The organism is Aquimarina sp. BL5, from assembly GCF_003443675.1.
GTDB lineage: Bacteria > Bacteroidota > Bacteroidia > Flavobacteriales > Flavobacteriaceae > Aquimarina.
In genome coordinates this window covers 57,672-115,342 of sequence record NZ_CP031963.1, presented here as the reverse complement: position 1 = coordinate 115,342, position 57,671 = coordinate 57,672, and the positions used below count along the sequence as shown (strand labels likewise).

Annotated in this window: 53 protein-coding genes (2 of these 53 cut by a window edge); 19 read left to right on the top strand and 34 right to left on the bottom strand. The window is 33.0% G+C overall.

All coding sequences use genetic code 11. The annotated features are described in order from the left end of the window. The 10 genes from D1818_RS00605 to hisG all read right to left on the bottom strand — a co-directional run. A protein-coding gene (locus tag D1818_RS00605; protein WP_118455353.1) for a DinB family protein crosses the window boundary here: on the bottom strand, positions 1-465 show its 5' portion. The gene continues 45 nt to the left of window position 1, outside the view; the window shows 465 of its 510 coding nt (coding positions 1-465); it begins with the start codon at positions 463-465; its stop codon lies beyond the left edge, outside the window. Positions 466-522: 57 nt separating this feature from the next. Next, positions 523-1,248: a 1-(5-phosphoribosyl)-5-[(5-phosphoribosylamino)methylideneamino]imidazole-4-carboxamide isomerase gene (gene hisA / locus D1818_RS00600; protein WP_118455351.1), complete on the bottom strand. Its 726-nt coding sequence runs from the start codon at positions 1,246-1,248 to the stop codon at positions 523-525. A gap of 32 nt (positions 1,249-1,280) precedes the next feature. Then, a complete protein-coding gene (locus D1818_RS00595; protein ID WP_118455349.1) occupies positions 1,281-1,637 on the bottom strand; it encodes a four helix bundle protein in 357 nt (118 codons plus the stop codon). 45 nt (positions 1,638-1,682) lie between these two features. Next, complete coding sequence (hisH, locus tag D1818_RS00590; RefSeq protein WP_118455347.1) at positions 1,683-2,267, bottom strand: imidazole glycerol phosphate synthase subunit HisH; 585 nt, start codon at positions 2,265-2,267, stop codon at positions 1,683-1,685. A 197-nt stretch (positions 2,268-2,464) separates the two neighbouring features. Beyond that, complete coding sequence (gene hisB, locus D1818_RS00585) at positions 2,465-3,607, bottom strand: bifunctional histidinol-phosphatase/imidazoleglycerol-phosphate dehydratase HisB (RefSeq protein ID WP_118463389.1); 1,143 nt, start codon at positions 3,605-3,607, stop codon at positions 2,465-2,467. Between the two features lie 24 nt (positions 3,608-3,631). Continuing rightward, entirely contained in the window at positions 3,632-4,552 is a 921-nt protein-coding gene (locus D1818_RS00580; protein WP_118455345.1) for a DUF2167 domain-containing protein, read from the bottom strand. Between the two features lie 12 nt (positions 4,553-4,564). After that, complete coding sequence (gene hisC / locus D1818_RS00575; RefSeq protein WP_118455343.1) at positions 4,565-5,629, bottom strand: histidinol-phosphate transaminase; 1,065 nt, start codon at positions 5,627-5,629, stop codon at positions 4,565-4,567. Between the two features lie 54 nt (positions 5,630-5,683). Continuing rightward, complete coding sequence (locus tag D1818_RS00570) at positions 5,684-6,532, bottom strand: DUF3667 domain-containing protein (protein ID WP_118455341.1); 849 nt, start codon at positions 6,530-6,532, stop codon at positions 5,684-5,686. 30 nt (positions 6,533-6,562) lie between these two features. Next, positions 6,563-7,849 carry a histidinol dehydrogenase gene (gene hisD / locus D1818_RS00565; protein ID WP_118455338.1) on the bottom strand — a complete coding sequence of 429 codons (1,287 nt, stop codon included), beginning with the start codon at positions 7,847-7,849 and terminating at the stop codon, positions 6,563-6,565. A gap of 14 nt (positions 7,850-7,863) precedes the next feature. Continuing rightward, complete coding sequence (gene hisG / locus D1818_RS00560; protein WP_118455336.1) at positions 7,864-8,721, bottom strand: ATP phosphoribosyltransferase; 858 nt, start codon at positions 8,719-8,721, stop codon at positions 7,864-7,866. Positions 8,722-9,056: 335 nt separating this feature from the next. Here hisG and D1818_RS00555 point away from each other — a divergent pair, with 335 nt between their 5' ends. Further along, positions 9,057-9,971: an OmpA family protein gene (locus D1818_RS00555; RefSeq protein ID WP_118455334.1), complete on the top strand. Its 915-nt coding sequence runs from the start codon at positions 9,057-9,059 to the stop codon at positions 9,969-9,971. A gap of 12 nt (positions 9,972-9,983) precedes the next feature. After that, on the top strand, positions 9,984-10,475 hold the full coding sequence (locus tag D1818_RS00550) for a hypothetical protein (RefSeq protein ID WP_118455332.1): 492 nt from the start codon (positions 9,984-9,986) through the stop codon (positions 10,473-10,475). Positions 10,476-10,527: 52 nt separating this feature from the next. Here the strand turns inward: D1818_RS00550 and D1818_RS00545 are convergent, their stop codons facing one another. From D1818_RS00545 to D1818_RS00525, 5 genes are all read right to left on the bottom strand, one after another. Continuing rightward, complete coding sequence (locus D1818_RS00545; protein WP_118455330.1) at positions 10,528-12,735, bottom strand: ATP-binding protein; 2,208 nt, start codon at positions 12,733-12,735, stop codon at positions 10,528-10,530. 239 nt (positions 12,736-12,974) lie between these two features. Continuing rightward, positions 12,975-13,790 (bottom strand): prohibitin family protein, encoded by an 816-nt coding sequence (locus D1818_RS00540; RefSeq protein WP_118455328.1) that lies wholly within the window; start codon positions 13,788-13,790, stop codon positions 12,975-12,977. A 23-nt stretch (positions 13,791-13,813) separates the two neighbouring features. After that, positions 13,814-15,844: a VWA domain-containing protein gene (locus D1818_RS00535; RefSeq protein ID WP_118455326.1), complete on the bottom strand. Its 2,031-nt coding sequence runs from the start codon at positions 15,842-15,844 to the stop codon at positions 13,814-13,816. Between the two features lie 162 nt (positions 15,845-16,006). Next, positions 16,007-16,753 carry a 3-oxoacyl-[acyl-carrier-protein] reductase gene (fabG, locus tag D1818_RS00530; RefSeq protein WP_118455323.1) on the bottom strand — a complete coding sequence of 249 codons (747 nt, stop codon included), beginning with the start codon at positions 16,751-16,753 and terminating at the stop codon, positions 16,007-16,009. Between the two features lie 315 nt (positions 16,754-17,068). After that, positions 17,069-17,401, bottom strand: a complete 333-nt coding sequence (locus D1818_RS00525) for a hypothetical protein (RefSeq protein ID WP_118455321.1) — start codon at positions 17,399-17,401, stop codon at positions 17,069-17,071. Positions 17,402-17,639: 238 nt separating this feature from the next. Here D1818_RS00525 and D1818_RS00520 point away from each other — a divergent pair, with 238 nt between their 5' ends. Next, positions 17,640-18,620 carry a Gfo/Idh/MocA family protein gene (locus tag D1818_RS00520; protein ID WP_118455319.1) on the top strand — a complete coding sequence of 327 codons (981 nt, stop codon included), beginning with the start codon at positions 17,640-17,642 and terminating at the stop codon, positions 18,618-18,620. Positions 18,621-18,719: 99 nt separating this feature from the next. On the opposite strand, the gene D1818_RS00515 is transcribed toward D1818_RS00520, so the two are convergent. Continuing rightward, on the bottom strand, positions 18,720-19,559 hold the full coding sequence (locus tag D1818_RS00515) for a DUF2911 domain-containing protein (RefSeq protein WP_118455317.1): 840 nt from the start codon (positions 19,557-19,559) through the stop codon (positions 18,720-18,722). A gap of 120 nt (positions 19,560-19,679) precedes the next feature. Here D1818_RS00515 and D1818_RS00510 point away from each other — a divergent pair, with 120 nt between their 5' ends. The 5 genes from D1818_RS00510 to D1818_RS00490 all read left to right on the top strand — a co-directional run bounded on the left by D1818_RS00510 (position 19,680) and on the right by D1818_RS00490 (position 23,465). Then, positions 19,680-20,342, top strand: coding sequence for an MIP/aquaporin family protein (locus D1818_RS00510; RefSeq protein ID WP_118455315.1), 663 nt, complete (start codon positions 19,680-19,682; stop codon positions 20,340-20,342). 139 nt (positions 20,343-20,481) lie between these two features. After that, positions 20,482-20,976 (top strand): SRPBCC family protein, encoded by a 495-nt coding sequence (locus D1818_RS00505; RefSeq protein ID WP_118455313.1) that lies wholly within the window; start codon positions 20,482-20,484, stop codon positions 20,974-20,976. Positions 20,977-20,996: 20 nt separating this feature from the next. After that, positions 20,997-21,695 carry an SDR family NAD(P)-dependent oxidoreductase gene (locus D1818_RS00500; protein ID WP_118455311.1) on the top strand — a complete coding sequence of 233 codons (699 nt, stop codon included), beginning with the start codon at positions 20,997-20,999 and terminating at the stop codon, positions 21,693-21,695. Position 21,696: 1 nt separating this feature from the next. Beyond that, positions 21,697-23,004, top strand: coding sequence for a deoxyribodipyrimidine photo-lyase (locus tag D1818_RS00495; RefSeq protein WP_118455309.1), 1,308 nt, complete (start codon positions 21,697-21,699; stop codon positions 23,002-23,004). 95 nt (positions 23,005-23,099) lie between these two features. Then, positions 23,100-23,465 (top strand): SnoaL-like domain-containing protein, encoded by a 366-nt coding sequence (locus D1818_RS00490; protein ID WP_118455307.1) that lies wholly within the window; start codon positions 23,100-23,102, stop codon positions 23,463-23,465. Positions 23,466-23,529: 64 nt separating this feature from the next. Here the strand turns inward: D1818_RS00490 and D1818_RS00485 are convergent, their stop codons facing one another. Both D1818_RS00485 and D1818_RS00480 read right to left on the bottom strand, forming a co-directional pair. Beyond that, the gene (locus D1818_RS00485; protein WP_118455305.1) at positions 23,530-25,944 is read right to left on the bottom strand and encodes a T9SS type A sorting domain-containing protein; all 2,415 of its coding nucleotides are present in this window, start codon (positions 25,942-25,944) and stop codon (positions 23,530-23,532) included. A 135-nt stretch (positions 25,945-26,079) separates the two neighbouring features. After that, positions 26,080-26,958 carry a LysR family transcriptional regulator gene (locus D1818_RS00480; RefSeq protein WP_118455302.1) on the bottom strand — a complete coding sequence of 293 codons (879 nt, stop codon included), beginning with the start codon at positions 26,956-26,958 and terminating at the stop codon, positions 26,080-26,082. 84 nt (positions 26,959-27,042) lie between these two features. On the opposite strand from D1818_RS00480, the gene hutH reads away from it, so the two are divergent. The 6 genes from hutH to D1818_RS25670 all read left to right on the top strand — a co-directional run bounded on the left by hutH (position 27,043) and on the right by D1818_RS25670 (position 35,728). Beyond that, on the top strand, positions 27,043-28,623 hold the full coding sequence (gene hutH / locus D1818_RS00475) for a histidine ammonia-lyase (protein WP_118455300.1): 1,581 nt from the start codon (positions 27,043-27,045) through the stop codon (positions 28,621-28,623). Between the two features lie 2 nt (positions 28,624-28,625). Continuing rightward, complete coding sequence (gene hutI / locus D1818_RS00470) at positions 28,626-29,876, top strand: imidazolonepropionase (RefSeq protein ID WP_118455298.1); 1,251 nt, start codon at positions 28,626-28,628, stop codon at positions 29,874-29,876. Positions 29,877-29,929: 53 nt separating this feature from the next. Next, positions 29,930-31,936, top strand: a complete 2,007-nt coding sequence (locus D1818_RS00465; protein WP_118455296.1) for a urocanate hydratase — start codon at positions 29,930-29,932, stop codon at positions 31,934-31,936. Between the two features lie 46 nt (positions 31,937-31,982). Then, positions 31,983-32,936, top strand: coding sequence for a formimidoylglutamase (gene hutG, locus D1818_RS00460; RefSeq protein WP_118455294.1), 954 nt, complete (start codon positions 31,983-31,985; stop codon positions 32,934-32,936). Positions 32,937-32,997: 61 nt separating this feature from the next. Continuing rightward, entirely contained in the window at positions 32,998-33,639 is a 642-nt protein-coding gene (locus D1818_RS00455; RefSeq protein WP_118455292.1) for a hypothetical protein, read from the top strand. 208 nt (positions 33,640-33,847) lie between these two features. Further along, entirely contained in the window at positions 33,848-35,728 is a 1,881-nt protein-coding gene (locus tag D1818_RS25670; RefSeq protein ID WP_233558630.1) for a histidine kinase dimerization/phospho-acceptor domain-containing protein, read from the top strand. A 47-nt stretch (positions 35,729-35,775) separates the two neighbouring features. Here the strand turns inward: D1818_RS25670 and D1818_RS00445 are convergent, their stop codons facing one another. Together D1818_RS00445 and D1818_RS00440 are read right to left on the bottom strand one after the other, a co-directional pair. Continuing rightward, complete coding sequence (locus D1818_RS00445) at positions 35,776-36,267, bottom strand: C39 family peptidase (protein ID WP_118455290.1); 492 nt, start codon at positions 36,265-36,267, stop codon at positions 35,776-35,778. A gap of 159 nt (positions 36,268-36,426) precedes the next feature. Beyond that, complete coding sequence (locus D1818_RS00440; protein ID WP_118455288.1) at positions 36,427-37,251, bottom strand: alpha/beta hydrolase; 825 nt, start codon at positions 37,249-37,251, stop codon at positions 36,427-36,429. Between the two features lie 399 nt (positions 37,252-37,650). On the opposite strand from D1818_RS00440, the gene D1818_RS00435 reads away from it, so the two are divergent. From D1818_RS00435 to D1818_RS00425, 3 genes are all read left to right on the top strand, one after another. After that, positions 37,651-38,418 (top strand): DUF805 domain-containing protein, encoded by a 768-nt coding sequence (locus D1818_RS00435; protein WP_118455286.1) that lies wholly within the window; start codon positions 37,651-37,653, stop codon positions 38,416-38,418. After that, complete coding sequence (locus tag D1818_RS00430; protein ID WP_118455284.1) at positions 38,408-41,059, top strand: hypothetical protein; 2,652 nt, start codon at positions 38,408-38,410, stop codon at positions 41,057-41,059. Before D1818_RS00435 ends, D1818_RS00430 begins: the two co-directional genes overlap by 11 nt. A 344-nt stretch (positions 41,060-41,403) precedes the next feature. Then, positions 41,404-42,396, top strand: coding sequence for a T9SS type A sorting domain-containing protein (locus D1818_RS00425; protein ID WP_118455281.1), 993 nt, complete (start codon positions 41,404-41,406; stop codon positions 42,394-42,396). Positions 42,397-42,588: 192 nt separating this feature from the next. Here the strand turns inward: D1818_RS00425 and D1818_RS00420 are convergent, their stop codons facing one another. From D1818_RS00420 to D1818_RS00360, 13 genes are all read right to left on the bottom strand, one after another. Then, positions 42,589-43,056, bottom strand: a complete 468-nt coding sequence (locus tag D1818_RS00420) for a MaoC family dehydratase (protein WP_118455278.1) — start codon at positions 43,054-43,056, stop codon at positions 42,589-42,591. A 165-nt stretch (positions 43,057-43,221) separates the two neighbouring features. Beyond that, positions 43,222-43,959 carry a 3-oxoacyl-ACP reductase FabG gene (gene fabG / locus D1818_RS00415; protein ID WP_118455276.1) on the bottom strand — a complete coding sequence of 246 codons (738 nt, stop codon included), beginning with the start codon at positions 43,957-43,959 and terminating at the stop codon, positions 43,222-43,224. A 130-nt stretch (positions 43,960-44,089) separates the two neighbouring features. Further along, on the bottom strand, positions 44,090-45,067 hold the full coding sequence (locus D1818_RS00410; RefSeq protein WP_118455274.1) for an NADPH:quinone oxidoreductase family protein: 978 nt from the start codon (positions 45,065-45,067) through the stop codon (positions 44,090-44,092). A gap of 122 nt (positions 45,068-45,189) precedes the next feature. Continuing rightward, a complete protein-coding gene (locus D1818_RS00405) occupies positions 45,190-46,194 on the bottom strand; it encodes an NADP-dependent oxidoreductase (RefSeq protein WP_118455272.1) in 1,005 nt (334 codons plus the stop codon). Between the two features lie 31 nt (positions 46,195-46,225). Beyond that, positions 46,226-46,990: an enoyl-CoA hydratase/isomerase family protein gene (locus D1818_RS00400; protein ID WP_118455269.1), complete on the bottom strand. Its 765-nt coding sequence runs from the start codon at positions 46,988-46,990 to the stop codon at positions 46,226-46,228. Positions 46,991-47,028: 38 nt separating this feature from the next. Continuing rightward, positions 47,029-47,784, bottom strand: a complete 756-nt coding sequence (locus D1818_RS00395) for an SDR family NAD(P)-dependent oxidoreductase (protein ID WP_118455267.1) — start codon at positions 47,782-47,784, stop codon at positions 47,029-47,031. A gap of 143 nt (positions 47,785-47,927) precedes the next feature. After that, positions 47,928-48,314 carry a DUF1330 domain-containing protein gene (locus D1818_RS00390; RefSeq protein ID WP_147406177.1) on the bottom strand — a complete coding sequence of 129 codons (387 nt, stop codon included), beginning with the start codon at positions 48,312-48,314 and terminating at the stop codon, positions 47,928-47,930. A 10-nt stretch (positions 48,315-48,324) separates the two neighbouring features. Further along, positions 48,325-48,960 (bottom strand): transglutaminase family protein, encoded by a 636-nt coding sequence (locus D1818_RS00385; RefSeq protein WP_118455263.1) that lies wholly within the window; start codon positions 48,958-48,960, stop codon positions 48,325-48,327. Positions 48,961-48,972: 12 nt separating this feature from the next. Then, positions 48,973-50,025: a phosphotransferase family protein gene (locus D1818_RS00380; RefSeq protein ID WP_118455261.1), complete on the bottom strand. Its 1,053-nt coding sequence runs from the start codon at positions 50,023-50,025 to the stop codon at positions 48,973-48,975. Between the two features lie 120 nt (positions 50,026-50,145). Next, a complete protein-coding gene (locus tag D1818_RS00375) occupies positions 50,146-51,360 on the bottom strand; it encodes an acyl-CoA dehydrogenase family protein (protein WP_118455259.1) in 1,215 nt (404 codons plus the stop codon). Positions 51,361-51,415: 55 nt separating this feature from the next. Further along, complete coding sequence (locus D1818_RS00370) at positions 51,416-52,192, bottom strand: SDR family NAD(P)-dependent oxidoreductase (protein ID WP_118455256.1); 777 nt, start codon at positions 52,190-52,192, stop codon at positions 51,416-51,418. A gap of 65 nt (positions 52,193-52,257) precedes the next feature. Next, positions 52,258-54,072, bottom strand: coding sequence for an acyl-CoA dehydrogenase (locus D1818_RS00365; RefSeq protein WP_118455254.1), 1,815 nt, complete (start codon positions 54,070-54,072; stop codon positions 52,258-52,260). Between the two features lie 249 nt (positions 54,073-54,321). Continuing rightward, positions 54,322-54,894: a Crp/Fnr family transcriptional regulator gene (locus tag D1818_RS00360; protein ID WP_120752522.1), complete on the bottom strand. Its 573-nt coding sequence runs from the start codon at positions 54,892-54,894 to the stop codon at positions 54,322-54,324. A 777-nt stretch (positions 54,895-55,671) separates the two neighbouring features. On the opposite strand from D1818_RS00360, the gene D1818_RS00355 reads away from it, so the two are divergent. Next, positions 55,672-55,992 (top strand): Hpt domain-containing protein, encoded by a 321-nt coding sequence (locus tag D1818_RS00355; protein WP_118455250.1) that lies wholly within the window; start codon positions 55,672-55,674, stop codon positions 55,990-55,992. Position 55,993: 1 nt separating this feature from the next. Here the strand turns inward: D1818_RS00355 and D1818_RS00350 are convergent, their stop codons facing one another. Further along, positions 55,994-57,160: a response regulator gene (locus D1818_RS00350; RefSeq protein ID WP_118455248.1), complete on the bottom strand. Its 1,167-nt coding sequence runs from the start codon at positions 57,158-57,160 to the stop codon at positions 55,994-55,996. Positions 57,161-57,553: 393 nt separating this feature from the next. Here D1818_RS00350 and D1818_RS00345 point away from each other — a divergent pair, with 393 nt between their 5' ends. Continuing rightward, on the top strand, positions 57,554-57,671 hold the beginning of the coding sequence (locus tag D1818_RS00345; protein WP_118455246.1) for an MFS transporter. It continues 1,088 nt past the right edge of the window; only the first 118 of its 1,206 coding nucleotides appear in the window; it begins with the start codon at positions 57,554-57,556; its stop codon lies off the right edge, out of view.

The window sequence follows — 57,671 nt, the reverse complement described above, 5'->3', positions numbered from 1 at the left end:
ATCTTTGTTTTTTAATTGTTTTGTCCAAAAAGCTATCTGTCCTGTATGATATGATAAATGTTCCGTTACATGAATCGCTATACCTATTCCAGAAAAAGTAAACCCTTGAACCTCTCTTTTTCTCATTAATTCTAAAATAGAACAGTCTGATAGAATTTCCTGCGCTTGCTTAACCGTGTTCTTTAGTTTTGATAACAACTGTGCTTTAGAAAAACCATCCATAGCTTCAAACTCTGCATCTCTATCTCGTTTATCTTCTAAACCTCCTAAAGAAGCTACAGCATATTGAGTAATATTACCACAAAGATGGAGTATTAAATTTCCAATACTATTAGAAGATTCATTAAACCGCTTCCAAATTTCATCTTCAGACAGTTGATCAAAACTGATAGCAATCATCCTAACGCTTTCATCTAATCTATAGATGACTTGTTCTTTAAACTCTTGAGCTATTTCTTGATTCATGTCTTTATTTCTTTCAGACTTCAGGAGTTTCAAAACCTGTGAAGTCTCATATTTACTTTAGCTTTCTAAAATATACTTTTCTAGTTGTTTCAAGCTTATTCGATTTTCATAAATAGCTTTTCCAATGATAGTTCCTTCGGATCCTAATTCAGCCAATTTTGGTAATTCATCAAAAGTTGAAATGCCGCCGGAAGCAATTAGCTTTATATCATTTATTTCTGTCAACATTTTTTTATACAAATCAAAAGAAGGTCCTTCTAACATCCCATCTTTACTAATATCTGTACAGATTACATATGAAATTCCTTCTTTCTGGTATTCTTTAACAAAAGGAATCAACTCTTTATCGCTTTCTTCTAACCAACCACTGACAGCAATCTTTTCATTTTGTGCATCTGCTCCCAAAATAATCTTATTGTTACCAAATTTTGATAACCAAGATTTAAAAATATCAGGATTCTTTACAGCAATACTGCCACCAGTAATTTGATTTGCACCACTATTAAAAGCTATTTTTAAATCTTCATCGGTTTTTAAACCGCCTCCAAAATCAATTTTTAAGTTTGTTTTAGACGCTATTTGTTCTAACACCTTATGATTTACAATATGTTTAGACTTTGCTCCGTCTAAATCTACTAAATGTAAATATTGAATTCCGTGGTCTTCAAATTCCTTAGCTACCTCTAGTGGGTTTTCGTTATATATTTTCTTAGTATCATAATCTCCTTTGGAGAGTCTAACACATTTCCCGTCTATGATATCTATTGCAGGTATTATTCTCATATTTTCAAGTAATAAGTATTTAGTATAAGGTATTAAGTTCTTTCAATACTTTTTTGAAGTGAATAATTCATCTTCTTAATTTCTGTACACAATTTTAATAATTCTTCTACTTTTTCTTCTGAAACAAATTTTAACCTTACAATTAAAATTAATTGAGTTTCAAGTTCAGTTGTTGATCCATTCGCTATGCTCAAGAAACGAATAAACTCTTTACTTGAGTTTCTTCCAGCTCCTTCAGCAATATTTGATGGTATAGAAACACTACTTTTTTTTACCTGAGACACCAAACCAAATTTTTCTTCTTCCGGTAATAACATCATTAGCGAGTAGACTTGTTCCACCAAGTTCATTGCCTTATCCCATATTTTTAATTCTTGATATTTATTCATTATTTATACTAATTCTTTGGAACACTTCCAAGTACTTTATACTCTTTACTTAATACTAAGAAAATTCTGAAGAATTTTTTCGCCTGCATCACTACTCTTTTCTGGATGAAATTGAGTTCCGTAGAAATTTTCTTTCTGTAAAGCTGTACTATAAGTTACTCCATAAGTAGATTGCGCAATAGTTTCTTCTATTATAGGAGCATAATAACTATGAACTAAATAGATATGCTCTTTTTCTGCTACTCCATCGAACAACGGAGATTTTAAAGACTCTATTTGATTCCAACCAATTTGTGGAACTTTTACGCCATGATTAAACCTTACTACATCTGTATGGAAAATACCTAACCCCTCTGTTTTACCTTCTTCTGTATAGTTGCACATTAACTGCATTCCTAAACAAATACCTAATACAGGTTGTTTTAAATTTGGCACTAAAGTATCTAAACCAGATGCTCTCAATTTTTTCATAGCACTACTCGCCTCTCCAACACCAGGAAAAATAACTTTATCCGCAGCTCTAATTTCATCGGGATCATCACTTAAAATCGCTTCATATCCCAATCGCTGAATTGCAAATTTGATTGATTGAATATTTCCTGCTCCGTAATTTATGATTACTATTTTCATTTTTATAATTAGTATTAAGTATTGAGTACAAAGTATTAAGTATATTTTTCTTCGTCACCAAAAGACTTTGTGCTCAATATTAACTGCCCTATTTATTACTATTATAAAGTACTGAGCGCGTCATTAAGTATGTTTTCTTGGCTATAAAACTCTATACTTAATACTTTGTACTCAATACTAACTACTCGTACTATTTATTATAACATTCCTTTGGTACTTGGTAAAAACATTTTATTAGCATCTCTTTTTACCGCCATCTTCATAGCTTTAGCAAATGCCTTAAATATGCCTTCTATTTTATGGTGCTCATTATCTCCTTCTGCTTTAATATTTAAATTACACTTAGCACCATCTGTAAATGATTTAAAAAGGTGAAAAAACATTTCTGTCGGCATATCACCTATTTTCTCACGTTTAAAATCAGCATCCCAAACTAACCAAGGACGTCCTCCAAAATCCACTGCAGCCTGCGCTAAGCAATCATCCATCGGCAAACAAAATCCATAACGTTCGATTCCTAATTTATTACCTAAAGTTTTATGAAACAATTCTCCTAAAGCAATCATTGTATCTTCTATGGTATGATGTTCGTCTACTTGTAAATCTCCATCTACCTGAACAGTTAAATCCATCGCACCGTGACGGCCAATCTGATCTAACATATGATCAAAGAAATGTAAGCCTGTAGAGATATTATTTTTACCAGAACCGTCTAAATTAAGCTTAATATAAATTTTGGTTTCGTTTGTGTTTCTTGTAATTTCAGCTACTCGGTCTTCTAACTTTAAAAATTCATAAATCTCTTTCCAATCTGTAGATGTTAACGCAATACTTTCATTAATAGCTGCTGTATCAGCTTCTATTTCATCTGCTCCAAGTTGCGGATCTTCGGATAGAAAAATTCCTTTAGCTCCAAGGTTTTTTGCTAATTCCATATCCGTAATCCGATCTCCTAAAACAAATGAATTTTCTAGATCATACTTTTCTTTATCAAAATACTGAGTTAACAAACCTGTTTTAGGTTTTCTCGTATCTGCATTTTCGTGGGGAAATGTTTTATCAATATGAACCGCCTTAAATACAACACCTTCTTTTTCGAATGCTGTCATCACTTTATTATGAGCTGGCCAAAACGTATCTTCCGGAAAGGAATCCGTTCCTAATCCGTCCTGATTAGTTACCATAACCAATTCATAATCCAATTCATTCGCGATTTTAGCCATGTATTGAAAAACTTTTGGGTAGAACTCTAATTTCTCTAAACTATCTAATTGATAATCTACAGGCGGTTCTAAAACCAAGGTCCCGTCACGATCTATAAATAATACCTTCTTTTTCATAATCTTATTCATTGTAGAGACCATTTATGCCTCTTTTTTTCCAAACAATTTATTTTTAAAAGCCATAAAAACTCCTCCAATTCCTAAAGCAATAAATTTCCAGAATTTTAAAATCAGTGCAAAAAATCCTGCTTTTGCTAATACTTTTCCAGCTATAAGCCCTCCTATACCATAAGCTGCTACTTCATCCAAATCAGGATTAAAATCTGCATATCTATTCCCTTCTTTAAACTCTACACTTGCTAATATTGGATCCAAGTTATTCTTTACATCATCAAGAACCTCCATATCTCCTATTACATTTAAATTGATATATCCTTTGCGCCCAAGAACTCTTATATTATAGTTTAATGTATTTTCATCATCCTCTCCAAATTTATATTCTTGCGCCCAATGCAATTTTTTGTTTTGTTGATCGTAAAAAGGTGCTGAAGCCCATCCAACCAAATTAATTGTGGGATATCCTTGTTTTACTCTTTCTGGATTCGAATTTTTAGCATCATCCTGCATACCTACTAACAATTCGTCATAATCAATGTCTTCTGCATCATCATCTTCTATATATCCTTCTTCTGAATATGAAACCTCTACAGCGTAAGATACATCCACTGGAGATTCATCTTGTTTTACAAGCATCCCTAACAATCCATAATCTCCGTTTGATGGATTCCCCCATAAATCTGTCAAAACATAATTCGCTTGTTCTTTATCTAAAAACCTATACCCTTCAGGAACATTAAGAAGTGCTAAATTATCTCCCAACATCACATCCCCGGTTTGATAATTAAATGTCTTATCGATACTATCCTTATATTTTTGAAACTGTAACAACAGTTCATCCATATTTACGGTCTCTTCATTCGAAGCTTCTTCCTGAGACCAAAGGTTTAGATTAGATAATAACAATAAAGCCAGTATCAGCGTTTTTAATGTAATTTTATTCATTATTTAAAGTTTTTAATTGGGGCTATTTTTATCTATTGTAGTCATTTTTGTTAATAAAGCTATATTCTCTTCTGAAGTTCCCACTGTTAATCGTAATGTATTTTCACAAAGAGGTTGCGTTGTTCTATTACGTATTACAATACCTTCTTTAAGCAATTGATCATACCTTTTATTTGCATCATCTACTTTAACTAAAACAAAATTAGCATCTGTTTTATATACCTCTTTTATGAAAGAAATAGCTTCTAAAGAAGTAATCATTTTTTCTCTTTCTTCTAAAATACTAGCGACTTCTCTTTTTACGGTTACCACATCCATTACTCGATCCAATGCTCTTTTCTGAGTAAGTTCATTTACATTATAAGGCGGTTTGATTTTATTCAGCACACTGATAATTTCTTCTGAAGCATAACATAATCCCAGTCTAATACCTGCCATACCATAAGCTTTAGACAATGTCTGTGTAATGATAAGATTTGGATACATCTCTATTTTATTGATCCAACTTTCTTTTGCAGAAAAATCGATATATGCTTCATCGATAACAACTAAGCCTTCAAAATTTTCTAAAATTTTAATGATATTTTCTTCTGAGAAAGAATTACCTGTTGGGTTATTTGGAGAACATAAAAAGATAATTTTAGTAGTAGCATCAATTGCTTCCAGAATTTCAGAGACATTAGGTTCAAAATTTTTGGTTAACAAAACTTCCTTTTCTCTAATGTTATTAATGTTTGCCAACACCTTATACATTCCGTATGTTGGTGGTAATGTAATAATGTTGTCCACTTTAGGTTCACAAAAAGCACGAAACAAAAGATCTAAGACTTCATCACTTCCGTTTCCTAATAATATATTCTTTGTAGAAACTCCATTTTGTTCTGCTAATATAGCCTTTAGACTACGTTGCTGTGGATCTGGATATCGGTTTACACCATTCTCGTAAGGATTTTCATTGGCATCCAGAAAGATCATCTCAGAACCATCAGAAACATATTCATCTCTAGCTGAGGAATATGGTTTTAATCCTTTTACGTTTTCTCTTACTATTTGATTTAGGTTTAATATAGTTTTCATAAACTATGTATTTCTTTATTTTTTTAATTAGATATGTATAACAAACTATAACCTTTAAGTTTTACCAACCAATCCAAGAGCAAAGACTAGAATACCTCCTATTACCGTGACTATCAAAAAAACCAAGATCAGAATAATAAGAAATTTAACTATTTTCCACAATAGTTTGCCAAATGACAATGTATACAGTTTTTTATACGTGAACGAATAGTAGAATAAAGCTACAATTACTCCAAATAGATAAATATTAGGGTGAATAATCAAAGCAGCAATAAAGAAGGCTGTTGTCCCTATCATTGAAAGTCCTTGTATATAACAATTAATAACTAAATGTTCTGAATAATTATGTTTTTTCCATCCGAAAACCAGTAAGGAAATTAACGTGTAGAAAGGAATAAACATAAAAGCAGCCAAATTGAAGTATTTTAACATCCCTTTGGTCCACTTTGTTTGAAATTCTGTTTGCCCATCCCTATAGATTTTAAAATCTTCTTCATATTTTTTCATCTCTTCGGGAGTAGTTAAACTGTTTTTCCTCCCTGTTGGATCAAATAGATTCCGATAAGTATCTTCATCTGAAAAAGCAGCTGTATTTAACTCTAAATATTTTTCAGAAAACATATTGAATATCAAAGTTGCAATAGTCGTTCCTATTACCAAAAATGTAATGGGAGACATATGTCTTTTTCTAACACCATCTATGTAATCAGAGACAATCACATCTGGTGAGATTACCATGTTTTTAAATGTTTTGAAATAATTATTTTCCCAACCGAAAACCTTATTAAAGAAGTCTTGTATTAGCTTCTTTAAATTTAGTCTCTTATTAACAACTCTGGCTCCACAGTTATGGCAGAACTCTGCTTTATTTACTAAATCATACCCACAATTTTTACAATTCATCTTTTAACATTCAATTAATCATAAAGTTATCTAACCTTTTAGACTATTCAATCTAAGGGTAACCGCATTTTTATGGGCTTGTAACCCTTCTGCTTCTGCCATGATTTCTATAGCATTCCCTATATTTTTAATTCCTTCTTGTGATATTTTCTGAAATGTCATAGACTTCATAAAACTATCTAGATTTACACCACTATATTGCTTAGCATATCCATTGGTCGGCAAGGTGTGATTCGTACCCGAGGCATAGTCTCCTGCACTTTCGGGAGTATAATTACCAATAAATACAGAACCTGCATTGATAATATTGTCTACATAAAAATCTTGATCCGCTACACACACAATAAAATGTTCAGGACCGTATTCATTGATTAACTCTAACGCTTCCTTATCATTTTCGACATAAATCAGTTTAGAATTCGCAATAGCCGCCTCAGCAATTTCTTTTCTTGGTAATACATCACATTGACTCGTTACTTCTTTTTCTACCGCAGAAATAAGCTCTTTTGAAGTAGATACTAAAATTACTTGACTATCCATACCGTGTTCTGCCTGACTTAGTAAATCTGAAGCAACAAAAGATGCATTAGCCGTATCATCAGCCACTACTAGTAATTCACTTGGGCCAGCAGGCATATCAATTGCAACTCCAAATTTTGTTGCTAATTGTTTAGCCACCGTAACAAATTGATTTCCTGGACCAAAAATCTTATATACTTGTGGAATAGTTTGCGTACCAAACGTCATTCCTGCAATCGCTTGAATTCCACCAACTTTAAAAATTTTGGTTACACCACAAAGATTCGCTGTATATAAAATAGCTGGATTGATTTTCCCTTCTTTATCGGGAGGTGAACACAGCACTATTTCTTTACAACCAGCAATATTAGCTGGAACTGCAAGCATCAAAATTGTAGAAAACAAAGGTGCAGTACCTCCAGGAATATACAATCCTACTTTCTGTATAGGTCTTTTCTCTTGCCAACAACTCACCCCATTCTTAGTTTCTACCGATACTTTTTCGGTTTTCTGGGCAGCATGAAAAGCCTCAATATTAGATTTAGCGAGTACAATAGCATCTTTAAGTTCTTGACTAACCAATTGCTTTGCATTTTCTATTTCTTCTTCAGAAACCAATATTGAATCTAAAGATACCTTATCAAATTTCTCTGTATATCTGACAATAGCAACATCTCCTTCAGTCTTAACTTCACTAAACACATCTAAAACTACATTTTCTATATCTGCAACGGTCTGCGTTGGTCGTTTTAATATGTCTATCCAAGTATTTTTCTCTGGATTATATATCTTTTTCATTTTGTCTACATTAACTATAATACCATTTTCTCAATTGGGCATACCAAAATACCTTCTGCTCCTTCTGCTTTTAATTCATCCAGAATATCCCAAAACTTGTTTTTTTCTACTACTGTATGAATTGAACTCCACCCTTTTTCTGCAAGTGGCAAAACCGTTGGGCTACGCATTCCCGGTAAGATATCTACAATACGATCAATTTTATCATTGGGAGCATTAAGCAATACATACTTAGAAGCTCTCGCTTTTAGCACTGCTTGTATTCTAAATTGTAGCTTTTTTAGAATTTCTTTATTCTCATTACTTATACCTGGAGAAACTGCTAATACAGCTTCAGACGTGAGCATAATCTCTACTTCTTTAAGATTGTTTTTAAACAATGTACTACCACTAGATACAATATCGCAAATAGCATCAGCTAAACCGATGTTTGGAGCAATTTCTACAGATCCGGAAATCTGGTGTAGGTCAGCAGAAATTCCTTTTTCTTTAAGATATTCGTTTACTGTATTCGGATATGATGTAGCTATTCTTTTCCCATCAAGATCTTTAATGGAATTATACTCTACATCTTTCGGAACAGCGAGAGATACTTTACACTTAGAAAAATTTAGTCTTTCGGCTATAGCGATATCCTTACCTTTTTCGACTAGAACATTTTCTCCAATAATAGCAATATCTACCACACCATCTCTTAGGTACTGAGGAATATCACCGTTACGAAGGAACATCACTTCCATTGGGAAATTTCTAGTAGCTGCTTTTAGTTGGTCTTTTCCGTTATCAATAGAAATTCCACAATCTTTTAAAATCTGAACAGAATCCTGGTTAAGTCTACCGCTCTTTTGAATAGCAATTTTAATTTTTGACATTGTCTTTTTTGTTGTTGTGTTTGATCAGTTCAAAACAAGCTTTAAAATAAAAAAACCCGTTTGAAAATGCTCAAACGGGTTATTATATATGATTAACTTATACACATATCAACTTACCACGCCTGTGCGGAGATGTAAGAATGATGATGATGTATAAGAATATTTCTCATGTTTTTTGTAATACTTTGCGAATGTATAAAAAATATTTTTTTCTGAAATGCATTTCAGCTTAAATTTTTGCTATTCATCTTTTTTAGCGATATAAATCGCTCAATCATAATCAATTAATTAAAACATTTTTATAACTTTAAAAGACTAACACTAATCATCAATATATGAAAAATTTAATTTCGTTCTTTGTTTTTATCCTTTTCTCCTTACTGGGAATGTGGTGGTACTACTCCTGTAACTGGTGTCTTGGGGATAGAAATAGAGGATCTTCTATTGTAGAAGAACAAATTGATCCTGAAGCCGAAGCAAAAGCAAAAAAGGCTTATGAAGATAGTTTAGCACTAGCTCATGGCTTTTATGCTAAGAATAATCAAAACACTGATGTTTTTAGATATCCTGAAAATCTTCAAATTAACAACTCTGACTTTACAGTAAATATCCCAGATGGCATTGGAGGTTTTGAAAATAAAATAGCTGGTTATCTTGGACAAAATCAAGGTCAGGAATTAATCATTTCTGGTTATGAAACCTCAGAAGAACAAAAGAAAGATACATTAGCAGGAGTGTCTAGAGCAAATTTTATAAAAGATATCTTAGTTAACGCTGGAATAAACGGGGATCGTATTGTTACTAAAGCGAAATTATACACTTATAATTATGACACCAACGGATATTATAATGGTGGCATCCTTCTAAACTTTCATAAAATAGACGAGTCTAGGTTAAAAGAAGTTGAAAAAGGCATTGCAAATAGGGTTTTGTATTCTGATTTTGGATCCAAAGAATTTAAACCTGACGCTACATTATCAAATTATGCATTAGAACTCAAAACTTATTTAAACAAGTATCCAAACAAGAACGTACTACTTGTGGGACATACCGATAATGTAGGCGACGAGAATGCGAATCAATATTTTGGTTTAGAAAGAGCTAACAATGTTAAAAACTACCTAGCTTCTCAAGGCATTCCTATGGAGAAACTTACAACAGAATCTAAAGGAGAGTCAAATCCTATTGCTCCAAATGATACAGAAGAAAACAGAGCAAAAAACAGAAGAATAGAAATAACCGTAAACTAAATAACTAAAAATATGTTAGATTTTTTAAACGAAGCAAATTGGTGGTGTCTGCTACTATTATTATTAATTGCATTTTTATTAGGATGGTTTTTATCAAAATGGGCGCTCAAAAATAAATATCAAGAAAAATTAGACCAATGCCTTAGAGAAAAAGAAAAACTAAGAAATGGAAATTTCAAAAAGGCGAATACTACATTTTCAAAACCTATTTCAGTTGAAACTGATGATACCGCAAAAGCAATTACATCTGGTGAAAAACCTACATTAAATTTTGATAGTTTTGGAAAAGCAGATGCATCAGAAAAAGATGATCTAAAATTAATTAGCGGAGTAGGTCCTTTTATAGAAAAGAAGTTAAACAGTATTGGAATATATACTTTTGATCAAATAAGCAAGTTTACAAAAGAGGATATAGATACTGTAACTGATTTGATACAGTTTTTTCCAGGTCGTATAGAACGTGATAACTGGTCCGCTCAGGCTGAAAAACTAAAAAATAAGTAATTGTAATGCAATAGTAACTCACAACCTAGTAATAGCCTTTATGGATTATAGTTCATAAAGGCTTTTTTGAGTTTACCAATGTATCAAAGAGCCTATCTATTTGTAAGGGTTTCCACAAAAAACCATCAAAATAAGTCAAATAGTCTTTATTATTTGCCGCCGTTACATCTGCAGTAAGAGCATAAATAGGTGTATGTTGATTTTCGTTTATAGAGTTTCTGATATTCTTTGTCGCATCAAAGCCGTTCATTTCTGGCATATGGATGTCCATTAAAATAAAATCAACCTTTGTCTTTTTTGCAATCTCTACGGCGTCGTATCCATTTTTTACACGCTCTATTTTCACTCCCCATTTTTTAAGCAATTGACCCATTACCAAGGCATTTACCTCATTATCTTCTGCAAGGATTGCTGTCTTACCCTTTAATTGATTTGTTTGCTTTTGATCGATCCGAACTGTCGCTTTAGATCGTTGTAACACTAACTCGAATTGAAAGATTGAACCTTTGCCTTTTTTACTAGTTAAAACTACATTGCTACCATATAACTCTACAATTTTTTTAACAATAGCTAAACCTAAACCTGTACCTCCATTATCTCTAGTTAAAATAGTTGAAGGTATATAAAAACTATCGAAGAGTTTGACTTGTTCGTCTTTAGCTATTCCAACCCCTGTATCTTCTACAATAAAAGATATTGTGTCCATATTTCCTACTGAAGATATTAACTCAATATCTATAGCTACAGATCCCTTATTTGTGTATTTTATCCCATTACTTACAAGGTTTCCCAAAATTTGAAATAGCTTGGTTTCATCAAGGATATAGAATTTATTTAGAGTAACATCTATATTAACATTCAATTCTATGCCCTTTTCGAGAGCCATTCCTAAATAAGTTTCTCTAATATTATTAATGAGCTCTTCAAAGTTAACCGCGTGCATTTCTAATTCCATCTTATCAGAATCCAACTTAGAAAAATCCAAAATATCATTAATAATACGCATTAAATTTTTTGACGAAAACTGTAAAGATGTAAGTAATTTTTGATCATCTGCATCTGCCCTTTCTTTAAGCATTGAAATAATACTTGTCACAGCATTCAGTGGAGTTCTAATTTCATGGCTCATAGCCGATAAAAACGATTGCCTCATTTTTGCCGTTTCTTCAGCTTGTTTTTTCTTTATTGTAATAGCTTCTTTTTCGCGTTTCAGGTTTTCTTCTTGCTGTTCATATTTCAAAGTCGAAATACGTTCATAATTTTCGATAACTTTTACCGTCTGAGAATTAACTGAAGCATCTTTCTCTACTAAATAACTTTCAAGATATCTTAAAGCCCTTTTGTGGTTATTTTCTTTACTATATATTTCATAAAGAAGATGACTGGCTTTAAATTTTGTTCTGGACAGGTTATATCTTTCTCCAAAAGTTACCACTTCTTTCAGTATCACCTTGGCTTTCTCATTCTCTCCTGTTTCAAGATATAATTGAGCGAGTTTATGTTTTGTCATTCCTATACCAAAAACATCATTAAACTTTTCATGAATACTCAATGCTGCCAAATAATCAGCTCTAGCCTCTTCATACTTTCTATTGTAATTATATACCTTACCACGACCATAAATAGCAAAAGCAAACCCTCTATCATCTTTTGTTTCCCTTTTAAGTGCTATAGATTTATTAATAATCTCTAAAGCTTCTTTAGGTTTGTCATTTTTAAGCAACATTCCAGACATTGGATTATAAACGTTGGATTCAAGATTTTTATTATTACATTTTTTTGCAGTTTCAATTGCTATTCTATAGGCCTCAAAGGCGTTATTTTCATCTCCTAAAATTTCATAAATAGTACCTAATGATTTTTGAGTACGTGATTGATTATGCCAATCATCATACTTTTGGTAAATAACCAAGGCGTCAATAAGATATATCATCCCAAGATGATAATTGTTTGTTTTATAATGTATTCCAGCAATACTATATTTAGCATCTGCAATTCCTCTATCATCTTCTAAAGATTCGAAACATTCGATAGCTCTTTCAGCAAAAGACAATGCTTTACTCCCTTTTCCGCGAATCATGTTATATAACGAAAGCATATTTAAGCTTTTACCAATATATCTATCATCTTGTATTTTTTCACTTAACTCCAATGCTTCTGTCGCGAGCTTTACACTATCCTTCAGATTGTTAACCCTAAGCTTAAAGGATTCATCAAGTAAGTTGGTGATTTTAGATATAGAAATATCCTGTTTGTTCATACGGATAGCGATGTAGCGAAATTCTGATTAGAAAAATTAACAATTATTAACAAGGCTAAAATACATTTTTTTAAACTAAATGCTATAAACCCGTATTTTCATAAAGCGTAAACAATAGATAAAAAGGCAGTTAGATATTATTACCTAATTGATTCATAAGCATAAAAAAACCATCATATAATATTCACATATTATATGATGGTCTTAAATTTAGAAGATATACTAGATATACCTTTTTTCTATTGATTTCCTAGAATTAAAGGCATTCCATCTTTTCCGGAACCTACAATTACTACTTTAGAATTAGAAGATTTTGCCAACTCTAAAGTGGCTTGAATTCCTTTTTCTTTAAGAATTTTATCCGTTAACGAAGCACTAAGGATTTGATTAGCAATTGCCTTACCTTCTGCATCAATTTTTTGTCTTTCTGCTTCCTTTTGAGCTTTTGTTAATTTGAACTCATACTCTAAGGATTCTTGTTCTTGCTTTAACTTACGTTCAATTGCCTCTTTAATAGTTGGCGGTAAAGTTACATCACGCACCAATACTTCATTAAGTTGTACATATTGATCTCCAACAATTTTTTTAGTCTCTTCATAAATTTCTTTCTGAATAACATCTCTTTTACTAGAGTATAATTGCTCTGGTGTATATCTACCTACCACACTACGTGCTGCAGATCTTATCGTTGGTAATAATATTCTTTGCACATAATTTTCTCCTTTTTGTTGGTGTAGTAATCCTAATTTTTCATATTGAGGTTGAAACCACGCTGATGCATCTAATTTTATCTCCAGACCGTTAGAAGAAAGTACTTGCATTTTCTCAAAAACTTCTTGCTGCCTTACTTCATATACAATCACTTTATCCCAAGGCAACACTAAGTGAAAACCTTCCCCAAGGGGTGCTTCATCAGTTACAACTCCTCCGCCAAACGTTTTATAAAGCACTCCAGCTTCTCCGGAGCCGATAGTGACTGTAGATTTTGAAATAAAGACAATTGTCAGTACAATAATAATTAGAATAGGTAACCCTATTTTAGGTAATTTTTCCATGATAAATGTTTAGTTTTAAATTTTTAAATAAGCCCATTATATTTTCGCATAAACCACTCTACAGCTAGTAAAAATATTATAATTGCTAAAAGATATTTCCAATCTATTAAAGATACGATATTTTCTTTGCTCTTCTGAATTGCCTGATACCTTTGATCCTCAATCAGATCACGAATCAAAACACTATTTTGATCCATAAAATAAGCCTTTCCTTCAGTATTAGTCGCTACTTGTCTTAGTTTCGTTACATCTGCATTCAATAATTGTTGTTCTACATCATAATCTAAAATGCTAAAACTTCCGGAGCGTGATATATTTTCACCTGTAACTATTACAGTATAATCATAATTACCAGATGACAAACTACTAAGATCAGCTTCATACGAGTTGTTTTTTAGTAACATCGGTATTGTCTGAGATGTTTCTCTATCTTTATTTTTAACAACTATATTTAGGCTTCCTCTACGATCAAACTCATAGTTTTTCGTAAAATACTCTGCTTTGATCTTAATACTGGCATTTCCATAATAGAAAGATTCTGAAATAGTATTTAATCTACTTTTCCGTTTATTAGAAGCTAGATATTGTATTAACTTTCCAAAAAAATCATCGAAACTTTCAAAATTCTTATTATCAAGATAATTCTGGGCCCTCCATCTCCATATACCTTCACCCAATAAAACTGCTTCTCTTAGTCCATTATCCTCTATAGTAACCAACATAGGTTCATTTGTAGTAATATTACCTACATTTCTTTCTAAAAGTACATCGTGAGAAAAATCAACATTTATTTCGCCAAAGGTTCCAATCAATGGTGGATATCCTTCAAAACCGATATTTTCTGCTAGAAATGTTCCGTAGTTAGCATTAAATCTTGGTAAATAATATTCTGTTTGTCTGGTAATTTCTTGCCTGTATTTATTCTGAATCTTATTAAGAAATGCCCAGTCAGTTTTAGCACCAGTAATCGTAAACCGATTTTTTCTAACATTTTCTATTTTTTCATAAACACCTCTAAATCTGGCATTGGGTTGATATAAAATGATCAATTGATATTCATCAATATCTTTTACTTCGGATGGCTTAATAATAGTAAGACTTCTACGTTCATTACTTTCTACACTTTTTTTGATCGTGCCTAAATCCGGATGAGTCATATCACTAATCAACAGTATATTCGTTTTCTGATCAATGACTTCTACTGCAAAATCCTTGCTGTTATTGACTTTATTCTTTTCATTATCGACAGGAATAAGCGTAGCATTATATTGTAACACACCAGCATTACTAGCCGCTAATGTAAAATTGATTACTTTAGAATTATTCTCTTTAGAAAAAGAAACCGGTTGAGAATATATCATATTTCTACCCGATTTTACTTCAAACCGAGTGTTTATATTTTCAGTTCCAGAATATGTAAGAATGACCTCTACTGGAAACTTATTTTTAAGATATGCATATCTATTTACATTAAGCTGTTGGATTTTAGTATCGGTTACCTTTATAGTATCTCCAGCTATAACCGGGTAAATCTGCTGTTTATAAGCATTACTTCTAAATTGATAATCTCGACCATAAGTTTGATTACCATCTGTAACTAATATTGTAGGAGCATTAGAGTTTTTATAAATCTGATCCAGATTATCTAACGCCTTAGAAATATTTGTTTGTTTCTGATTAAAACTAAGGCTTATGGTATCCTTTAAATCATCAGAAAAAGAATAGTACTTTATATCAAATCGTTCCTTAAGCTCTTTATTTGTTTGGATCTGGTTTACAAACTGTGATACTTGTTGATCTTGATTAAGATGTTTTATTGAAGAAGAATTATCAACTGAAACTACTAATGTTGGTTTTTCTGTATAATATGTATTTTTTCGAAATGTTGGGTTAATTAATAAAACCAGTAATGCGAATACGCTTAGAAAACGTAAAAAAGCAAAGAACAAGTTCCTTTTGGTTCTGTTCTTTGCCTTATACATATATTGGAATAGCGCTATAACTAATGCAATTATTCCCGCTATTATGATCAATCCTATATTTTGTGTCTGCATTCTTATTAATTACGATGTAAACGTTCAGTTTTACAATTTTTCACTTTCCATATTTTTTAAGATAGTCAATTACAAACCTGAAAATAAAAACATTTAATTAAAAAGGTCTTAAACTTATTAAAAACTATTCGAAAATCGTTAATCGTAATTCTAGAGTTTGATTTAAGTTAGCATTCCGCCGTCTACATTAAGAACTTGTCCAGTTACATATCCACTTAGATCACTAGCTAAAAATAGACAAGCATTTGCTATATCTTCTGGAGCTCCTCCTCGTTTTAATGGTATTGCTTTTCTCCATTCATCAACAACTTTTTCATCCAGTTTACCTGTCATTTCCGTCTCAATAAAACCAGGAGCAATTACATTGCTACGTATATTTCTGGAACCTAACTCTAAGGCCACCGACTTAGAGAAACCGATAATACCAGCTTTTGAAGCTGCATAATTAGCTTGACCAGCATTTCCTTTTACCCCAACCACAGAACTCATATTAATAATACTTCCACTGCGCTGTTTCAGCATTGTTCGCTGTACCGCCTTGGTCATATTAAAAACACTTTTAAGATTAACTTCGATAACTTTATCAAAATCTTCTTCACTCATTCTCATAAGTAAATTATCTTTTGTGATACCTGCATTATTGATCAGAATATCTATACTTCCGAAAGTTTCCAGAACATCCTTTACCAAGCTTTCAGATTCTGCGAAACTGGCAGCATTACTTTGGTATGCTTTAGCTTGAATACCTAAATCATTTAATTCTTTTTCTAAATCTTTTGCCGCATCTACTGAAGAACTATATGTAAATGCTACATTCGCACCCTGTTTTGCAAAAACTTGTGCTATTCCTTTTCCGATACCACGAGTAGCACCTGTGATAATGGCAGTTTTACCTTGTAAGAGATTCATTCGCTCTATAATATTTTTTTGGTTACACACCATGTATATATGATATGTATGATTTTGTGTTTTCAAATATAAGAATTACTGAGAGGTCACCAACAATAAACTCTTTGATTTATATTAGGTTTTATGCACGACAACCTTATTAAGCCCTTTACTATAAACAATAAGAAGTGTTTTATTTCATTAAAGAACTGAGTGTTATGGTAATTATTACAATTAAGAGATCCTATACAACAGTTGAATTACTCAATAATTATATAAAAAAAACCTCGATTTAATACATATCGAGGTTTTTTTATAGCGTTTAAGTTTTGAATACTAATGATGTACAACAGCTTCAGATCTATATGAATACATGTTTTTTTGAAAACTATGATACTTTTTCATTGCCGCGAAAACCTCATCTCCTATTTCTTTTGAAAACTTTACAGAATCTTTTAATAAATCTGCAGCCCTATTAATGGTTTGTTTTAATCTACGCCCACTATCATCCAACTCCAAAAATTGTTTATGCATATCTGGAGTACACGGTTCACAACGATAAGAATGCAATTCAATAAGCATTCCTGAAAGCTCTTCTTTCATTCGACTTAATCTAAGTGTATGTGTCTGACGAGTTGGTAATTCTTTTGGGGTAGTTTGATTTTTCATAATGGTTTGGTTTTAAAGGTGAGTGTCTTAAATTTACCAAGAATTAATAAGACCTCAAAAAAAACTGCTGGTATATACACATGTTTTATATTTATGTTAAATAATTAAACGATTTACAAAAGAATCATCATTAAATGCTAATTTAAATCTCATAAATCTCAATTATATAATTCAAAATAAATAGGGAAAATACCCTTTAAAATTTATAAATACAATCTAAACTATTTTATAAAAATCAATGAATCAGAAAAAAAACTTTAAATGGGGAATCATTGGATGTGGCAAAATTGCGCATAAGTTTGCTGAGGACTTAATGACTATACCAAATGCTATATTATATGCAGTAGCTAGTAGGGATTTAAAAAAAGCTAAAGATTTTGGAAAAGCATATAATACCTATAGCTGCTACGGAAGTTACAAAGAACTCGTAACAAACCCCGAAATAGATATCATCTACATTGCAACTCCTCATGTTTTTCACTTCGAAAACTCGTTAATGTGCCTTACTCATAAAAAAGCTGTTTTATGCGAAAAACCTTTTGCCATGAATACAAAACAAGTAAAAGAAATGATTACTGTCGCAAAAAACAACGATACATTTCTAATGGAAGCCCTATGGACTTATTTCCTACCTCATTACAAGTATGTTTTAAATATCATACAATCTAATGAACTGGGCAAAGTAAAAAATTTAAAAGTTGATTTTGGTTTTGCTAGCACTTATGATACTGAAAATAGATTGTTTAACAAAAAACTTGGCGGAGGAAGCCTACTAGATGTTGGAATCTACCCTCTATTTGCTGCGCTAAGCATATTAGGATATCCCGAAGAAATCGAAGCGAATGCTACATTTAATGAAGATGAAATAGATGAAAATTGTTCTATGCTACTCACTTACAAAAACAACACCCTAGCATCTTTATATTCTTCAATTACAGAAAAAACAAATACTGAAGCTATCATTGAATTAGAAAACGGAACCATTACTATTAACAGTCGTTTTCACGAACCTTCTTCTGTTACCATAACACGAGATGGAATTCAGAAATTACATGAATTTACAGCAAACACAAATGGTTATAGCTTTGAGGCAATTCACGTACAAGAAATGCTAGAACAAGGCAATAAAGAAAGTACCATTATGACTTTTGATAAAAGCCTACAATTGATTCGTTTGCTGGATACTGTAAGAGATAAAATTAACTTGTATTACGACTAGATTAAAAATCTATTCTTTCTAAATAATGATTAGACCAGTACTAAAAAAAGCGCTCTTATGATAAGAGCGCTTTTCAATTTGTGTGAAAAAAAAGAGTATTTATTTAGCTCCCCACTCTGCAAGGGAGTCTTTGTTTAATTTTACGTAGTCAGCATTTTTAGCTTTCTCTGCTAACTCTAACGAAGTTTTAGCCGCTTTTATTGCACCTGCTTTATCTCCGGTTTTAGCAAGAATTAAAGAATGTTGTCTGTGATACCAGAATGCATCTGCTCTACCAGCAACAGCCTTTTCAATATGTTGTTTAGCCTTAGCATAATCTTCAGTGTCTTTATAAAACACTGCTGCCTGATAATGATCATTAGCAGATGGTCCAGCCATTACAGTTTCAATACTAGCAGCCGCTTTTTCCTTAGCAGGAACATTTATTTTTACGGCAGCTTCTGTTTTTTCCCAAACAAAATTCAAATGAGCACTATCCATAGTGAAATCACTAAACATAATCGTAAAAGTCTCTACATTAAATGGTAATGTATTTGATTTCACTTTTACTTTAGCAGCTACCTTACTGTCATCCCACTCTCTTGGTGTTCCCCAGTTATTTGCATCACTATAAAATATAACTTCCCAACTTTCTTTTCCTGGATTTGTAAAAATAGCATATGTTCCTTTTTTAAGTTCAGCATCTCCTATTTTAACATCATCACTGAAAGTAATCTGAGTATTTTTATTAGCTCCCGTTCTCCATAATTTATCATAAGGAACCAAGTTTCCAAAAATGCTACGTCCTTTCATACTTGGACGTGAGTATTCAACAGTAACATCTGTTAAACCTACTACTTGTTCTATTTTAGAAGAAGGACTAGGCTGAGGTGTTTTTATCTGAGCTTCTATTCCAAAAGATAGTAATGCAACAGATACGAATAAGATGATCTTTTTCATTGTGTTTAAATTTAGTCTATTAATTAGTTTACTAAAGACGAAATTAACAATTACACATACATTAAGAGTTAACAAAAACTTAAAATAAGGAATGCTATATTTGCCATCATTTCTAATTGTATGAGACGTAAATATATATCAGAGGTTATTGGTACATTTTCCATGGTATTTTGTGGTACCGGCGCAATGACTATTAATGAAATAACTGGAGGGGATGTTACTCATGTGGGTATTGCTGTTACTTGGGGACTTGTAGTTATGGCAATGATCTATGCCTTTGGCGATATTTCAGGAGCACACTTTAACCCAGCGGTAACTATTGCTTTTGCCTATGCTAAAAAATTTGAATGGAAAGAGGTTCCTAAATATATTGTAGCGCAATGTATCGGCGCAATTGCTGCCAGTAGTATTTTGCTTTTTCTATTTCCCGAAAGTGAATTTCTAGGAGGAACATTACCTTCATTTGATGATCTTAGAGCATTTATTTTAGAATTACTCCTTACCTACTTTTTGATGTTAGTCATTATTAATGTATCAACCGGATCAAAAGAAGTAGGTATGATGGCTGGAATAGCAATTGGAGGTGTTGTGCTTCTAGAAGCTATGTTTGCCGGCCCTATGACCAATGCTTCTATGAATCCTGCAAGATCTCTAGGACCCGCATTATTATCTGGACATTGGGAACACCAATGGTTATATATGATTGCTCCAATAATTGGAGCAATATTAGCTGTGATGACCTGCAAACTTATCAAAGCAGATAACTGCTGTAAAGAGTGTTAAGCACTAAGTAAGATTTTTATCCTAAGTAATAAATAAAAGATAGAAACTACATAAATTACAATTTTATTTATTGTTTAACATTTACCTTTAAAAGATTAAACAAAATCATTGTACCTTTATCCTGAAAAAGAGGTGCAACATGAAAATATATACACTAAAAGCTAAACAAAACTTACCAATTTCTCTTCAGGAAGCTTGGGATTTTCTATCAGACCCAAGAAACTTAAAGACTATCACTCCAGATTATATGGGGTTCAAAATTTTATCTGGTGCGGATAGAAAAATGTATTCTGGACAAATCATCCAATATATCGTTACTCCTGTCGCTGGTATAAAAACGAAATGGGTTACTGAAATTACTAATGTTGTAGATAAAGAGTATTTTGTAGATGAGCAACGTTTTGGTCCTTACGCACTCTGGCATCATAAACATTTTATTAAGGAAATTCCGGGAGGCGTAGAAATGGAAGACATTATTGATTATAAAGTACCGTTCGGAATTTTAGGACAGCTGGTACATCCGTTTTTGGTTAAACCAAAACTAAAAGAGATATTTAATTACAGAGAAAAAAAACTAATCGAAATGTTCGGAGCTTTCGATCATACAACAGAAAAGAAAGTCGAACTAGTTTAATTATTTAGAAATTATACAAAATGAGAAAAAATATTTTACTTATTGGTGGTAGCCACGGTATCGGATTTGAAATCGCATTAAAATTATATGACAAACATAACATCTTTATCGCTTCTCGTACCTCTGAGAACTTAGGTAATCTAGAAGTCACTCATATTCCGTATGATGCATCAACAGACGAAATTGATGCTTCAAAACTACCTGAGCAGCTAGATGGTTTTGTATACTGCCCTGGAAGCATAAACCTCAAGCCTTTTAAAATGCTAAGTCCAGAAGTCTTTCAGGAGGATATGCAAATAAATTTTATGTTTTTAATAAAAATCATGCACTCTATCCTTCCTCAATTAAAAAAATCAGATCAAGCAAGTATAGTTTTCTTCAGCACTGTTGCCGTAAAAGTTGGTATGCCTTTTCATACAAGTGTAGCTGCTGCAAAAGGTGCGATAGAAGGTTTTGCAAAAGCATTAGCAGCAGAATATGCACCTAAATTTAGGGTAAATGTAATTGCACCTTCATTAACCGACACACCATTAGCTGAAAGACTTTTAGGTAATGAAAGAAAACGAGAAAAAATGGATGAACGCCATCCTCTTAAACGTGTTGGAGAAGCAGAAGATATTGCTAACATTGCAAAATTTTTATTAAGTGATGATAGTAGCTGGATTACAGGGCAGGTATTAGGTGTGGATGGTGGAATGTCTACATTAAATGTAAATTAGAATGTTTGAAAAAGTAAATATCTTCTGGTTCAGAAGAGATCTAAGACTTGATGATAATATAGGATTTCTTGAAGCTCTTAAAGATGACCTACCTGTCTTACCAATTTTTATATTTGATAGTGAAATACTAGATAAGCTTCCCGAAAATGATGCCAGGTTGTCTTTCATACACGAGACATTGCAAAATATATCTAAGGAATTGCAAGATAATCATAATAGCTCTATTGCCTTTTTTCACGATAAACCTTTAGAAGTTTTCAAGGAATTAATCGAAGATTATGATGTCAGAAAAGTCTACACAAATCGAGATTATGAGCCATATGCTAGAGAAAGAGATGAATCAATCAAAAAATTGCTCGAGGATAATGCTATTGAATTTAAAACCTATAAAGATCAGGTTATATTTGAGAAAAGCGAAATTGTAAAATCTGACGGAAACCCTTATGTCGTTTACACTCCATATAAGAATAGATGGAAAGAGGAATTTGATAGATCAAAGTTAAAAATTCATCATACCAATCCGTATTTAAACAATTTGATCAAAAACATTCAACTACCAAACCTATCATTATCTGATATAGGATTTAAAAAATCACTAATTAAAGTATCAGACTATCTTGTAACCCCTTCTCTTATTGATAATTATGAAGATATGCGTAATTTTCCCGCAAAGAAAAACGGTACTTCAGGGTTAGGTCCTCATTTACGTTTTGGTACTGTGAGTGTTCGAAAAATGATAAAAAAAGCTATCGCAGAAAAAAATGAAGTTTTTTGGTCAGAACTGATATGGCGCGAGTTTTTTATGCAAATTCTCTGGCACTTTCCTCACACTAATAAAAAAGCATTCAGACCAAAATATGATCGTATAGAATGGCGGAATAACGAAAAAGAATTTGAAGCTTGGAAAAATGGCAAAACCGGTTATCCATTGGTGGATGCAGGAATGCGACAGCTTAATGAAACCGGTTGCATGCATAACCGGGTAAGAATGTTAGTTGCTAGTTTTTTATGTAAACACCTATTAATTGATTGGCGTTGGGGGGAATCATATTTTGCAGAAAAACTGTTAGACTATGACATGTCAGCTAATGTAGGTAATTGGCAATGGGCAGCAGGTTCTGGTGTGGACGCAGCTCCTTATTTCAGAATTTTTAACCCTACAACGCAAATAACTAAATTTGATAAAAACCACGAATATATCAAAACTTGGATTAAAGATATTAATGAACTAACATACCCACATCCCATTGTAGATCACAAAGAAGCGAGAGAACGTTGTCTTAAAATCTATAAAGAAGCTGTTTCATAATAATCAAATTATAACATTTCTTTAAAAATATAAATTGAAGTTTTTTGTAATTTAAGGGCGTTACAATCAATTATAAACCAATAAACTTCATACAAATGAATACACAAGAAGTAGCCAATCGTTTAGTCGAACTTTGCCGTAAAGGTGAAAACATGCAAGCTTTAAAGGAACTGTACGCTGATAATATAGTCAGCAAAGAAATGCCCGGAGCTCCAAATGCTGTAGTTACAGGAAAAGAAGCTGTTACCAAAAAAAGTCAGGATTGGTATGCAAGTGTAGAAGAATTTCATGGTGGAGAAGTTTCTGAGCCTGTTGTAGCAGAAAATCATTTTACTTGTAAAATGAAAATGGATTGCACATTTAAGGGACAAGGACGCATGCAGATAGAAGAACTAGCCATCTATAATGTAAATAATGGTAAAATAGTAGAAGAGCAATTCTTTTACTCTATGCCTAATTAAAGTTAAAACAAAAGGATTACTTGATTCTTAAGTAATCCTTTTGTTTTAAGGACATCAATCTAGTTTATTTAATTAGAATCTTAAACTTATCAATTGAATCTCCAGAATCAATATGCAGAAAGTAATATCCTGTGGACAATTCTGTAGATAATTTTAATTTATCACCAGAAAAATTATTTATACTGTATATTTTTTGCCCAAACAGTGAATACACGTTTATTTCCGCCTTATCAAGATTTTTATTAAAATTAATTGTCTTATTCTCTGAAACAGGGTTTGGAAATACATTTAAATTATTCACTTGCAGTTCATTTTCTTCTATACTAAGAGTGCTCACAAAATCAGATACTGGAATTGATATTATTCCCGAGAAATAATTGCTCCCGCTTCCAAAAGTTATCCAAGCTTCATCATTAACGACTATGTTCTCATCGATAAAAGTTGTATAAAAATCTTCTTTAAGATCATATAATTTTTCGTAAGCTTCTTCCTCAAATTTATAATACCCATCCCAAGTGAAGCCCAAAAACGGAACCCCTTTATAAAAGGCAATTTTTCTATTCCAATTTTGATTAGGTAAATCATTTGAAGGTTTAGGATAGTGAGCTATAAAGTCTACCCCATCAAAAAGGGCTAGTTCTTCAGTATATCCCAACCACATAATGTCGTTCTCATCAATACTGATATATCTTAAATATTCTGTACTATTAGCTTCATCAATATTAGGATTGTCTATTCTAACAAAACTATTGTTTTCTATTCTGAACAGCCCTCCTCTATTCACACCCCAATTATCCCTATTAGCAACATAGGTAACTCCATTTTTATCAGTAACCATATCTCTAATAATAAAAGATAATGCTGAGACATCCATCTGAGTAAAGGTTTCTTCCTCCACATTGAACTTCAAAAACCCCGGATTATCTCCCATAAATATATTGGTTCCATCAAACGTTAAATGCCTAGAATAATCATAAGACAAATTACTTGGAATCTCATAAAAAGACCATAATTCATTTTCTAATTTAGATAAATATCTATCATTTGTAACAACCCATAAAACATCATTCTGTGCCATGTGCATTGCCGTAATTGTTTTGAAATCAAAATGTTCTGGCAACGTAACTTTATCCCAATTAACCCCATCAAACTTTGATAATCCGCTATATCCGCCTGCCCATACATTATCTTGAGAATCTTTTTCTATAACCGTTACTCGCGAGGGGATTTCCTGAAGTATTCCAAATTCTGATATTCCGGTTCCATCATAATATCCCATGCCTTCAATTGTCCTAAAGAACAAGTCTCCATTTTTGTTTATTATTTCAAAAACAATGCTCTCTGTTGAAGCTAAAAAAGACACCTCATTTGTTTCATTAATACGGCTAACATTATACTCTGCGAACTTTTCTGATTTATGGATGAAATGTAATTCACTATTTCCAGGAGTAAAATCAATAATACTATAATAAGAACTAGATAGTACTGTCCTAGAAAACATTCCATTATTCTCTTCAATATATTCTAAACTATCCGAAGAATCATTATTTATAAACCACAGCCTATCATTTGAACCAATTTTCATCTTACCAGTAATCGAGCTAGTGTGATTATTAAGATAGAAAAACTGAGCAGATGTAATTCCATCATTAATTGGAAATGCAAGAACTCCATCAATTAATGAATCATCAGCATCCGTAGAGTCCTTTCTTTCAAACTGACAATAAACATTAGAATTACTATCTGCAACTATATTTGTGATTTTCACCGGAGAATCGGTATAATCATATGCAATGGTCTGCAAACCATTATCAAAATAATACGAACCTACTTTATAATTCTCAGAACAGCATTGAGTTGAATTTTCTTTTACGAAAAATACTGAGTTAGCTTCATTTATATAAATACTTTTTATTATAAAATCTGATTCTGAAACAACAAACCAAGAATTAGCATTGTATATAGCCATTTTATCATTATCGGATTGATAAATAACAAACATCTCGTTATCTTTTGTTACAACCTTATTGTAATCATAGATAAAACTCTGACCTGTATTGCCCCTATCGTGTATAACTATTTTATCTGAATACGTTAACCAAACGGTTCCATCTTTTGCTAAAACAAAATCTCTACAATACTCGCCCTCTTGATTTATTTTAACAAACTCACTATTGGATTGTTTATATACATTATCATCACCATCAATAAACCAAATATCATTATCCAAATCTAACAATACTTTTTCAAAAGGCAGCATTGCACCTATATCTTCGTTAGAATAGATTGTGTGATCATTTGGATAATTATCTAGGTTAAATTTAAAGATCCTATCATTATGTATGGAAACCATTAAGTTATCTTCATAATCAATATAAACGTCATTAGCTTTATTTGGATTATAATAATGACTTAGCTCTTGTGAAAAAGAATAGAAAAATGAACAAGTCAATAAAGTTGTAAGTAGTATTTTTTTCATATTTTGGGTTTTTAGGTTGCGAATATATTAATAACTAATAATTAGTTACCAAACTAATCGTTTTGTTACCATCATAATAGTTTATTTTTCAGATAATACAACTAATACATAAACAATCTAAATACTAAATAGAACTTACAAAAACCTCCTCACTTTCTCTAAAGCAGGATTGCGATTGTCTTCTTTCCAGATTACAGAAAGCTCTGCTCTTTGAGGTATTTTTGGGATTTCTAAAAATTTTACATCCAGGTCAAAACCATATTGCAATGAGGTTGGCACAATTGCTACTCCTAATCCACTCTCTACTAATTTGAAAATTGTTTGAGCATGTACTGATTTATGAGAAACGATTGGGGTAAAACCTTGATCTTCACAAATACTCATGATTTTATCATAATATATCGAACTATAATCAGAAGAGAATAAAACGAAATGTTCTGAGGAAACTTGGGCTACATTTTTAAAATTATACTCATCTAATTGGTGATCCTTTGGCAGAACTAATGAAAACGTATCCGTTTGCACCGCTTTTATACAAACTCCATCAGGCACTCTTGCTAATCGAACAAACCCAAAATCAAGTTGATCACTTACAATCGCCTTTACCTGATCGTAATTAGACATTTCTTCTAAACTAAACTGTATTTTAGGATTCTCTTTATCTACTTTTACCAAAAGGTCAGGTATGACGGTCTGTATTGCTGAACCTAAAAACCCAATTCTAATCTCTCCTTCACTTCCTTGATCAATTAACGCTGTTTGTTTTACAGTAAAATCAATATGGTTAAAGATATAAGCAATTTCTTTCTTAAGATATTCTCCAGCAACCGTCAAACTAACATTTCTTTTATTCCTGATAAACAATTCTGCCCCTATAATTTCTTCCATTTGCTTAATTTGTCTACTTAAACCAGGTTGAGAAATAAACAATCGTTCTGCAGCTTTTCTGAAATGTAATTCTTCGGCTACAGCCAAAAAATATGTAAAGTGACGTAATTCTAATTGATAACTCATAGTTATTAATTATTGACAAAATTAGTATTTATAAGTATTAAAAATACACATTATCTTAGTGTAAACAAATATGAATAATTAATAATGTCTAGAACAACATCATATTTCTGTTTCGGAGAAGATCATTTAACCGTCGGAAAAGCCATAAAAATAGCTTCAGGAGAAATCAAGGGAACTATTTCTGAAGCCTCAAGAGAAAAAATTAGAAAGAGCAGTCAGGTAGTTGAAAATATCGTAACCAAAGGTCATCCAGTTTACGGAATCAATACCGGCTTTGGTCCGTTGTGCACGACTATGATTTCTAAAGAAGAAACCAAAATACTTCAGTCCAATATTCTAAAAAGTCATAGCGTAGGTGTGGGTGATCCTATTGATGAGGAAGTAGCAAAACTGATGTTAATCCTAAAGCTACAATCACTATCCAAAGGATATTCTGGCATTGCAGAAGAAACGTTAGATCGTATACTTTGGCATATTGAAAACAACGCGATTCCTATAGTACCTTCTCAAGGATCAGTAGGTGCTTCAGGTGATTTAGCACCACTCTCTCATCTTTTCCTTCCCTTAATTGGCTTAGGAAAAGTTATATACAATGGTAATGAAATAACAACTTCGACTTTGTTTAAAAAAACTGGACTGGATTCTTTGGATCTTGGTCCAAAAGAAGGTCTTGCCTTGATTAATGGAACACAATTTATAGCAGCACATGCTGTAAAAGTTGTAGAAAAATTACATAGTTGTCTTTCGCAGGCAGATATCATTGGAGCCATGATGATAGAAGGACTGCAGGGTTCTGTAAAACCTTTCTATAATGAATTACACGAATTACGCCCTTTCAAAGGAAATATTCATGTAGCTTCCAGAGTAAAATCTTTACTAAAGGGATCTGAAATCATGGAAGACCATATTGACTGTGATCGTGTTCAGGATCCATATTCTCTGCGATGTATTCCTCAAGTACACGGAGCCTCCAGAAATGCTTGGCTTCATCTTAAGGAATTAGTAGAAATCGAATTAAATTCTGTTACCGATAATCCGATTATTATTAATGAAGAACTCACCATAAGCGGCGGAAGCTTTCACGGACAGCCATTAGCCATGGCAATAGATTACGCTTGTCTTGCAGCTTCTGAAGTTGGCAATATTTCGGATCGAAGAATCTACCTAGCATTAGAAGGAAACTCACCAGGAGTTCCCAAATTATTGATGGAAGACACTGGTATTAATTCTGGTTATATGATTTTACAATACACGACCGCTGCATTAGCGAGCGAGAACAAAGGATTGTGCTTTCCTTCCAGTGCAGACAGTATCCCAACATCATTAGGACAAGAGGATCACGTAAGCATGGGATCTATAGGTGTCAGAAAAGCTTTAAGAGTAATTGGAAATGTAGAAAAAATATTAGCAATAGAACTTTTAACAGCAGCACAAGCCTTTGAGTTTAGAAAACCAATGAAATCCGGTATTATTCTGGATGAAATTCATAAAACTATACGCAAAGAAGTTTCTTTTGCAGCAAAAGATCGTGTCTTTGCAGATGATATAAATAAAGGCATTGATATTATTAAAAAGAAAACGATCATAACATTAGCGAATAATGTAGCCAACAAGGAGAATTTGTCTTTAGAAACTAAGTTCTCTACTGAATTTGAAACCTATTAATTATGACAAAGTACAAGCTTATTGGTCCTATCACACAACTCATATCCATGAATGGATTACCACTAAAAGGTGCTTTAAAAGATGAGCAACTTCCTGTAATTTTTAATGCAGGAATTCTTACCGAAGGCGAACATATCCATTCTATTGGAAATTACACGGATTTAAAAGAAATTGCCAGTAGTTTTGATTCAGAAATAATAGAACTACAATCTAATTACGTATGCCTACCTGGATTTATTGATTCACATACACATATCTGTTTCTCAGGTTCCAGAGCAAATGATTATGCAATGCGTAACTCTGGGAAATCATATCTGGAAATTGCAGAGGCCGGTGGCGGAATTTGGGATACTGTAACCAATACCAGAACAGCAAGTCAAGAAGAACTTTGTCATGGTGTTGTTAAAAGAGCTAATCTTCTTCTTAAAAATGGTATCACTACAATTGAAGTAAAAAGCGGTTATGGTCTTTCTGTTACAGAAGAACTCAAAATGTTAAGAGCAATTAAAGAAGCTAACTTACATCTAGAATCAGATCTAATATCTACTTGTTTAGCGGCTCATATGCTCCCGAAAGATTACGATGGAGATCACCAAGAATATTTAAATGAAATTGCATCGACATTATTCCCAATACTTAAAGAAGAAAAATTAACGAATAGAATTGATGCTTTTGTTGAACAAAGTGCCTTTTCTAAAGAAAATATTGAACCATATTTCAAGAAAGCTACAGAAATGGGATTTGATATTACTGTACACGCAGATCAGTTTACTCCGGGTGGTAGCGAAATAGCAGTAAAAGTAAATGCGGTAAGCGCTGATCATTTAGAAGCTAGCACAGATACCGAAATTAAGACCCTTGCAGAAAGTGATGTGATATCAGTAGCACTTCCCGGAGCATCTATAGGCTTAGGATGTGATTTCACTCCTGCTCGCAAGATTCTGGATGCAGGAGGTGCTCTCTCAATAGCCAGTGATTGGAACCCTGGATCTGCGCCAATGGGAGATTTATTGACGCAAGCTTGTATTTTAGGAACTTTTCAAAAACTCAGTAATGCAGAAGTATTGGCAGGAATTACAACCAGAGCTGCCGCTGCCTTAAAATTAAAAGATCGTGGTAAACTGGCTCCCAGAATGCTTGCAGATTTTTGTCTTTTCTCTACCGATAATTTTAACGAAATACTGTATCATCAAGGCAAACTAACTCCCTCTCAAGTATGGAAATGTGGTGATGCGGTATATATAGAACATTAAATCAAAAAACATTTTGATGGTCATTAATTTGATCAGCATTTATACAATACAGTATGACAACTTTCAAAGAACAAATCATAAACGGCATTCCAAAAACGCTTCCTGCCAAAAAAGATCTTAACCCAAAGATAAGCAGAGCTCCAAAACGAAAGCAAATATTATCTATTGATGAAAAGAAACTGGCACTTAGAAATGCCTTAAGATATTTCCCAACAGATTGGCATGAAGAACTGGCGAAAGAATTCCTTGAGGAACTTAATGAATATGGTAGGATTTATATGTATCGGTTTATACCTGATTACGAAATATACGCAAGACCTATTGAAGCGTACCCAGCTAACACATTGCAAGCAGCAGGTATCATGTTGATGATACAAAACAACCTAGATCCAGCTGTTGCGCAACATCCGTATGAATTAATTACATATGGAGGAAATGGAGCAGTATTTCAGAACTGGGCTCAATATTTACTTACCATGCATTATCTCGCCACTATGACAGAAGAGCAAACATTACACATGTATTCTGGTCATCCTATGGGATTGTTTCCATCTTCAAAAGACGCCCCTAGAGCAGTTGTAACCAATGGAATGATGATTCCAAATTACTCGAAACCCGATGATTGGGAGAAATACAATGCACTAGGCGTTACTCAATATGGTCAAATGACAGCGGGAAGCTACATGTATATTGGCCCGCAAGGTATTGTACACGGAACCACCATCACTGTAATGAATGCTTTTAGAAAAACATTAAAACCAGGAGAAAATAGTGCTGGAAAAATATTTCTAACTGCTGGTTTAGGAGGAATGAGTGGCGCACAGCCTAAAGCAGGTAATATTGCCAAATGTATCACGATTTGCGCAGAAGTAAATCCGGATGCTGCACAAAAGCGTTATGAACAAGGATGGGTAGATGAAATTATTGACAACCTAGACAGTCTAGTTAATCGGGTTCAAGAAGCAACTCAGAATACAGAAGTTGTTTCTATAGCTTTTAAAGGAAACATTGTAGATGTTTGGGAACGCTTTTATGATGAAAATATTTATGTACACTTGGGATCTGATCAAACGTCATTACACAATCCTTGGTCGGGCGGTTATTATCCTGCAGGTTTGAGTTATGAAGAATCAAACAAAATGATAGCTCACGACCCTGACACTTTTAAAACAAAAGTTCAGGAATCCTTAAGAAGACATGCTGCTGCAATTAATAAACATACAGAAAAAGGTACTTACTTTTTTGATTATGGAAACGCGTTTCTTTTAGAAGCTTCTAGAGCGGGAGCGAATGTTATGGCTGAAAACGGAATTGATTTTAGATATCCATCTTATGTACAGGATATTCTGGGACCAATGTGCTTTGATTATGGTTTTGGACCGTTTAGGTGGGTATGTACTTCTGGTGATTCTGAAGATTTAGATAAAACTGATCAAATCGCAGTAAAGGTGATGCAAGAAATCAAGACAACCGCTCCAGAAGAAATTCAACAACAAATGCAGGATAATATCACATGGATTAAAGAAGCGAAGGAAAATAAGCTTGTTGTAGGCTCCCAAGCAAGAATTCTATATGCTGATACCGAAGGAAGAGTAAAGATCGCTGAGGCGTTTAATAAAGCTATTAAATCAGGTGATATATCAGCTCCAATTGTATTAGGTAGAGATCATCACGATGTAAGCGGAACAGATTCTCCTTATCGCGAGACTAGCAATATTTATGATGGTAGTAAATTTACAGCAGACATGGCGATCCATAATGTGATCGGTGATAGTTTTAGAGGGGCAACATGGGTATCCATCCATAACGGTGGAGGTGTTGGATGGGGTGAAGTGATCAATGGAGGATTCGGATTATTACTTGATGGATCTGATGACTCTTCTAGACGCCTAAAAAGTATGTTGTTTTATGATGTAAATAACGGTATTTCTCGCAGAAGTTGGGCAAGAAACGAAGAGGCATTGTTCGCTATTAAGAGAGAAATGAAACGTACACCAAAACTTAAGGTAACTATTCCCAATGCATTAGATAACAATATTTTAGACAACATGTTTCAATAACAAAAACAGCTGTACAATATTTTACACACAAGCATTATTTTAAAATATGAGCGATTACAAAAAAACAGATACTAATATTTGGGCAGGACGAACATCTGATGATCAATTATATCTTCATGAAAAAATAACTTGTATTGATTTAGAAAATGATGAACTCCCTGAAAATCAAAATACAGCTTTTGCTATCGTAGGATACGCTTGTGACGAAGGGGTTCGAAGAAACTCTGGAAGAGCTGGTGCAGCATTAGCTCCAGATATCATCAGAAAAATGATGTCATCACTATCAAATCATCTTGATGATAAGGTTCAGATAATCGACGCAGGAAACATTTTCTGCAATGAAAACGATCTAGAAAAGACTCAAAGTTATACTTTAAATAGGATATCAGAACTACTTAACAAAAAATACTTTACAATTATTTTTGGAGGAGGTCATGATTTGGCTTACTCACATTATAATGGGATAAAAAAATACAAACCAAATACCACTATTGGGATTATCAATCTGGATGCTCATTTTGATTTAAGAAAGATAAAAAATGAAGGAAACTCAGGAACTCCTTTTTATCAAATAGCAAAAGAGAATGATCGTTTCAAATATCTTTGCTTAGGAATTCAGGAAGAATCTAATAATAAAGAATTATTCGAAACTGCCAATGAGCTCAAAGCGCAATACATTAAGAATACCGATTTCACATTCGAAAACAAAGACCATGTCGTTGTCATCATCAATAATTTCATAGCATCTGTAGATAATATCTATCTAACTATTGACTTGGATGGTTTCTCTTCTATCTATGCTCCTGGAGTTAGCGCCCCTTCCCCATTTGGATTCTCTTTAGATATTGCTATGACTGTTATTGAAAAAATCTGCAAATCAGGTAAATTAATTAGTGCAGATATCGTAGAACTAAATCCAAAATATGATATAGACAATTGTACCGCAAGATTAGGTGCAAGATTAGCTTACTTCATTATGAAATTTATTTCTTCTCATTGATTTCATTGCTATGACAGTATTTATTTATATTTGATAAGCTAATTAGTTCTTAATAGTTTTAATGGAAAAAGTAGCTTTAACACTTATTTACATCCATGCTTTCTTTGGTGGTATTGGATTATTATCCGGTTTGGTCAGTATTGTTGGTAAAAAAGGTAGGTTCTATCATCGTAAAGCTGGAATAGTATTTTCTATTTCAATGTTCATTAGTGCTCTCATAGCAATTCCTATAACTTTACTTCCTAATCACGAAAATTTACTATTGCTTTTACTTTCGATTTTCACAATTTATCTTGTAGTTTCAGGAAACAGAGTGCTTCGATTTAAGAAACAACACACTTTAGGAACACTAGATATAGCAGTAACTAGCATTATGGGATTCATCTTCTTAGGTATGATTAGTGTTGGCATCTATTATCTTATGTATGAGATCCCAAAAAGCACTTTGTTCTTCTTTTTTGGAGGATTTGGTATTATGGCTACAGTAAGAGATATCAAACTATATAAAACTTTTAGAGTCAATCCCACCGCCTATTTATCCAATCATATAGGTAAAATGTCTGGTGCTTATGGAGCCGCTGTAACTGCTTTCTTATTAGCTGCGTTAAATTCCAGCACCCTTTGGGTTTGGATAACTCCTTCAATTATCACCTTATTATTTGTTACTTTTTGGAGACAAAAAGTAGCTAGAATGGACAACTAAATAAGCTCTTTAGCAATAGAATAATTTTAGCACTAAAAACATAACCTTTTTCAGTAACTAAAATCTAATTACTTTTGTATCTTCGAGAAATACGTATATAATCAATTTTCCTTATGGGAATTACACACATTGATCATCTTTCGGGCTTTTACTATTAAAAAGATTATTTCCTTATCTATTGAAAAATAAAGGTGATTAATTATGTTTTATGGAGGCTATTAATTTTTATCAAATATCGATTTTTCTTTTACAAGGATTCGTTGTCTCCTTTTTAGTTTTAATCTTATTTCATTTTCGGAAAGTAACTGGTAACGGACTTTTATTTACCACATTAGGTATGTTTCAGTTTATTCAGGTATTTACAGCCACTACTATGTACTTCGAAGTATATGATGGTATTACGGTATCTCCCGGCTCCTCTGTTTTGTTCTCAGTTACACTTTTCTCAGTACTTATATTTTATATTAAAGAAGACGCTTTACTGACACGAAGACTTATCTATGCGTTAGTAATTGCCAATCTAATGATTGTAATTCTCTTATTACTTTTCGGAATTAATTTAGAAGACTCTAATATGCATCAAGTATCATTTACGATGTTATCAGACTTTTTTAATACAAATGTTATTCTTTTGGTATATGGCACTACGCTCCTATTTATTGATTCAATTTTGATCATTTTTATCTTTGAATACATTTCAAAATACATCCCGTCTTTATTTCTAAGGATATTTATAACAATGCTTCTTATCCTTTCGTTTGATGCTATATTGTTTAGTGTGATAGGATTTTGGAATACTGGGAATATATCCAGTGTTTTAATTTCCGGATTATCATCCAAAATAGTAATGAGTTTTTACTACGGCATATTATTCACCATTTATATAAAATATTTTCAAAAAGAAGTATCAGAAAACAGTTATTCAACATTTAAAGATGTGTATCACTCCCTTACCTACCGACAAAAATTTGAGGAGGCAGAAAAGGTTATTCAGCTTAGTGAAAACAGGTATCAAACACTAACTGATATATCACCGGTTGGTATATTTATGACTAAAGCTAATGGAAAAACCACTTTTGTAAACGAAAAGTGGTGTAAAATTTCCGGTTTATCCCAGCAAGAAGCGATGGACGACGGCTGGCTTAAAGCAGTACATCCGGAGGACAGAAAGAAACTAAAATCGGGTTGGTATGATGATGCCAAAAAAAGAGACTCATCCCACGCAGAATATAGATTTCTCCGTCCCGATGGCACTATTAAATGGGTGTTAGGACAGGCAATTCCAGAATATAATGAGAAAAAAGAAGTGATGGGTTTTGTAGGAACTACTACAGATATTACCGAATTAAAGCTTTATGAAATAGAGCTAAATAAAATGAAAGACAAAGCCGAAGAAAGTGATCGGCTTAAGTCTGCTTTTTTAGCAAATATGAGTCACGAAATCCGCACTCCAATGAACGGTATATTAGGTTTTGCAGAGTTGCTTAAAGAACCGATACTTACAGGAGATGAACAACAACTATACATTAGTTTAATAGAAGAAAGCGGTGCACGCATGCTAAATATTATCAGAGATATTATTGATATTTCTAAAATTGAGTCCGGACAAGTAAAAGTTTTTCTATCTGACGTAGATATTAATGAACAAGTAACCTATCTCTATCAATTCTTTAAGCCAGAAGCAGATCGAAAAGAACTACAATTATCTTTCAATAATGGCCTATCTGATGATAATGCGCTTATTAAAACCGATAAAGAGAAATTTAACGCTATCCTTACTAATCTTGTAAAGAACGCTCTTAAATACACTCCTGAAGGTTCTATTTCATTTGGCTATGATGTAAAAGATGAGTTTTTACAATTTTATGTAAAAGATACGGGTATGGGTATTGCTAAAGATCGACAAAAAGCTATTTTCGAACGTTTCGTACAAGCCGATATTGAAAACAATTACGCTATAGAAGGAGCCGGTATAGGATTATCTATTGCCAAAGCATATAGCGAAATGTTAGGCGGCAAAATCTGGTTAGAAAGTAAAAAAGATTTAGGTACGATTTTCTACTTCTCCATTCCATACACCAAAGCTTAGATGAGATAACCTCATAAGACAATAAACTTACTATAAAAGAGGAACAACTACTTATTAAAAACAATAGTCTCTACCCAATAATTCCCTAACTCTTCATATTCAATTTCTTTCATTGCCCCTACCCAAGGATCTATTATTAAAACCGTATCATCACCTGAATATCCAACAATTAACAAAGCATGTGCTGCAAAAGTACTATAGTTTTGAGTTCCAATAAGAATAGGTTGATCACTATCGATTCGACCTTGTAGCTCTTCAAAAGTTAATTTAGGATCATTTCCGAAAACAAGGCTTCTATATTCTGTATGAATATATGAGAAATGCGAAGATATTTGCGGTTGTAAAGTAAATAAATCTAAACCTTGACCATCAGCTTCGAACATTTCATCCAGTCTTTTTTCTGGCATAAACACCCCATAACTCTGTAATGCCATTGATAAAGCTGCTGCCCAGCAATTATTTAGCCCTTTCTGTTCTTCTGCCATAATATTAAGTACTGTGGTCTTCTTCTTCCTATTGGCATCCGTTACTTCACTCATAATGCTGTTTTTTTGTGTTTATTTAATAAAGTTGGTAGTATTTAGCAAAGACATATTTCTGTCGCTATTAAAAGTAAACAAAATTAACATCAAAGCACGAATAATAAGGTATGAAAGCACCTACAACAATTAAAGCCTAAACAACACAAAGACAAACCATTAAAACCTATCCTGAATCCAAGTAGTAACTATAGAAATAAGCTTTTCTTTTTCTAGATCATTATGAAGTTCATGATATCCTCCATCAAAGGAAACAAATTGGACATAGTCTGTTTTTTTAGCAAACTCCTTACTGGCACTATAGTCAGTTATCTGATCTTCAGTTCCGTGCGCTAACAAAATAGAAGTTTCTAGCTGAAAAGCATTATCGATTGCCCATTTACCTGCTTCTATTATAGGTAAAGAAAAATTAGGACTTACTCGGTCATGGACTAAAGGGTCATTTTTATATTTCTCTACTTCTTCCGTTATTCTAGAGATTGCTTTTACATCTAGACCAGAAGGAAGTGTTATCGAAGGTGCTATTTTTTGGAATAGTTTGCCCATCATAATTTTCCAAGCGGGTGGCTGAAATGCTAAACGTAAAAACGGACTAGTTAAAATTACTCCTGTAATCTTAGGATTATTTCTCAATATGTAATTAATTACTAGGTTTCCTCCCATACTATGACCATATAGAAAAACAGGAAGATCAGTTACAATTTCATTAGCCTTATGATAAACGATTTCTATTACTTCCATTAAAGCATTATAACTTGGGCAATATCCTCTCGTACCACTACTCTTTCCGTGTCCAAAATTATCATACGTAATCACTGCTATATGCTTTGCTAATAGCTCCGGGATAAGATAATCCTCATACCTAGCAGAATGCTCTCCCATGCCATGTACCAATAGAATTATTCCTTTACAGTTGTCTGGTAACCAATACTGGGCAAAAATTTTATACTTTTTATATTTGAAAAAATATTCTTGATGTTGCATTGTTTAAATATACTATTAAAATAAAGCCTTCATACAACTAGATTAACATTATTAATACTTGATTCTGTATAAACAATTAAGGACAGTTTTATTTTTATTAATTATTACAGCTTTATGGTAAAAAATTATATATCGAGAGATAAAATCAGTACAAATTAAGTATTACTAGGTAACATTTTATATAGTTATGACACATACATTAAACGTTAACTGTAATTCGACAAATGAATTTCTATTTTATTTTTCTTTTTTTTTAATTATTGTTAATCAAAAAAATTTGATTAACAATAAAAGGATCACTAACAAGAATAGAGTTTAAATATGTCAATCATTAAAGTTTAAAAACATTAAAAAATATTAATATCCATTGATTATAAAAATATCCTAAGTCCCAGAAATATGTTCAAAAATCCATTTTCCTTCTCAGGGAGGATACGTCGGCTAGAATATGGCCTAAGTTACCTCATATTCATAGCATCCTTTTTTTTGCTAGGAGTTATCACCGAAATTATACCAGAAGCAGAATCTTTAATAGTATTAATGATTTTACCTTCATACTGGTTTCTAATAGCACAAGGTTCCAAACGTTGTCATGATTTAGGAAATAGTGGTTTTTTTCAGTTGATTCCTTTTTACGGCCTTTTTATGCTATTCGAAGAAGGAAATTACGGGGTTAATAAATATGGTTACAATCCTAAAGAAATTGATGCTCCAATTGTTAAACGGGAACCATTTAAATTAAGGATACCATTACCTCCAGGAAAATCAAATATTAATATACTAAGTGAAATATTGTGTTTTGTTTTATTAAACACATTACTCATTCAGCTTTCAAATAATTATGTAGAACAGGAATTTTTTAGTTTTTTGTGTATATTTATTTCTATACTCGTGTGTTTCTTCTTATTGTTACTATTTGCAAATAATAAAGAGGCTTTGCCAGAATTTAACTCTTATTTATTTAGACAAAGATTAGCCTATTCTGTAATACTCTCAATAAGCATTTACTTATATAATCTTACTTTTAATTATACATCGTTTCAGTTAGAAGATATATCGTATGCTATTTTCTTAGCATTGGTAATACTTGGTGTCACCTATCTTCCGTTTTTAATCTACAAATCAATTTTTAAGAAAAGAAAGGAGGAAGTGGTATATGAAAACTAAGTACTACATCTGCACTTCTCTAATATTATTTGTTTTAATTCTCGTAGTTGGTTATTCCAACAAAGTAGAACTGAGTGATATAGTTATCTGGTCTGATAGGCCCGTAAATTGGTTAGATTTTCAGCAAGTAGAAGAGATTGATGATGACTTTGATGCTGCAATCTTTTCTGAAATATATTGCCCTAATATTATTAACGAAGATAATCCATTAGTATATGCATTTATGGATCCTAATCAATCGGAAAGATTAAAAGATTCTGTGCTGGATCCTCAATTGTTAAAACACGAACAATACCACTTTAATATTACAGAATATCACGCTCGTTTATTACGTAAACAAATCGTTAAAAAAGGAGAAGAAAACATTTCGACATCTACACTTCAAGAGTTATATGATATGTACGATAAAGAAAGAGCAAAAATGCAATCAGAATACGATGAAATTTCAGAACATAACGCAAACACACAAAAGCAAAGATATTGGGAACTTAAAATTGATGATTTACTCCGTCAAACAGCTTACTATAATGATCCAAATATTTATAACTATTACGACTTCACAAAACGAAGTACAGAATATTACAAGCATATTTATCATACGCTGGAGCACGAAATTCTGACTTCATACCCAATCAGTAAAGCCGATCATAAGTATGGGAAATGTTATAAAGTAGAGCGTAATGACAAAGAAGTAATCATCAAATATTATAAAAATGGAAAATTAACGAATGGAGGCATCTTTAAAACTGCTATCACTAAAATAATTAAACCTACAGATTCAATATCTGAGATGCATTATTACAACAAAGATTTAACTCGAAATACCGTATTTAACAGATCCATTTCTAAAACTATATGGAATGCCAATAATGATATGACCACTTCATACTTTGATGAAAATGAAAACCCTATAGAATATAAATCCGTTCATAAAACTATTTGGAAATATGATTCCAAAACTAAAAATCGATATTCTAGTTATTATGATATAAATAAAAAGCAAACTACAAATAATGATCTTGTTTTTCGTGAAAGAAGAGAATTTGACAGACATGGGAGAACCATTAAAATTTCCAATTTTAACTCTGAAGACGAACCTATGAACGACAAAGACTACATCTCAATTTATGACTATGTACTTGATGATTTTCACAAAATAAAAAGAACAAGATTATATGATAAAGAAGGTAGTTTTGCAACTCATTTATCAGAATACAATCTACACTATAACTATGATGAAAGAGGTAATCTAGTAAAATTTATGAATCTTGATAAAAATGGAGGTCAAACAGAAAATAATGAAGGAATATGTATGTATGAGTATTCCTATGATTTAAAAGATAACTATACCTCTGTTAGAACATATAACGCATCAGAATTACCCGTAATAGGAAATGATGATTACTTTATACAAGTATGGGATTACGATCATAAAAACAGGATTAAATTTACAGCTAAATACTATGATGGTTATGTATTGGCTTTTGATGACAATCGAAATGGTGCCATCAAATATGAATATATCAATGACTCGGTTCGCAATGTTTTAAATATAGACGTTTACAATACAATTTTCAAAAACGATTATGGGTATGCGATTAGAAAACAATACACAAACAAAGATGAAAAAGTAGTCCGAGAGTTATTTCTAGACGAAAATGAATGTTTTGCAACTTCGGAAGATGGTATCGAAATACACGAATATGCTTATGACGAAAAAGGTAACTTAATTAAAGAAAAGAAGTTGGATTCTTTAGGTAAATTAAAACCTCACAATAAAGATGTAGCCATTACACATTGGGAATATGATCACCATAATAACAAAACCAAAACTACCTATTATCAAACGGATAGTATACTGGCAAACGCAAATCAAAACGTTACGTATAACGTTTATAATTACAATAAAGACAATCTCTTTATAGAACGCACCAACTACGATAAAAATATGAACCCAGCATTATTAAATGGTGTGTTTAAAACAATATATGAATATAATAGTATTGGTAAAGATACGCTGGTTAAAGAATTTGACACACAAAATAAGTTGATCAAAGGGGTTTGTACCACTCATTACACCTACAACCAATATGGCAACATTACTCGTGAAACTTATTATAATTCTAGAAATCAAAAGGTTTCATATCAAAATGGAATAAGTGCTATTGAATATTTATATGATAATCAACAGCGTTATATTGGTCATAAGAATTACAATAGATTTGACAACCCTACTAATGATGGAAATGGAATTTTTTACGAAAAAAAGACTCTGAATAGATCTGGTGATCTTATTTCTTATGAGTACTTCAATAAAAAAGGCTTCCCAGTTATTGGACCTAACGGATATCACAAAGTAATCTATGAGTATAATGATTCTGATTTATTAATTAAAGAAAGTACCTACGATACTGACTTTAATTTGGTTAATGATAATAATGGTGTAGCAGAATACGAATATACCCGGGCTGCGTCAAGCCTCATAAAGACCATGAAATATTACGACAAAAATGGTGAGCCTACAGAAAACAAAAATGGTATTGCAGAAACAATCTATCTCGAAGCTATGAACGGTTTGTATTTTTTGGAAAAACAACTAGATATAAATGGAGAAGAAATAAAAAAAGATGTAGAGGAATAAAAATAACTCTAAAAATCAGATCATTACTTTTCCATATGCTAAATAAGTAAAATTGACCTAATCACTCTATGTAAGGATTAGTGATTAATCACAAAGATTATTTATTACACATTCTCATTTCATATTATTTCAAAAACTTCTTCTAAATAGTAATTTCTTTGAGCGATTGTATTTGGATGCTCCTATTAACATTAATATTTTTTGTTCCTACCAGAATTATATCCTTGTACCAAATTCCCTAAATAGTTGATATTTATCCACAATATCCTGCTGTTCAAGCACAACTGAATGATTTAGTGAAATCGTGATCTTATTTTTGAATACAAATCATTAATTATTCGATTATGAACACACAAAAACTACTTACACTAATTCTTTGCGGGATATCGTTCTTTGCAAACTCTCAATCCTATGAATTAAGCACATCCACAGGTCCGTATATTAATTTAACTAATAGCACTTCCTTAAATGGAACAGCACCTTGGGATGACCCTGAATTTGCCATTCCTATGGGATTTGATTTTGAATATTTTGACATTACAATAAATCAAATTTATATAGATGATTGGGGCTTTGGAGCTGGATTAACATCTAATCCAAATGAAACAGGAACTTTACCTGCTTTGGTTGCGTATGGAGCAGATATAGCAGATAGGGCTTATGACGATAACAACCAGAATGCTACTACTGGTTCTCTATCAAATATCTCATATTTGGTCGAAGGTGCCGCTGGAAATAGAATATTAAAAATAGAATGGAACAATGTAGGTTTTCTATCAGATATAGTAGCAGATGGTATCTCTACAGATTTTACAAATTTTCAGTTGTGGTTATTTGAAGGATCTAATGATATAGAAATTCATTTTGGTCCTAATTCTATATCTAATCCAGACGAGTCATTTGATGGAGAAACCGGCTCCTCAATTGCTTTAGTTCCCGCTTATAACTTTGGAACAGACGTTATTGAAGAGAATGCCACTTTTTTATCGGGTAATCCTTCTAATCCAACAGTTGTTTTTTCAACAGTAGATGACAATACTTTTCTAGATGGTGTAATTCCAAACGGAACTATTTATAAGTTTACAAGGTCTACGCTTAGTACAGAAGATTTTCAGTCTATTGCGAAATTAGAATTATTCCCTAATCCTTCTAAAGATGCCATATCGCTTTCTGGCATAACGACGGACAAGAAGTATGAAATTTATAATCTACTCGGTAATAAAATACAAGAAGGTATTATTAATAAAAATGAAAGAATCAATATTCAGAACTACTCAAAGGGAGTATACTTGATTAAGTTTGATAATAACCAAACGCTTAAATTTATTAAAAGTTAGCCTTTAGAAGGAAAACAAAACTTTTTTAAAGTATATTCTAACCCGTTGTGCATTTAGAAGAAAACATTCAGAAGAAAAGCGTCAGTTCGAGTGATTTTTTATAATGAAATGAAGAAAAATTAGCCTACCCGCCTCTGGAGGGTATCGAGAATAGCTTTTCGGATACAAAATCTAAATGCACAAGAGGTTATTTTACTTTTCAAACATCAGAGATACTAATTCAGCGACACAAGCAGGTTTATCGACACCTTCTATTTCTATAGAACAATTCCAAGTGATTTTTAGCCCGTTTTCGGTATAGGCTTCAATCATCTGGATACTACTATGTAATCTTAATCTACTATCCACCATAACCGGATGTGGAAAACGAACTTTATTGAATCCATAATTAACTCCCATTCCTAAGCTCTCTATCTGAATAAGATCCATCAACATCTTTGATAATAAGGAAACTGATAGAAATCCGTGTGCGATTGGTTTTTTAAAAGGAGATTCTTTTTTGATACGTTCCAGATCCACATGAACCCATTGAAAATCTTGTGTTGCTTCAGCAAAAGCATTGATCATCTCTTGTGTAACAGTAAGCCACTCTCCTATTGGTAATGATTTACCCTTATAAGCTTTAAACTCCGCAAAGTTATTACAAATTAGTTGATTCATGATTTTATACTTTATGGACCGATGCCACGTTGAACTTGTCGAATTGAATTAACAACTAAAGTTGTATTCGTCTTCGACAAGCTGATACTGACAAGGATATTATACTATATATTTTATTTCTCATTTCTCAAGAAAAGGTATATCTAAATCTCAAAAACTCCTTAACTACCTTGAGATTCCTCCATCAATTGTTAGACAAATACCCGAAACATAAGAAGCTTCATCTGATGCCAGATATAAATATCCATATGCTATATCTAAAGGCGTTGCGGCTTTTCTGAGTGGAATTTGAGATTTTATTCCATCCAAATGCTCTTTCGGAATTTGTTCAGTCATTTCAGTTAGTGTAAAACCAGGAGCTAAAGCATTTGCCGTAATACCGTATTTTCCTAATTCCATCGTCCAGGTTTTAGACATGGCAATCACTCCTGCTTTGGTAGCAGCATAGTTCGTTTGTCCAAAATTACCACGCAATCCTACATTCGATGCTGCAGAAACAATACGACCATACCCAGCTTCTTTCATGTACCTTGAAACTACTTGTGTACATAAAAAAACACCTTTTAAATTTACATCTATTACGGAATCCCACTCAGCTTCACTCATTTTATGAAGGGTGCGATCCTTAGTAATACCGGCATTATTGATTAAGACATCTATTTTACCATATTTTTTATGGATTCTTTCAGCTTCAGCTTCGATAGCAGTTTTATCGGTTACAGAAATATTCGTAAATTCTGACACTTGGCCTTTTTCCAGAATCCCTTCAGCAACACTTTGGCCTTCAGCTAATAAATCCCATATAATTACTGTAGCACCTTCTTGAGCAAACAATTCCGAAATCGCCTTACCAATTCCTCTGGCACCACCTGTAATAATTGCTACTTTATCTTTTAATCTCATTTTTTTAGGTTATTTATCAAATATTTCGGTGTCACACTGAGCTTGTCGAAGTGTAACAAAACTTTAGTTTCAAATAGCCTTCGACAGGCTCAGGCTGACAATTGATATATCTATTGTTTTATCAAACGGTTTACGAACATTGAATTACAACTTTACCTCTTACCTTTCTATCCATCATCTCTTCTAAAGCATTCGGAGCTTCCTCTAGTGGATATATCTTATGGATATGTGGTTTTAGTTTTCCTTCTCCTAACCATTTCATCAATTCCATGGTGTTTTCCATATTCTTTTTAGGAGTTTTCATTGCAAAATTACCCCAGAACACCCCTACGATAGAACAACCTTTTAATAGTGTTAGGTTCAAAGGAATCTTGGGGATACTTCCGGCTGCAAAACCTATTACCAGATACCTGCCTTCCCAGGCAATTCCTCTTAACGCAAATTCCGAATAATCACCACCTACGGGGTCATACACTACATCAGCTCCTCTGCCATTAGTTAGTTCTTTAATTCTAGATCGTAAATCTTCTTCTGTATAATTAATAACCTCATCCGCTCCATATTCTTTACACAACTCTAGTTTTTTATCTGATGAAGCAGCGGCTATTACTTTGGCTCCCATCAACTTTCCTAATTCTACGGCAGCCAATCCTACACCTCCTGATGCTCCTAAAACCAGTAACGTTTCTCCTTCTTTTAGTTTTGCTCTATCTTTTAATGCATGATATGATGTTCCATAGGCAATCATAAAAGATGCAGCGATGGGAAATTCCATTTTTGGTGGTTTCTTGAAACACACATTGGCCGGCACTACAACTTCCTCTGCATATCCGCCCTGCATTACAAATCCAAAAACTTCTTCGCCTACTTTTAGATGTTTCACTTCAGATCCTATTGCTTTTACTACTCCTGCGACATCACTTCCTGGAATAAATGGCAATTCTGGTTTAAACTGATACAAACCTTGAATGATCAAGGTATCCGGAAAATTAACTCCACAAGCCTTAACAGTAACTAAAACTTCATTTTCCTTTGGTTTTGGACTTTCAATATCTTCTACTTTCAGGTTGGATGGTAATCCATATTGTTTACAGACTATTGCTTTCATAGTTGGTTTGTGAGTATTTTGAGTGTTTGAGTTAACTCATTGTTATTTATATAATTTTTATTCAAAATCCTATTCTCGATACACTTCTCCTATGGTCGAAGCACTCGAATCGACGGATTTTATTACTCTTCAATAACTTTTAATATTAGTTTTCCCATTTTATCACCAGAGAACAAACGCAAGAATGTGTCGTGGAAATTTTCAATTCCTTCATAAACATCTTCTCTACTTTTTAGCTTTCCTTGAGCTAGCCAACCACCCATTTCTCTGGCTGCTTTGCCATAATCTTTTGCATAATCCATTACTACCATACCTTGCATCGTAGCACGACTCACTAGCAACGATAGGTAATTTTTGGGTCCTCTCATATCTTCCATATTATTGTATTGCGAAATGGCTCCACAGATCACAATTCGAGCATGCATACGAAGTCTTGACAATGCAGCATCTAAAATCTCTCCTCCTACATTATCAAAATACACATCAATTCCTTTTGGACATTCTCTCTTGATTGCTTCATAAATCTCCTCGGATTTATAATCGATGGCAGCATCAAAGCCTAAATCATTTACTACATAATCACATTTATCTTTTCCTCCCGCAATTCCTATAACGCGACAGCCTTTAATTTTCGCGATTTGTCCAACAACACTTCCTACTGCTCCGGCAGCTCCAGAAACTAAAACTGTATCACCTTCTTTAATCTTTCCTACTTCTAAAATTCCGAAATATGCTGTCATTCCCGGCATCCCCAATGTACCTATATACATTGGCAAGGGTGCCAAATTCGGATCTACAGCATACCAATTATCGCCATTGGTAACCGTATATTGTTGCACACCTCCCCAGCCTGTTACATAATCTCCTTCTTTAAATTTCGGATGGTTATTCGATTTTATTACTTTCCCAATAGAACCAGCACGCATGACATCATCTAATTCTACAGGTTCTATATAAGATTTACCTTCACGCATCCAACCTCTCATAGCTGGATCTAATGATATATAATGATGTTGTACCAGTATTTCTCCTTCTGCAGGTTCAGGAATTGAATTGTCTTGCAATTCCCAAGTATTATTATCTGGTAATCCTTCAGGGCGGTTTTTTAAAATGATTTGTTTATTCATTGTGTAATACTTTGTTTATTAAATAGGTTTATTATTTTTTCTGAAGACTCTCTACAAAAGCTTTCATTTTTGCTCTTATTTCCGGCTTCCACCAAAGTGAAATTGCTTGTTCCAAATCAATTTTAGGGTTTTCTTCCATGCCTTCTAACCAATCTTTTCGGAGTTTATATTTAGTATTCTTGAAAATATCCTCATCGGCTAACAAATATTGACGCATTTTAGCTTCTGCTTTAGGCAAAACTTCTTCTAAATCACATACTTCATTAATTAAACCCGTCTCTAAGGCTTCTTCTACATTTAATAATTTTCCTCCAAGAATACATTCGTTTGCTTTTCCTTCTCCTAACCAATATGAATATCCTCTAATAAGGTTATTAGAAATCTGAATATTCACAGCTACTTCGTTTAATCCTATTGCATACTTTTCTCCAGCGGCCATAATTCTGTGATCCGCGGTAATTGCAATTACACAACCTCCTGCGGGAGAATATCCTGTAATTGCACAAACAAACGGTTTCGTAAACTTAGCCAACTGAATATACATTCCACCAAAATCGTTGAAAAACTCATTCATCTTTGGCTTATCATAACCATACAACTCAATCACATCCAAACCTGCTGAAAAGAAATGCGGAGTTCCAGTGATAATAACTCCTTTTACAGTTTCATCGTTCTCTAAATCTGTAAAAGCCTTTCTGATTTCTCTGGTCATTTGATGGTTAATCGCATTTACCTTACCTCTATTTAATTGGACAATAGCGTAATTGTCTTTTCTTTCTATTTTAATTGTCTGCATTCCCGAGTTTGACTTGATTTGATATTTAATAAATGATTTTATAGAGAGGTTCCTCCGTCTAAAGTAATCGTTTGTCCTGTAATGAATTTGGTGCTATCCGAAGCTAGCCAAACAACAGCTTCAGCTATTTCTTCTGCGAGTCCATATCGTTTCATAGGAATCACACTTTTTAGCATTTGATCCATATCCGGCCGTACTGATAACAATTTACTCAATAAAGCAGATTCTGTATATCCAGGACATACTGCATTAATACGGATATTTTTAGTAGCATATTCGAGTGCCGCCGATTTAGTCATTCCGACAACCGCAAATTTACTAGCGCTATAGGATAGATTATTTAGTGATGCTTTTAAACCTGCTAATGATGCTAGATTTACGATATTACCATGTCCTTGTTTCATCATTTGTTGTAATGCCAGTTTCATACAATAGAATACTCCTGTTTGATTTACTGCAATAACACTATCCCAATCTTCCAGAGTATATTCGCCTGTTTTTGCCATATTTCTTGGACCAATCCCAGCATTGTTTACAATAACATCCAGCCGCCCAAACTGTTCTACTGTATTATTGATCAATTGTTCTACTTCTTCAAACTTAGCAACATTAGCTGCAATCACTACAGCTTTTCCTCCTTCATCATTTATCACATCTGCAATTTGCTTCGCTTTTCCCTCTTTAATATCTGAAACCACTACTGTAGCTTGATGTTTTGCAAAATGCTTTGCCGTAGCTGCTCCTATCCCAGAGCCCGCTCCGGTAACTATGACTATTTTATCTTTTACCTGCATATCATTATTTATGTTGGTTGTTTTATTTTAATTTATGAACCTTATCTTAAAAGTCTTGTCCTCGATAACTCCTGAGCCTGTCGAAGCGCCCGAACTAACTAAATGATGATCAAAAAAATGCGAATATATTTAGTTTTACACGTTCATTTTGAAGTACACAAAATCAATCGGGAATCAATTAAGGCACGACTACGCATTTCTGCCGGATACTCTTCTTTAGTAATCATTCCTATAAACTCTTGCTTACTCTCGTATGCTACAATAAGTACTTTATCCCATTCTATAGTATCTTCAGGGCCAATTAAACCAAACAAAGGTTTACCTTGATATAACACTTTGGCTCTGGTGTCTTTAAAAAAAGGAAGTATCGCATTCATATATTGTGCATAAGCCTCTGCTCCCGTGGTTCCTGTTTCTTCAACTTTATCTTTAAATTTTAGTAGATTAATCATCTGAAAAGGACCATCAACTTCAAATTCAATAAAATCTTGAAACTGTTTTTTGGTGATTCCTGTATGTGTATTGTGCATATAAGTTGTTTTATAATCTAATTTCTGTTTGTCCTTCATATATATTGATAATATTCGAATAATGCTCTTTCATATTGTTCAACATAAAGTCAAAAGGCACATCATCAAAATGTCCATAATCCTCTAAATATTCCATAAAAACTCCTCCCTTATTATCATACTCCTGAAACATTGAATCCTGTTCTCCATCAAATTCTAAAGGAGCTACATTACATTTTTCGCATAGAGCCTTATTAAAAGCAGGAGATGCCTTTAGCCATTTTCCATCTAGACAAATATTCACCATTCCATGTGGTGTTAACTCATTGGTTCCAAACTTTTCTATTAATCTTTCTACTCCAATATGATTCTTCACTTTAGCAAGGTGAATTCTTGCTGGTATTCTCAAAGCTCTTAAACAAGAGATCAACAGAATCGATTTATCCAAACAATGACCACTATTCTTTTTTGCAATCTTACTTGCTCTATACCCTTCTTTAGAAAGATTAATATGATACGGATCATACCACCAGTCATCTCTTATTTTAAGATATAACCGTGTAGCTTTTTCCTTAGGTGTGAGTGTATCCGTATTAAATTCTCTAATAATTTTCTGGATCTCATCCGATTCATAATCAAAATAATATGTCGCCTCTAAATAATCCATTATATCCTAAATTTAATCTATTTTCTTAGTCTGAATAGCCTGCCAAGCTAAGTTACAAAGCAATTCTGCTGCTTTATTTAATTGCGCAAAACGTGGGTCTGTAGTTAGTCCTTTATCATATCGATAATAAATCTGTTGAGCAATCACAGCAATTTTAAAAAGTCCGAATGCATAATAGAATACAAGGTGATCAACATCTCTTCCACTTTTTTGTGCGTATAGTTCTACGATCTCCCTTCGGCTTGGATTTCCCTCCATTATTGTTGGTGATGGAATTCCTTGTTGAACGAATGCATGATCGCTACTCATGGTCCAATACCCGAGAGATGTCCCTAAATCCATTAATGGATCTCCCAAAGTTGCCATTTCCCAGTCCAGCACTGCTATTACTTCTTTCCAGCTATCATCCTTAAAAACTACATTATCATATTTAAAATCGTTATGCACCAAACTATATCTATAGTCTTTGGGTTGGTGTTCTTCCATCCATTTCATTACCCTCTCTGCAGCCGGAACATCATCTGTTGCTGCATTTAGGTATTGTTTCCCCCAATTTAAGACTTGCCGTTCTACATATCCTTCAGGTCTCCCTAAATCTTCTAGTCCTACTGATTTGTAATCTAACTTATGAAGTTCTACAAACGTATTCAACCAGGAATCTGCAATGATTTTAAAATCACTAGCCAAAATATTTCTTTTTTTAGCTTCTCGAGCACTCAGAATAATCCCATCTACCTTTTCCATGATATAGAAAGGGCAGCCTATAATACTTTCATCATCTGTAAAAGCATACATTTTTGGAACTTTCGGAAACGTCTTATATATGCCTGATTGCACCTTAAACTCTCGTCCCATATCGTGACCTCGTTTAATAGCACCAAAAGGTGGACGACGCAATACATATTCTTTATCTTCTAGTTGCAATAAATAGGTGAGATTAGAATATCCATGTGTGTATTGTTCTACTTTCCAATCACTTTGATGATCATTGATCAATCCTTTTTTATGAAGGAATGATTTTAAAGTTTTTTCGTTTAGTTCTTCGCCTTTGCGTACGTTTTGCATTGTTGATCTTTTATCTTGAATATCCTAGCTGCACTTCGACAACACTTCGACAAGCTCAGTGTGACAGCTCAGTGTAATAGTTACAAGTACTATTTTAAACATTTAAACTAAAATCTTTATTTATTCTGAGTATTTTTTAATTACACTTTTCCCTAACTGGTACATATGCACTTCATCTGGTCCGTCAGCTAGACGTAACATCCTTGCAGCAACAAAAAAGTGTGCCAATGGCGTGTCAGGGCCTACTCCTTTTCCACCGTGTATCTGCATAGCTCGATCTATTACTTTTAATGCCATATTCGGAGCTACGATCTTGATCATTGCGATTAAGTCTTTGGATGCTTTATTCCCTAATTCATCCATTTTATCAGCTGCAGAAAGTGTTAGTAATCTAGCTTGTTCGATTTCGCATTGTGATTGAGCAATCTCCTGCCGAATACTACTGTAATCTTTAAACGTTTTTCCGAAAGCAATACGTTCTGCTGCACGTTTGGACATTAACTCTAAAGATCGTTGTGCCATACCAATCAAACGCATACAATGATGAATACGTCCTGGACCTAATCTACCTTGTGCAATTTCGAAACCTCTTCCTTCTCCTAAAATCAAGTGCTCTTTTGACACTCGTACATTATTTAAAACAATCTCTGCATGACCTTCTGGAGAATCATAAAACCCAAATACCGATAAAGGTCTGATAATCTTTAATCCTGGCGTATCCATAGGCACCAATATCATACTTTGCTGTTGATGTCTTGGAGCATCGGGATTCGTTTTTCCCATCACAATAGCAATCTTACAATCGGGATTCATTCCACCAGAAGACCACCATTTTGTGCCATTGATCACATATTCATTACCATCTTTAACAATAGAAGTCTCAATATTAGTAGCATCAGAAGAAGCCACCTCTGGTTCTGTCATTAAAAAAGCAGAGCGAATATCTCCATTCATTAAAGGTTCTAACCATTGTTTCTGTTGTTCTGAGGAACCATACTTGGCTAATACTTCCATATTTCCAGTATCGGGAGCACTACAATTAAATATTTCTGAAGACCATAATATGCGTCCCATAATTTCTGCTAATGGTGCATATTCTAGATTTGTTAATCCGGGACTTAGATCTCCGTAACTTTTGGGTAAAAACAAATTCCATAATCCGGCTACTTTGGCTTTTGACTTTAAATCTTCCATTCCTGGCCAAGGTGTCCATCGATTATCCGGATTATATATAAAGGCATTTACTTCTTCTTCTACAGGTATTATGTATTCTTCAAAAAAAGTGGTAAGCTTTTGTTGGAGTTCTATAATTTTTTCTGAATACTCAAAATTCATTCTATACGTATCTTATTATGTTTTTATGTTGATAACTTGAAGTAGAATCAAAAACCTATCCTGCAATCATGTAACCTCCATCAGCATTGTATACACTACCTGTCATATAAGCTCCTGCTTCTGAAGCTAATAAACAAACCATACCAGCCATTTCATCAGGCATTCCCATACGTGAAGTCGGTAATGTTTTTTCTATTTTATTCAGTAACTTTTCGTTTTGCCAAAGTGCAGCACTGAATTTAGTTTTGATCAATCCCGGGCATAGTACATTGGCACGAATTCCGTATTGCCCCCATTCTTTCGCCTGGTTTTTAGTAAGCATTAGCAAAGCTGCTTTACTAGTGCTATATAATCCTAATCCTGCTCCGGGATGTAAAGCTTCTACGGAAGCAATATTAATAATACTTCCACCACCACGTTCCTGCATAGAACGCAACGTTAGATTGGATAACATCCAGGGTGCTTTTACATTAATGTCCATAATTTTATCAAACACTTCTTCGTCTGCATCTTCAATTGGACCGTAAATAGGATTAATTGCTGCATTATTTACTAGAATATCGATACCTCCATAATGTTCTATCGTTTTTTGAACCAAATTTGCCCGCTGATCAGCTTTTCCTATATGACAAGCAATACCAATAGCTTCTAATCCAGCTGCTTTAAACTCGGCTGCCACTTCATCTACAGCTTCCTGATTACGGCTACTTATTACTACTTTAGCACCATGTTCTGCTAAACCTTGTGCAATTGATTTTCCGATTCCTTTACTGGAACCTGTGACAACGGCTACTTTTCCTTCTAAATTAAATGATTGTTTTATGCTGTTCATCAAATTAGTATGTGAGTTTTTGAGTTAGTTAGGTTTTTTATTTTAAATTTTGAAGAAGATTCTTATTAATTAAACACCTCTTTTTCTCCAGCGATAGTCAATACTTCTTCATCCATAAGAATCTCAGCGAGACCACCGGTTTTAGGTAATTCATATTTAAAATAGAATTTCATTGCATGAATCTTACTTTCGTAAAACTCTTCAGAGTAGGTATTCTTTCCGGTTATGATAGCATTTTTAGCGTTTACCGCCATATCTAACCAAATCCAGCCCATCGTAATATTACTAAAGAATTCCATAAACGGTGTTGCATCAGACAAGAAACGTTGATAATCTCCATTTTTGGCAAAACCAACTAAGAATCCTATTACTTTTTGAGTCAATAATAGCTTCTCTCCTAATGTATTAGCGTATCTTCTTAAATCATCATATTCTGATGCTTGTCGGATCGTATGCATTATTTCGTTATTTAGCAACTCCAAGGCTTTTCCGTTTTCCATTAGGAGTTTTCTTCCTAATAAATCCTGAGATTGTATGCCCGTAGTCCCTTCATAGATAGGAAAAATACGAATATCTCTATGATATTGTTGTAATATAAAATCCGAACAAAATCCATATCCTCCCAATACTTGCAATCCATTAGAAACCGCATGGGCACCCATATCCGATGGATAGGTTTTCACCATAGGTATGATCAGTTCCAATAACAAACTATATTTTTCTTTTTCGGCTTCATCCTTTAATGTTTCCTTGAGATCATAGTACTTAGAGGCTAATAAAACCAAACTCAACGAACCTTCTGCAATTACCTTCTGTAATAATAACATTCTGCGCACATCTGGATGATTAATGATCAATGTTTGTCCTTGTTCAGGATCTTTTTTACCTGTGCTAGCCAATTTTCTACCTTGCGGACGTTCCTTTGCGTATTGTAATGAAGCTTGATACGCAGCGGTAGCAATCGCAGCAGCTCCTCTTCCCACTGCAATACGAGCGCCATTCATCATCAAAAACATATATTTTAGCCCTTGATGTGCTTCTCCTACTAACCAACCTTTACAATCATCAGCATCTCCAAAACCTAAATGCGTAGTACAATATCCACGTTGACCCATTTTTTGGAAATCAGCAACAGTCGTAACATCATTAGCAACCAAACCACCATTTCCATCTGGACGTTTTTTAGGAACAATAAATAAAGATATCCCTTTGGTTCCTGCTGGTGCTCCTTCGATACGAGCTAAAACCAAGTGCACAAAATTATCCGCATAATGATGATCACCACCAGAGATAAAAATTTTCTGTCCTAAAATTTTATAAGAACCATCTTCCTGTGGTGTTGCTTTGGTTACAACGTCTGACAACGAACTTCCGGCTTGTGGTTCTGTTAGACACATAGTTCCGCCCCAATTTCCTGAGAGCATATTAGGGACATAAGTATCGTTTAATTCTTTATTTGCAAAATGGATAATCAATTCGGCAGCACCAAGCGTTAGTCCTACATATCCTGGCAAATGATTATTAGCGGCATCCTGAATAAAAGCGGATGCTGTATACATCATCATCGGTAATTGCAATCCCCCCGCTTCATAATCAAAAGTACCAGAAATGAGTCCCATTTCTCCTCCTTTTTTCATCATCACCTCGACCTGTTTATGAACCACTACGCCTCCATTCTTATAATAGGCAGGTTTTTCGTCCATTTCCTTAAAATATGGGAACAATTCTCGATCAGAGAATTCTTTAACAGAATTCAAAAATAGTTCTAGGGATTCTTTATCATGATCTGCAAAACGATCTTGCTCTAATACTTCTTCTAATTGATGAACATCATATAAAAGGTATTTCAGCGTATCTAAATCTATATATTCTTTAGCCATTGTGTGAAGTTTTAAGAAGTTGATTATTGACAACACAATAAATTTCGTGAATATTTAGTAGATTCTAATTAAACTGGTTTAATAAATATGAATTTTAAGATATTCTTTGGTTTTTATATAAAATCCCCCTCATCCTAACTCCTATGTCTCATCTCACCCATCACAATAGCACTGTCGCCCAAGCAGAAGAAACATTGCAAGATTATAAATAACTAAATAGTAGTGGAATATAAATCGAATAACCTTCTATTACTTTTTACTCAGTCTTTTTCGGATTTTAGAGAGTCCCACAGGTGTTAATCCTAGATACGAAGCAATCAGGTATTGCGGAACACGCTGAAAAAGTGATGGCCGCTTTTCTAATAATTGTAAATAACGTTCTTGGTTGGATAGGTTTTTCATCCGATTGATCCGCTGGAAGTTATTAATAAAAGCTTTTTGCATAGACAACCGTCCGAAACGTTCTAAAGCGTGAGAATGATCAAAAACTTTTAATGCGTCTGATTTAGAAATGACATATACCACAGAATCTTCTGTAACTTCCAGATATGATTCTGAAGGAATTTCTTCTATATAGGGGTAAAGATCTGTAAAGAAAGAACCGTCTGTGTAAAACTCCATAACCCTGGTAATTCCACCTTCTATGGTATAAAAGGTAACGCATCCCTGTTTCATAAAATAAAAATTCCGAATATACTGACCAGGTTGTACTAGAAACTCCCCTTTTTTAAAAGTTTCCTTTTTATAAAACTGTAGTCCGAACTCCATATCGGAATCACTAACCGAAGTAAAGGAGCGTATTTTTTGTTCTAAATCTTTCAAGGCGTCTGGCTGTAGAGCGAAAGAACAAAATATTTGGGTATTGAGCAAGCGTGACAGAAGTTATCCTAGGAATATTAGTGATCATTTATAAATCTGGAGATACCTTTTGCTTTCGGTACACTGAGCTGTCACACTGAGCCTGTCGGAGTGTAAAGGAAAACGAAAAGAGGTTGTTTATGGGAAACAACCTCTTTCACTATTTATAAACTACACTAAACAATTTATTATTATTTACGGATCGCATAACTAGATGCGCCGGGAAGGTCTCTTAAAAAATCTAAAACATTCTTTAAAATAAGGTCAATAGAAGAATAAAGATGATTCATAACTGTGTGATTTAAGATTTAACTGTAGTAAATATACAAAGTTATTAACATATAATCAACATTATCAATAAGTTAGTGTTAATAATTATATATAAAACTCATTTTAATCGATTAAAAGCATAAAAAATGTTTATAAAATTGTTAACAAGTATCATTTTCCTACAATATTTGTTAATAACCCAGGAAAAGCTGTTAGAAACATTAAGGTTATGAACAAAAAAGTGTGAACAAACCTTCTTATTAACATAATTAAGGGAAAAAACACCTTTTTTTATTAATTAGATAAATTATAAAACTGAAGTAACACATACATAACAGTAATAAAATCAATAACTTAAAAAACAAACCCACATAATTACAGTAAAAACACCTCTAATTATTGTGGAGAAATAGATTCAAAATATCGTAATTACATGTAAATTTGAAATGCAACCAAATACAATTAAAATTTATGGAAGAACCGAATTTATCATTTATTACCAAACTATCTAACGGAGATAAAGCTTTTGAAGAGAAAATTTTTGGTGTTATTAATAAAGAATTTCCAGAGGAAAAAGAAAAATACTTCTTGAGTATAAATTCTAAAAATTACAAAAAAGCTGCAGAAGATGTTCATAAACTTAAACACAAAATCAGTATTTTAGGTTTACAAAAAAGTTACGATTTAGCAGAGAAATATGAAGACAATCTAAAGAATACTTCTGAAGTTTTTAGAGAAGAGTTTGAGAGTATTTTAAAGAACATTACGACATACCTTGAAGAAAATCATTAAATCAAGCCTTTTGGACTTTGTTTCTTGCTCTAAAGCTATAATGATATGCTATATGTCCAAGCTGCCCTACTATTTTTACAGAATCTTTCATGGATAGTTTAGACCCATCGGCATGAATCCATCTTTTTAACGGTTGTTCGCAGATGTAGGAAATAGCTTTTTTCTTACCATAGAATTTGCGCATTCTCATAAAAATTTCTACATCAAATAGCCATCGAGTTATAAATTTCTCTTCAAAAAGTTCATTAAAAACTTCTTTGTCCATAATTTTTGCTCCACACTGAGTATCATTAAAAGACATTCCTAAAATATTTCGGATAATTAAGTTAATAGTTTTACTTATAATTTTACGAGCTGATTCTTTAGTAATATCAGCCCCCATTCTACTCATTCTAGAGCCACTAACTATTTTAAAATCGGATGTTGCCATTGTCTGAACAAGATCATCAAAATCTTTGAAATCCGTTGATAAATCTGCATCCAAATACCCTATATAGTCCAACTGTTTGTCTTGTGCTAAATGCAAAACTCCTTGTCTTACAGCTTCTCCTTTACCTCCATTTTTCTCACAATTATATACACTTATATTATCTTCTCTACCTTTACTTAATTCTAACAACACATTTAAGGTATTATCTGTACTACCATCATTCACAAAACACAAGTGATACCCCAAATTACTATTTGTAAAATCTATGAATTCTTTACTCAGTAATCGTTTCTCTTCATTGTAACAAGGTATTACAACTCCAATACAATTTCTTTGCAATATTTTACCTTTAGAGTCTTTAGAAGGAGATCTTTCATATTTAACTCCTAAAATCCTTCCTATTCTAACAGAAACTTCATTTAGAGATAAAGGCTTTTTCATGTAATCATCAATACCTAAATCAAAACCATCTATAATTGTATCTTCATCGTTATTACCCGAAAGCACTAATATTTTAACTTCTGATTTTTTTTCTTTTATGGTCTTTATCACTTCCAAGCCAGACATTTCGTCCATATTAATATCTACAATAACCAAATCAGGAGAAAAAGTTTCAAATAACGATAAGCCTTCTTTTCCGTTATCTGCACATTTTACACTATAGCCAAGATCTGTAAGATGCTTTTCTAAGGATAATAAAATTAATTGTTGATCATCTATGGCTAAAATTCTTTTCATAATTAAACTATTAAATGTTTTAAACAAAATTTGAGCTAATCCTTAGAAAATTAAAAGCTTTTTCAGTTAAGTAAATATGGAATGATATGTGTTATAGAGGTATTGAATAATTAAAATTAGGGAATTTTCTCCTAAAAAACTTAACAATAGAGTATAAAATTCAGAAAAACATCGACTTTATAAACAAAAACCTTTGAATATGGATGGCTATAAACAAATTTAAAGGAGAAATCCTATTAAAACATAATTATATTGTTGATAACTAATATAAAGCAGTCATGGCACTATATTTACAACGATAATAAAAATACAATAATCTATTCTATGGATAATAACATTTTGCTTTGTAATGACACTTACTTAGTATAACACAGCTTAAAACCACTCTACTACATGGAAAGAATTCTAAATCAAAAACATAATAAATACACTTTTATCTATGCGCTTTCTAGATTATTCGAAAGAGCTTCTTATTATGGATTACGTGCGATAATGGTTCTCTATATGATAG

Excerpts from the sequence above, each read along its gene's own strand:
- D1818_RS00350 (WP_118455248.1), bottom strand. The coding sequence starts at position 57,160 with ATGAAAAGAATTTTAGCCATAGATGATCAACAATTAATTTTATTATCC.
- D1818_RS00405 (WP_118455272.1), bottom strand. The coding sequence starts at position 46,194 with ATGAATAAACAAATCATTTTAAAAAACCGCCCTGAAGGATTACCAGAT.
- hisD (WP_118455338.1), bottom strand. The coding sequence starts at position 7,849 with ATGAAAAAGATATATAATCCAGAGAAAAATACTTGGATAGACATATTA.
- D1818_RS00550 (WP_118455332.1), top strand. The coding sequence starts at position 9,984 with ATGTTAGATTTTTTAAACGAAGCAAATTGGTGGTGTCTGCTACTATTA.
- D1818_RS00440 (WP_118455288.1), bottom strand. The coding sequence starts at position 37,251 with ATGCAACATCAAGAATATTTTTTCAAATATAAAAAGTATAAAATTTTT.
- D1818_RS00555 (WP_118455334.1), top strand. The coding sequence starts at position 9,057 with ATGAAAAATTTAATTTCGTTCTTTGTTTTTATCCTTTTCTCCTTACTG.
- hisG (WP_118455336.1), bottom strand. The coding sequence starts at position 8,721 with ATGTCAAAAATTAAAATTGCTATTCAAAAGAGCGGTAGACTTAACCAG.
- hisA (WP_118455351.1), bottom strand. The coding sequence starts at position 1,248 with ATGAGAATAATACCTGCAATAGATATCATAGACGGGAAATGTGTTAGA.
- D1818_RS00355 (WP_118455250.1), top strand. The coding sequence starts at position 55,672 with ATGGAAGAACCGAATTTATCATTTATTACCAAACTATCTAACGGAGAT.
- D1818_RS00520 (WP_118455319.1), top strand. The coding sequence starts at position 17,640 with ATGAATCAGAAAAAAAACTTTAAATGGGGAATCATTGGATGTGGCAAA.
- hisB (WP_118463389.1), bottom strand. The coding sequence starts at position 3,607 with ATGAAAAAGAAGGTATTATTTATAGATCGTGACGGGACCTTGGTTTTA.
- D1818_RS00515 (WP_118455317.1), bottom strand. The coding sequence starts at position 19,559 with ATGAAAAAGATCATCTTATTCGTATCTGTTGCATTACTATCTTTTGGA.
- hutI (WP_118455298.1), top strand. The coding sequence starts at position 28,626 with ATGACAAAGTACAAGCTTATTGGTCCTATCACACAACTCATATCCATG.
- D1818_RS00490 (WP_118455307.1), top strand. The coding sequence starts at position 23,100 with ATGAATACACAAGAAGTAGCCAATCGTTTAGTCGAACTTTGCCGTAAA.
- D1818_RS00580 (WP_118455345.1), bottom strand. The coding sequence starts at position 4,552 with ATGAATAAAATTACATTAAAAACGCTGATACTGGCTTTATTGTTATTA.
- D1818_RS00380 (WP_118455261.1), bottom strand. The coding sequence starts at position 50,025 with ATGCAAAACGTACGCAAAGGCGAAGAACTAAACGAAAAAACTTTAAAA.
- hutG (WP_118455294.1), top strand. The coding sequence starts at position 31,983 with ATGAGCGATTACAAAAAAACAGATACTAATATTTGGGCAGGACGAACA.
- D1818_RS00425 (WP_118455281.1), top strand. The coding sequence starts at position 41,404 with ATGAACACACAAAAACTACTTACACTAATTCTTTGCGGGATATCGTTC.
- D1818_RS00595 (WP_118455349.1), bottom strand. The coding sequence starts at position 1,637 with ATGAATAAATATCAAGAATTAAAAATATGGGATAAGGCAATGAACTTG.
- D1818_RS00365 (WP_118455254.1), bottom strand. The coding sequence starts at position 54,072 with ATGGCTAAAGAATATATAGATTTAGATACGCTGAAATACCTTTTATAT.
- D1818_RS00500 (WP_118455311.1), top strand. The coding sequence starts at position 20,997 with ATGAGAAAAAATATTTTACTTATTGGTGGTAGCCACGGTATCGGATTT.
- D1818_RS00445 (WP_118455290.1), bottom strand. The coding sequence starts at position 36,267 with ATGAGTGAAGTAACGGATGCCAATAGGAAGAAGAAGACCACAGTACTT.
- D1818_RS00465 (WP_118455296.1), top strand. The coding sequence starts at position 29,930 with ATGACAACTTTCAAAGAACAAATCATAAACGGCATTCCAAAAACGCTT.
- D1818_RS00525 (WP_118455321.1), bottom strand. The coding sequence starts at position 17,401 with ATGAAAAATCAAACTACCCCAAAAGAATTACCAACTCGTCAGACACAT.
- D1818_RS00420 (WP_118455278.1), bottom strand. The coding sequence starts at position 43,056 with ATGAATCAACTAATTTGTAATAACTTTGCGGAGTTTAAAGCTTATAAG.
- D1818_RS00410 (WP_118455274.1), bottom strand. The coding sequence starts at position 45,067 with ATGAAAGCAATAGTCTGTAAACAATATGGATTACCATCCAACCTGAAA.
- D1818_RS00455 (WP_118455292.1), top strand. The coding sequence starts at position 32,998 with ATGGAAAAAGTAGCTTTAACACTTATTTACATCCATGCTTTCTTTGGT.
- D1818_RS00485 (WP_118455305.1), bottom strand. The coding sequence starts at position 25,944 with ATGAAAAAAATACTACTTACAACTTTATTGACTTGTTCATTTTTCTAT.
- hisH (WP_118455347.1), bottom strand. The coding sequence starts at position 2,267 with ATGAAAATAGTAATCATAAATTACGGAGCAGGAAATATTCAATCAATC.
- D1818_RS00480 (WP_118455302.1), bottom strand. The coding sequence starts at position 26,958 with ATGAGTTATCAATTAGAATTACGTCACTTTACATATTTTTTGGCTGTA.
- D1818_RS00435 (WP_118455286.1), top strand. The coding sequence starts at position 37,651 with ATGTTCAAAAATCCATTTTCCTTCTCAGGGAGGATACGTCGGCTAGAA.
- hutH (WP_118455300.1), top strand. The coding sequence starts at position 27,043 with ATGTCTAGAACAACATCATATTTCTGTTTCGGAGAAGATCATTTAACC.
- fabG (WP_118455323.1), bottom strand. The coding sequence starts at position 16,753 with ATGAATCTCTTACAAGGTAAAACTGCCATTATCACAGGTGCTACTCGT.
- D1818_RS00545 (WP_118455330.1), bottom strand. The coding sequence starts at position 12,735 with ATGAACAAACAGGATATTTCTATATCTAAAATCACCAACTTACTTGAT.
- fabG (WP_118455276.1), bottom strand. The coding sequence starts at position 43,959 with ATGAGATTAAAAGATAAAGTAGCAATTATTACAGGTGGTGCCAGAGGA.
- D1818_RS00510 (WP_118455315.1), top strand. The coding sequence starts at position 19,680 with ATGAGACGTAAATATATATCAGAGGTTATTGGTACATTTTCCATGGTA.
- D1818_RS00495 (WP_118455309.1), top strand. The coding sequence starts at position 21,697 with ATGTTTGAAAAAGTAAATATCTTCTGGTTCAGAAGAGATCTAAGACTT.
- D1818_RS00370 (WP_118455256.1), bottom strand. The coding sequence starts at position 52,192 with ATGAACAGCATAAAACAATCATTTAATTTAGAAGGAAAAGTAGCCGTT.
- D1818_RS00430 (WP_118455284.1), top strand. The coding sequence starts at position 38,408 with ATGAAAACTAAGTACTACATCTGCACTTCTCTAATATTATTTGTTTTA.
- D1818_RS00385 (WP_118455263.1), bottom strand. The coding sequence starts at position 48,960 with ATGGATTATTTAGAGGCGACATATTATTTTGATTATGAATCGGATGAG.
- D1818_RS25670 (WP_233558630.1), top strand. The coding sequence starts at position 33,848 with ATGGAGGCTATTAATTTTTATCAAATATCGATTTTTCTTTTACAAGGA.
- D1818_RS00375 (WP_118455259.1), bottom strand. The coding sequence starts at position 51,360 with ATGAATTTTGAGTATTCAGAAAAAATTATAGAACTCCAACAAAAGCTT.
- D1818_RS00390 (WP_147406177.1), bottom strand. The coding sequence starts at position 48,314 with ATGCACAATACACATACAGGAATCACCAAAAAACAGTTTCAAGATTTT.
- D1818_RS00540 (WP_118455328.1), bottom strand. The coding sequence starts at position 13,790 with ATGGAAAAATTACCTAAAATAGGGTTACCTATTCTAATTATTATTGTA.
- D1818_RS00395 (WP_118455267.1), bottom strand. The coding sequence starts at position 47,784 with ATGCAGGTAAAAGATAAAATAGTCATAGTTACCGGAGCGGGCTCTGGG.
- D1818_RS00570 (WP_118455341.1), bottom strand. The coding sequence starts at position 6,532 with ATGAATTGTAAAAATTGTGGGTATGATTTAGTAAATAAAGCAGAGTTC.
- D1818_RS00535 (WP_118455326.1), bottom strand. The coding sequence starts at position 15,844 with ATGCAGACACAAAATATAGGATTGATCATAATAGCGGGAATAATTGCA.
- D1818_RS00505 (WP_118455313.1), top strand. The coding sequence starts at position 20,482 with ATGAAAATATATACACTAAAAGCTAAACAAAACTTACCAATTTCTCTT.
- hisC (WP_118455343.1), bottom strand. The coding sequence starts at position 5,629 with ATGAAAACTATATTAAACCTAAATCAAATAGTAAGAGAAAACGTAAAA.
- D1818_RS00400 (WP_118455269.1), bottom strand. The coding sequence starts at position 46,990 with ATGCAGACAATTAAAATAGAAAGAAAAGACAATTACGCTATTGTCCAA.